The organism is Pseudomonas parasichuanensis, assembly GCF_021601385.1.
In the GTDB taxonomy this organism is placed as follows: domain Bacteria; phylum Pseudomonadota; class Gammaproteobacteria; order Pseudomonadales; family Pseudomonadaceae; genus Aquipseudomonas; species Aquipseudomonas parasichuanensis.
Window position 1 is genome coordinate 1 of record NZ_BQHO01000018.1, and the last position, 56,537, is coordinate 56,537.

Sequence of the window (56,537 nt, forward strand, 5' to 3'; positions counted from 1 at the left end):
CTATGTGATTTCTCGCATGGCCACTTGTGATGCTGATAATCTTTTTGACTATCAGTCCGTACTCACAAGCACCCACACGAATTGCTTGATTCAATTTGTTAAAGAGCGTTTGGTTAAGAGCCTTTCGGCTCAACCGAGGCGCGCATTCTACGCTTTCCTCATTTGCTGTCAAGCGTTTATTTTGAAGTTTTTCCGAGAAACTCGTTTAGCTTCAACCGCTTAACTCGCCGCGATCTCTCGTAGCGGGAGGCGAATCATACAGCGTTACAACCTGCTGTCAACCACCTTTTTCACCGCTGCCGATCGTGAGACCGAAACGCTTCCGGACCTTCCGAATCGCTTAACTCGTTGAATCTCAAGGAGTTTTGCGTTCCGTTGTCGCTGGAAGTGGGGCGCATTATAAGGGGATCTGAGACCCCGTCAACCTTTAATTTCACAAAACCTAAATACGACTGAAAACAAAGCGGGGAGGCCTGTCGGCCTCCCCGCTCTCTATATAGCTACAGTGTCAGAGTACGCCAGCAGTGCGCAGTTCGTGCACTGCCTTCGCATCCAGCCCCAGCACATCACTTAGCACTGCCTCGGTATGCTCCCCCAGCAGCGGAGGTGCCTGCCGGTACTCCACCGGCGTCTCCGACAACCTGATCGGGCTCGCCACCTGCGGCACCATCCCCGCCAACGGGTGCGGGATGTTCACCGCCAGCCCCCGAGCCAACACCTGCGGATCCTGGAACATCTGCGCCAAGTCGTTGATCGGCCCACAAGGCACGCCAGCCTTCTCCAGCTCACTCACCCATTCAGCCGTAGTCTTGAACACCGTGGCCTGGCGAATCAGCGGAATCAACTCGGCCCGATTGGCCACACGCTGCTTATTGGTAGCGAACCTCGGATCATCCGCCCACTGCGGCTGCCCGGCCACCTCGGCAAACTTGCGGAACTGCCCATCGTTACCCACGGTTAGGATGAAATTGCCATCCGCCGTCGGGAAGTCCTGGTAGGGCACGATATTGGGATGCGCGTTACCCAACCGACGCGGGGAGCTCCCCGTGGTGAGGTAGTTCATGGCCTGGTTGGCCAGACAAGCCACCTGCACATCCAGCAACGCCATATCGATATGCTGGCCAACCCCGGCCTGGTCCCGGTGGGCGAGGGCAGCCAGGATCGCCACCGTCGAGTACAGGCCAGTAAGGATGTCGGTCAGGGCCACGCCAACCTTCATCGGCCCGGCACCTTCCTCACCCTCCGGCCGCCCGGTCAGGCTCATCAGCCCGCCCAGCCCCTGGATCATGAAGTCGTAGCCGGCACGCTTGGCATACGGCCCGGTCTGGCCGAAGCCTGTGATCGAGCAATAGATAAGCTTCGGGTTGACCGCCTTCAGGCTCTGGTAGTCCAGACCATAGGTCGCCAGCCCGCCGACCTTGAAGTTCTCGATGACGATGTCCGACTTAGCCGCCAGCTCGCGCACCAGGCGCTGGCCTTCGGGCTGAGTAAAGTCGATGGTCACCGAGCGTTTGTTACGGTTGGCCGACAGATAGTAGGCCGCCTCACTGGTGTTCTCGCCACGCGAGTCCCTGAGGAAGGGCGGGCCCCAGGCACGGGTATCGTCACCCGAACCCGGGCGCTCGACCTTGATCACATCGGCACCAAGGTCAGCGAGGATCTGGCCGGACCATGGGCCGGCGAGCACCCGAGAAAGATCCAGCACCCGCAGATGTGAAAGCGCACCCATGGCCTGGCTCCTCTATTAGTAGAACGCCTGGATACCGGTTTGCGCACGCCCAAGGATCAGCGCATGCACGTCGTGGGTGCCTTCATAGGTGTTGACTACCTCAAGGTTGACCAGGTGACGGGCCACGCCGAACTCGTCAGAGATACCATTGCCGCCCAGCATGTCACGCGCCATGCGGGCGATATCCAGGGCCTTGCCGCAGGAGTTGCGCTTCATGATGGAAGTGATTTCCACCGCAGCGGTGCCTTGGTCCTTCATCTGCCCCAGACGCAGGCAGCCTTGCAGGGCCAGGGTAATTTCGGTCTGCATATCGGCCAGTTTTTTCTGGATCAGCTGGTTGGCGGCGAGCGGGCGACCGAACTGCTGGCGGTCCAGGGTGTACTGGCGCGCGGTGTGCCAGCAGGCCTCGGCGGCGCCCAGCGCACCCCACGAGATGCCATAACGGGCCGAGTTCAAGCAGGTGAACGGGCCTTTCAGGCCACGCACGTCAGGGAAGATGTTCTCTTCCGGGACGAACACGTTATCCATGACGATCTCACCAGTGATCGAGGCGCGCAGGCCGACCTTGCCATGGATGGCCGGGGCGCTGAGGCCTTGCCAGCCTTTCTCCAGGACAAAGCCGCGAATGTCGCCGGCATCATCCTTGGCCCAGACCACGAACACATCGGCGATCGGGCTATTGGTGATCCACATCTTGCTGCCGGTCAGGCGGTAGCCACCGTCAACCTTGCGCGCCCGCGTGATCATCGAGCCAGGGTCGGAGCCATGGTTAGGCTCGGTCAGGCCGAAGCAACCAATCCATTCACCACTGGCCAGCTTGGGCAGGTACTTCTGCTTCTGTGCTTCGGTACCGAACTCGTTGATCGGCACCATGACCAGCGACGACTGCACGCTCATCATCGAACGATAACCGGAGTCGATGCGCTCCACCTCACGGGCAATCAGGCCATAGCACACGTAGTTGAGTCCGCTGCCGCCGTACTGCTCAGGGATGGTTGCACCCAGCAGGCCAACTTCACCCATCTCGCGGAAGATCGCAGGATCAGTCTGTTCGTGACGGAAGGCTTCCAGCACACGCGGCGCCAACTTGTCCTGGGCGAACTGGAAGGCGCTGTCACGCACCATGCGCTCTTCTTCAGTGAGCTGCTGATCCAGCAGCAACGGGTCGATCCAGTTGAAGCTTGCTTTACCGGCCATGTGCGTGTTCCTCGAAACAAAGATGGGAGCGGATTCTTGCGTTGCATTGATCCTAGGCCTGATCGGCCATCGGGACAAACGAGGATTGTGCACGCTTTAGTGATATTTTCTCACTCCGTAACCGATAGAACGCAGCACTAACGAGCACACAAGTGAGGTTGACGTACATGCGCCGCAAGATCCCCAGCACCACCGCCCTGGTCTGCTTCGAGGCGGCCGCGCGTCACGAGAGCTTTACCAAGGCTGCCCACGAACTGGCCCTGACCCAGGGCGCCGTCTGTCGGCAGATCGGCGGGCTTGAGGCGTTTCTCAACGTCGAGCTGTTCCGCCGCTCGCGCCGGGGCGTGAAGCTGACCGAGGCAGGCCTGTCCTACAGCCGCCAGGTAGCCAGCCAACTGGACGCCGTTGAGCGCGACACCCTGTCGGTGATGCGCCAGCAGGGCGCCAACGTGATCGAACTGGCCGTGGTGCCGACCTTCGGTACCCAGTGGTTGCTGCCGCGGCTGAAGGATTTCCAGCAGCGCCACCCCGAAGTCACGGTCAACCTGACCAACCGCACCCGGCCGTTCCTGTTCGCCGACACACCTTTCGATGCGGCCATCTACTTCGGCGACGCCGACTGGTCCGGCACCCAGGCCCATCGCCTGATGGGCGAAAACCCGGTACCGGTGTGCAGCCCGAAGTTGCTGGACGGGCAGGGCGGGCTCGACGCCCAGCGCATCGCCGAGCTGCCCCTGCTGCAGCAGACCACCCGCCCTTATGCCTGGCGGCAATGGTTCGACGGCCTGGGCATGAGCGTTGAACGCGACATGACCGGCCCGCGCTATGAACTGTTCTCCATGCTCGCCCAGGCGGCCATGCATGAGATGGGCATTGCACTGATCCCTCCGTTCCTGATCCAGCGCGAGCTCGAGGAGGGCAGGTTGGTGGTCGCTAACAGGCATGCCTTGGCCAGTGACAAGGCCTACTATCTGATGATTCCAGAGCGCAAGGTGGAGTCCGCCTCCCTACGGGCTTTCCGTGACTGGCTGATTGCACAGGCCCGGCAATACACGGCAAAATCCGATTAACTGACCCCGTAGTCAATTATTTTAAACACCTACAGATATATGTATTTGTCGCAAATACGTAATCTGTTACGGCCAGCCTCAAAAACCCTATCAACCCTAGTTAGCACGCGGGTTTGCTGGTTATTTTGCGACATTCACGGCATCAAGACCGAAAACAGCAGAATTTTTTTCAAATTTTCCCCTAAGCTCCGAATAGCGCGTACTTGACGGGTTTGTTTCGAATCATTGCGACATACGGTCACAGGGTGACTTGTAGTTTTGAGTTCGTTTCGCTCCAGAACCGGTTGTAGGCCCCATGGTTCATCTGCAAAATGCCTCCCCGCCCCGAATTACAGGCGGGGTCGTGCTCTACGGCCACCCAGCGCGCCACCCGAAGTGAGCTGGTTCAAACAAACACAAAAGGTCACCGCAGGAGACAAAGTCGTGCACATTGGTGTTCCTCTCGAGACGCAGACGGGTGAGACAAGGGTCGCCGCGACCCCGGAAACCATCAAGAAACTGGTTAGCCAGGGCCATCAGGTCACCGTGCAACGGGGGGCAGGGCTCAAGGCCAGCATTCCGGACAGTGCCTATGAAGCCGTCGGCGCCGCACTGGGTGAGGCGACCGATGCCTTCGGCGCGCAGCTGGTGCTCAAGGTGGTCGCACCCACCGACCAGGAACTGGCGCTGATCAACAGCGGCAGCGTGCTGGCCGGCATGCTCAACCCGTTCAACAACGAGCTCATCGGCAAGATGGCCGAACGCGGTATCACCGCCTTTGCCCTGGAAGCCGCGCCTCGAACCTCACGGGCCCAGAGCCTCGACGTGCTGTCGTCGCAAGCCAACATTGCCGGCTACAAGGCCGTGCTGCTGGCCGCTCATCACTACCCACGCTTCATGCCCATGCTGATGACCGCCGCCGGTACCGTGAAGGCCGCCCGCGTGTTGATCCTCGGCGCTGGTGTCGCCGGCCTGCAGGCCATCGCCACGGCCAAGCGCCTGGGTGCGGTGATCGAAGCCTCCGACGTGCGCCCGGCGGTGAAAGAGCAGATCGAGTCGCTGGGTGCCAAGTTCCTCGACGTCCCCTACGAGACCGATGAAGAGCGCGAATGCGCCGAAGGCGTCGGCGGCTATGCCCGCCCCATGCCCGCCAGCTGGATGCAACGCCAGGCCCAAGCCGTGCACGAGCGCGCCAAGCAGGCCGATATCGTCATCACCACCGCGCTGATCCCCGGGCGCAAGGCGCCGACGCTGCTCAGCGCCGAAACCGTGGCGCAGATGAAGCCCGGCTCGGTGGTGATCGACCTCGCTGCGGCCCAGGGCGGCAACTGCCCGCTGACCGTCGCCGACCAGGTGGTGCAGGCAAACGGCGTGACCATCGTCGGCCCGACCAACCTGCCGGCCCAGGTCGGCGCGGACGCCTCGGCGCTGTACGCCCGCAACCTGCTGGACTTCATGAAGCTGCTGTTCGACAAGGACGGCGCGCTGATGATCAACCTCGAAGACGACATCGTCGCCGCGTGCCTGATGTGCCGCGACGGCCAGGTCGTGCGCAAGAACGGCTGAGGAGCACGACAATGGAAGACCTGCTGATTTCCCACGGCATCTACAACCTGATCATCTTCGTGCTGGCCATCTACGTGGGCTACCACGTGGTGTGGAACGTCACCCCGGCCCTGCACACCCCACTGATGGCCGTCACCAACGCCATTTCGGCGATCGTCATCGTCGGCGCCATGCTCGCGGCCGCGCTGACCGTCACCCCAGCCGGCAAAGTGATGGGCACCCTCGCCGTGGCGCTGGCCGCGGTCAATGTGTTCGGTGGCTTCCTGGTCACCCGCCGCATGCTGGAAATGTTCAAGAAGAAAACCAAGAACGAGGCGCAGAAGTAAGCATGAGCATGAATCTGGTAACGCTTCTGTACCTGGTCGCCTCGATCTGCTTCATCCAGGCGCTCAAGGGCCTCTCGCACCCAACCACCTCACGCCGGGGCAACCTGTTCGGCATGATCGGCATGGGTATCGCCATCCTCACCACGGTCGGGCTCATCTACAAGCTGGGCGCCGAGCTGGCCACTGCCGGCATCGGCTATGTCATCGTCGGCCTGCTGGTCGGCGGCACCGCCGGCTCGGTCATGGCCAAGCGCGTCGAGATGACCAAGATGCCCGAGCTGGTCGCCTTCATGCACAGCATGATCGGCCTGGCCGCGGTATTCATCGCCATCGCCGCCGTGCTCGAGCCGCAATCGCTGGGCATCGTCGCCAGCATCAGCGACCCGATCCCCACCGGTAACCGCCTGGAGCTGTTCCTCGGTGCGGCCATTGGTGCCATCACCTTCTCCGGCTCGGTCATCGCGTTCGGCAAGCTGTCGGGCAAGTACAAGTTCCGCCTGTTCCAAGGCGCACCGGTACAGTTCGCCGGCCAGCACAAGCTGAACCTGATCCTGGGCCTGGCCACCATCGCCCTGGGCCTGCTGTTCACCTTCACCGGCCACTACAGCGCCTTCACCCTGATGCTGGCCCTGGCCTTCATCATGGGCGTGCTGATCATCATCCCGATCGGCGGCGCCGACATGCCGGTGGTGGTGTCGATGCTCAACAGCTACTCGGGCTGGGCAGCGGCCGGTATCGGCTTCTCGCTGAACAACTCGATGCTGATCATCGCCGGCTCCCTGGTGGGTTCGAGCGGTGCGATCCTCTCGTACATCATGTGCAAGGCGATGAACCGCTCGTTCTTCAACGTGATCCTCGGCGGCTTTGGTGGTGATACCGATGCCGGTGCGGCGCAAGGCTCCAAGGAGCAGCGCCCGGTGAAGTCCGGTTCGGCCGACGACGCCACCTTCCTGCTGAGCAACGCCGACAGCGTGATCATCGTGCCCGGCTACGGCCTGGCAGTGGCCCGCGCCCAACACGCGCTGAAAGAGCTGACCGAGAAACTGGTGCACAACGGCGTGACCGTGAAGTACGCGATCCACCCGGTTGCCGGCCGTATGCCAGGCCACATGAACGTGCTGCTGGCCGAGGCGGAAGTGCCGTACGACCAGGTGTTCGAGATGGAAGACATCAACGCCGAGTTCGGCCAGGCCGACGTGGTGCTGGTGCTGGGCGCCAACGATGTGGTCAACCCGGCGGCGAAGAACGATCCCAAGTCGCCGATCGCCGGCATGCCTATTCTCGAAGCGTTCAAGGCCAAGACCATCATCGTCAACAAGCGCTCGATGGCCAGCGGCTATGCCGGCCTGGACAACGAACTGTTCTACCTGGACAAGACCATGATGGTGTTCGGTGACGCGAAGAAGGTCATCGAGGACATGGTCAAGGCCGTGGACTGATACCCGCCTCTATATATAGAAGCGTCTAAGGCCCCCGGGTGTTATGCCCGGGGGCTTTTTCATTTGCATGATCCAGATCAACGGCTCTATTCCAAGGCTTCGCCTACGACCATGGTCGCGGGACGGCACCGGGCTAAATCTCTAGACTGCGCTTCCAGTAGCTTCAGTAGCCTGAGATAACAATCCATGTACCGTGATCGCATCCGCTTGTCCTCCCTGCACAGCAAGGTAATGAGTGCGGCTGACGCCGCTGGCCTGATCGAGGACGGCATGACCGTCGGCATGAGCGGCTTCACCCGCGCCGGCGAAGCCAAGGCCGTGCCCCACGCACTGGCCGAGCGCGCCAAGCTGTCGCCGCTGAAAATCAGCCTGATGACCGGCGCCAGCCTGGGCAACGACCTCGACAAGCAACTGACCGAAGCCGGCGTACTCGCCCGACGCATGCCGTTCCAGGTCGACAGCACCCTGCGCAAGGCCATCAACGACGGCCAGGTGATGTTCATCGACCAGCACCTGTCGGAAACCGTCGAGCAGCTGCGCAACAAGCAACTGACCCTGCCGGACATCGCGGTCATCGAAGCGGTGGCGATCACCGAACAAGGCCACATCGTGCCGACCACCTCCGTCGGTAACTCGGCCAGCTTCGCGATCTTCGCCAAGCAGGTCATCGTCGAGATCAACCTGTCGCACAACGCCAACCTCGAAGGCCTGCACGACATCTATATCCCGACCTACCGCCCGACCCGTACGCCGATCCCGCTGGTGAAAGTCGATGACCGCATCGGCAGCACCGCAATCCCGATCGACCCGGCCAAGATCGTCGGCATCGTCATCAGCGACCAGCCAGACTCCCCGTCCACCGTGCTGCCGCCCGACCACGAGACCCAGGGCATCGCCGACCACCTGATCGCCTTCCTCAAGGGTGAAGTGGACGCCGGCCGCATGACCAACAAGCTCGGCCCGCTGCAAGCCGGCATCGGCAGCATCGCCAACGCCGTGATGTGCGGCCTGATCGAATCGCCGTTCGAAGACCTGACCATGTACTCCGAAGTGCTGCAGGACTCGACCTTCGACCTGATCGACGCCGGCAAGCTGAGCTTCGCCTCGGGCAGCTCGATCACCCTGTCGAGCCGACGCAATGCCGACGTATTCGGCAACCTCGAGCGCTACAAGGACAAGCTGGTGCTGCGCCCGCAGGAGATCTCCAACCACCCTGAAGTGGTGCGTCGCCTGGGCATCATCGGCATCAACACGGCGCTGGAGTTCGACATCTACGGCAACGTCAACTCCACCCACGTCTGCGGCACCCGGATGATGAACGGTATCGGTGGCTCCGGCGACTTCGCCCGTAACGCCCACTTGGCGATCTTTGTCACCAAGTCGATTGCCAAGGGTGGCGCGATTTCCAGCGTCGTGCCCATGGTCAGCCACGTCGACCATACCGAACACGACGTCGACATCCTGGTGACCGAGCAGGGCCTGGCCGACCTTCGCGGCCTGGCGCCACGCGAGCGTGCCCGCGCGATCATCGACAACTGTGTGCACCCGGACTATCGCGCCGCGTTGAACGACTACTTCGAACGCGCCTGCCAGCGTGGCGGCCACACCCCGCACATCCTGCGCGAAGCCCTGAGCTGGCACGAGAACCTGGAAGAAAGCGGGCGCATGCTGGCCGGTTGATCCACCAGCGCTGTAGCCATCGCGGGGCAAGTCCGCTCCCACGCATACGCCGCGTGGGAGCGGGCTTGCCCCGCGATCGTTTCACCCAAATGAGTCATCTGTGGGAGCGGGGTTTACCCGCGAATGGTGCAGTGGCCATACAGACGATTTCGTGGGTGAACCCGCTCCCACAGTTCAACTGGCAACCAGATAATTAAAACTGTACTACTGTACTGGTAATTATCGGCTTTCGCCTCGCGCCATTTCCTGCAAATTCCAAAATTCGCACTAAATTAGTGCAGACCAGTACAGTTACGCCAATTTCGGGTGCAACAGTAGGGTTACACAGTTAACTGAGCCATCGCTTTACTGCAGAACTGTATCTACTGTTATGGACAGCAGAGGAGGAAGATGGGCACCAGTTAAATCACTCCCTAATGCCGCCACAAGCGGAAGGATGAAACATCATGGAACGCACCCTCAGTTCCGGTCTGGTTTTCGAAAGCAACGCCCAAGCCTCTCACGCTGCCCTGCCACTGCGCGCCCTGTCGACCCTGCTGCTGTGGCAACGCCGCATGGCCAGCCGCCGCCAGCTGGCTCGCCTGGACTCCCGCCTGCTGGCCGACGCCGGTATCAGCGAGTCGCAGCGCTACGAAGAGCTGAGCAAGCCGTTCTGGCGCTAAGCCTCGGCAGCCGGCCAACGCCGGCACCGCGAATACACAAGAACCCGTCGCCGGAAACCGCGACGGGTTTTTTGTTTGTCTGCCCCGAGATAGAGCCTTCGGAGCACAACAGATACAGTTTCACAAAAATAACATTCAATAGGTACAGTTACCCATGTGGTCCTTTGCCGTTCCGGGCACGTGAACCGAGGCGTGTTACGCTTGTCCTACACGCCTGGCAACACCGTACCGTGACGAGCCAAGCGAGCGTCCGACAACCAGAACCATCCAGACCCTGCGCAGGAGTCCACCCATCATGTCCCGTTATCATCTGTTCGGCGCCGCCGTGCTGCTGTCCCTCGCCGGCGCGGCCAATGCCACCAGCTTCGTGGTGACCACCGACACGGTCGTGCGCGGTGTCGCCGCCACCACCGATGCCACCTCCGACGTAACCTCGTCGTTCCGCGATGACAAGATCGTCCAGGCCGCCCGTGACGACGCCGCCAGCTTCGTTGGCAGCGAAGGCGCGATCCGCGGCGCCAAGCTGGAGAGCGCCTTCGTGCACATTCGCCAGCAGCAGCCCACGCTGCAAGCCAGCGACGCACAACTGGCCCGCGCCATCCTCGCGCTCTAATACCTGCTTTTACACCCGGATTCACTGGCCCAGGCCGGTGCATCCGGGGTAGCCTTCGCTGCCCGAAACCATCGCCTAGAGAGCCCATGCGTTATCTGCTGCCCATGCTGTTAGCCCTCGCCGGTATGGGAAGTGCCCATGCCATGGATGTCACCACCCAGAGCCTCGTTGCCACCGGCTACGTCACCAGCCAAGTGACCACCGCGCCGTTCGATCGCAAGATCGTCGTCGCCGCCCGTGACGACGCTGCCGCCTTCGTTGCCAGTGACGGCTTGATCCGCGGTGCACGCCTGCAGGCCGCGCTGGTTTCGCTGCGCCAGGTTCACACCTGCCACTCTGTCGGCGACCTTGAACTGGCCGAAGCAATCCTCGTCCAATAACCACCTGTTACGCCTTTTGTACCCTCTGGAGATGCTCCATGCGTAAATCGCTGATCGCCGCTTCCCTCGGCATGTTGCTGCTGGCCGATATGGCCCAGGCTCACACGCTGGTGGCTACCAGCAACATCATCGTCCGTGCCTCGGCGCGCACGGTCGACTTCACCTCCGACACCACCACCTCGATTCGCGATTCGAAAGTCATCCGTGAAGCCCACGACGACGCCGCCAGCTTTGTCGCCAGCAACGGCAACATCCGTGGCGCCCAGCTCGAAGCGGCCTTCGACACCCTGCGCACCCGTGTGCCGGAAGCCCGCGACGCCAGCGACCAAGTGCTGGCCGAAGCCATCCTGGCCCTGTGAAGCACGTGCGTGCCTGGCTGCTCGGCTGCGCCCTGACGCTGCTCGGCACGCCCGCCCTTGCCGATCTGCAGCTGGTGCTGCAGGCGGATGGCCTCGATCAGCCGCAACAACAGGCCACCCAGCAGCTGCTCGATGAAGCCATGGCCAAGTTGCCGCCACGCTTCAAGCAGCAGCTGGACCGCCAGGTCACGGTGAGCTGGACCGACCGTATGCCCGAGGATGCCTATGGCCAGGCCTCGCCGGTCTCCACCCTCGACCTCAACCGCCGCCTGTTGCCAGGCCTGGTCGATGGCAGCGCCGCCCGCGAAAAGACCAACCGCCCCCACGGCACCGTCCGTGAAGAGTTGCTGGCCACCGTGCTGCACGAACTCACCCATATTTACGACCGCGCCCGCCTGTGGCCCAGCGCCGAGCGCCAGCTGATCACCCGCTGCAAGCGCCAGCAGGGCGCCCTGGGCAAGGTAGGCCTGCCACAGGACTGCCGTGGCCAGGCCGAGCGCCGCTTCACCCTGAGCGACGACCCCAGGCTGCTCGACCTGGCCGGCTGGCCACAGTACGTCGGCCGCCGCGGCGAGCGCGAACAGCACAACGGCCAGGTGGCCCGCAGCCCCGACAGCTACGAGCTGAGCAGCCCCAAGGAATTCATCGCGGTCAACATGGAGTACTTCCTCCTCGACCCGAGCTACGGCTGCCGCCGCCCGGCGCTCAACCAGTACCTGAGCGAGCACTTCGGCTGGGCACCGCCGCAGAACACTTGCGCCAAGAGCCTGCCGTTCCTCAATGCCGGTAATGACTTCGCCCGCCAGCCGCTGGGCGAAATCGACCCCGAGCGGGTCTACGAAGTGGATTATCTGCTGGCCGAGGCCAACCAGAACCTGGTCAGCCGCTGGGGCCACAGCATGCTGCGCCTGGTGATCTGCGCCCCCGGCCGCCCGCGCGGCCCGGCTTGCCGCCTGGACCTCGACCAGAGCCTGGTGCTGTCGTACCGGGCTTTCGTCAACGACGTACAGCTGTCGAGCTGGGGCGGGCTGGTCGGTGCCTACCCGTCGCGGCTGTTCGTCCTGCCGCTGGGCCAGGTGATCGACGAATACACCAAGACCGAACTGCGCAGCCTGGCCTCGGTGCCGCTCAAGCTCAGCCGCAGCGAGATCGAGAACATGGTGCGCCAGGCCGCCGAGATGCACTGGAGCTACGACGGCAACTACTTCTTCCTGTCCAACAACTGCGCCGTCGAGAACCTGAAGCTGCTGCGCAGCGGCACCGCCAACCCGCGCCTCAACGACCTCGACAACATCATGCCCAACGGCCTGCTGGAAGTGCTCAAAGGGCGCGGCCTGGCCGACACCAGCGTGCTCGACGACCCACGCGAGGCGCTGCGCCTGGGCTATCGCTTCGACTCCTACCGCGACCGCTACCAGGCCATGTTCGACGTGTTGAAGAAGCAGCTGCCGATCAAACAGACTGCCGTGGAAGACTGGCTGGCCCTGGATGCCGAGCAGCGCCGCCCGTGGTTCGAACGCGCCGACCTGCGCACCAGCGCGGCGCTGCTGTTGCTGGAACAAGCCAGCCTGCGCCGGCAACTGCTGCTGGCCCAGGACGAGGTCAAGCAGCGCTACCTCAATGGCCGCGCGCTCAAGGACGGCAGCTTCGACAAGGCTGACCAGGCCCTGCAGGCGATCCTCGCCAACAGTGGCTACCTCAGCCGCCCGGCAGAGCTGCTGGGGGCGGGCGGCTACGGCCTGCCGCAGCCCGAGGAGCGCCAGCACCTGGAGCAGGAGAGCAAGGCACGCCAGGCACAGCTGCTGCGCCTGAGCAACGACCTGGACCAGCAGGTGAGGGCGCTGCTGGGGCCGGAGCGGGCCAGGGAGATCAAGGCGGTGGAAGCCAACATCAAGCAGGTGGGCGAGCATCTGCGCGCGCTGCACAAGGCGGCCGGCGGGTTGCAGCTACCCTAGCGACAGCAGGTGAGGGCCTCATCGCTGGCAAGCCAGTCCCTGTGGGAGCTGGCTTGCCAGCGATAGGGCCAGTACAGCCAGCACAATACCTCACAGGCTCTCCCCATCCTCCTCGGGCAACCCATCACCCGCCGGCAGCCACGGCAACCGGCTCGTCACCCAGATATGCCGGCTGGGCGTCACCCGCTCGGGATGATCCAGCGTCGCCACCGTCACATCGATCGTCTGCGGGCTGCGCTCGGTCACCAGCGCCACGTGGGCCCCGCACCCCCCACAGAAATAGCGGCTGCACCCGGCCGGCGCCACATAGCGCTGCGGCGAGCCCGCCACCCACTCGAAATCCTCCGCGGCCAACGTGACCCAGGTCACCAGCGTGCCGCCACTGACGCGTCGGCAGATCGAGCAATGACAGTGGGCAACATCACCCAGATCGCCCCGCAACCGGTACCGCAGGGCGCCGCAATGGCAACCCCCTTCCTCGACACGCGCCATCGTCATGACCTCCCGTCGCCTTGCACTGGTCGAAAGCTGGCTGAAAGCTTGCGCACATAGGATAGCGCCACCACCGGCAGCAGACCGGTCAGCCAGGGCACCCGGAAACTTCCGTGCCCGGCCCAATCAACAACAACAATGGTGATTCTGATGTTTTCCTGTGCCCGCCTTCCCGCAGTCCCTCTTCGCCTACTCCCCGCGCAGCGCCTGACGCGCTGATCCGCCCGAAACGTCCTTCCTTTCGCCGCGCCACGCCTGGAGTATCGCCATGCTGACCTTCCTCGGCTTTGCCATGGTCATCACCTTCATGTACCTGATCATGACCAAGCGCCTGTCGGCCTTGATCGCGCTGATCCTGGTACCGATCCTGTTCGCCCTGTTCGGCGGCTTCTACAGCGACATCGGCCCGATGATGCTGCAAGGCATCAGCAAGCTCGCGCCCACCGGCGTGATGCTGATGTTCGCCATCCTGTACTTCGCCCTGATGATCGACTCCGGCCTGTTCGACCCGGCCGTGCGCAAGATCCTCAAGCTGGTCAAGGGCGACCCGCTGAAAGTCTCGGTCGGCACTGCGGTGCTGGCCCTGGTCGTCTCCCTCGACGGTGACGGCGCCACCACCTACATGATCTGCTGCGCCGCCATGCTGCCACTGTACAGCCGCCTGGGCATGAGCCCGCGGATCATGGCCGGCCTGATCATCCTCGCCGGCGGAGTGATGAACATGACCCCCTGGGGCGGCCCGACCGCCCGCGCCGCCAGCGCCCTGCACGTGGACCCCTCGGACATCTTCGTGCCGATGATCCCGGCCATGGCCTTCGGTGTCCTGGCAATCCTCGCCATCGCCTACTGGTATGGCCTGCGTGAACGTGCCCGCCTGGGTGAACTGCACCTGCCCACCGACGACATCGACCACAGCGACATCAGCGTGTCGCAGTTCCCCGAAGCGCGCCGGCCCAAGCTGATCTGGTTCAACGGCGCCCTGACCGCCGCCCTGATGGTCGCGCTGATCGCCGGCGTGCTGCCGCTGCCGGTGCTGTTCATGATCGCCTTCAGTATCGCCATGATCGTCAACTACCCGTGCCTGCAGCAGCAGAAGGACCGCATCGGCGCCCACGCCTCCAGCGTGCTGGCCGTGAGCGGGCTGATCTTCGCCGCCGGTATCTTCACCGGCATCCTGTCGGGCACCGGCATGGTCGATGCCATGTCCAAGAGCCTGCTGGCGGTGATCCCGGAAGCGTTCGGCCCGTACATGGCGGTGATTACCGCGCTGGTGAGCATGCCGTTCACCTTCTTCATGTCCAACGACGCCTTCTACTACGGCGTGCTGCCGGTGCTGTCGGAGTTCGCCAGCCACTACGGCGTCACCCCGGTGGAGATGGCCCGTGCGTCGATCGTCGGCCAACCGGTACACCTGCTCAGTCCGCTGGTACCCTCCACCTACCTGCTGGTGGCCCTGGCCGGCATCGAGTTCGGCGATCACCAGCGCTTCACCCTCAAGTGGGCAGTGCTGGTGTGCCTGTGCATAATGTTCGGCGCGCTGGCCCTGGGGACGTTCCCACTGTTCAGCAGTCTGTAATACACACGCTTCATCCAACCGCAAAGCGCCCGCCCCCCGGGCGCTTTGCCATTACCGCTCGAAGGAATACACATGGAATGGCTGACCAGCCCGGAAATCTGGGTTGCCTTTTTCACCCTCACGGCCCTTGAGATCGTGCTTGGGATCGACAACATCATCATGATCTCGATCCTGGTCAGCCGCATGCCCAAGCACATGCAGCCGCGCACGCGGATCTTCGGCCTGGCCCTGGCCATGGTCACGCGCATCCTGCTGCTGCTGTCGATCACCTGGGTCATGCGCCTGACCGACGACCTGTTCCATGTGTTCGGCCAAGGCATCTCCGGACGCGACCTGATCCTGTTCTTCGGCGGCCTGTTCCTGCTGTGGAAAAGCTCGCAAGAGATCTACCACGGCCTGGAAGGCGAGGACGAAAGCCCGGACGAGCCCAAGGGCGCGGGCGGCAAGTTCTTCTACACCATCATCCAGATCGCCATCATCGACATCGTGTTCTCGCTGGACTCGGTAATCACTGCCGTGGGCATGGTGTCCCACGTACCGGTGATGATCGCCGCGATCATCGTCGCGGTCCTGGTGATGATGCTCTGCGCCGGCACCATCAGCGACTTCATCGACAAGCACCCGTCGCTGAAGATGCTTGCGCTTTCGTTCCTGATCGTCGTCGGTACCGTGCTGATCGCCGAATCTTTCGACGTGCATGTGCCGAAGGGCTACGTCTACTTCGCCATGGCCTTCTCGCTGGCGGTGGAAGCGATCAACATCCGCATGCGCACCGCGGCGGCGCGCAAGAAGGGTGAAGAGCCTGACGCGGTGAAACTGCGCAAGGACATTCCGGGTCAGTAAGACCGGCGAGAGCAATACAGAAAGGGCCCTTCGGGGCCCTTTCTTGTGCCGACTTCCCCGGCGATGAGGTCCGCGCAGGTTTCAAATAGGTTTCACCCATGCCAAGCTGGCGCCAGCTGCGCAAAACAACTAAAGCTTCAGTGAGCACTGGAAAAACCAGCCCACCCCCGGGCCAGGCTCACCGCCGCACCATTGGCCCCGCCTAGGGGCATAGAAGAACAAGGGGGCCCGACCATGCTGACCCTGCTCAACCTACTCTCTGCCGTGGCCCTGCTGGTGTGGGGCACGCACATCGTGCGTACCGGCATCCTGCGCGTCTATGGCTCGAACCTGCGCCGGGTGCTTAGCCAGAACATGAACAAGCGCCCGCTGGCGTTCATTGCCGGCATCGTGGTCACCGCCATGGTGCAAAGCAGCAACGCCACCGCCATGCTGGTCACCTCGTTCGTCGGCCAGGGCCTGATGGCCATGACCCCGGCCCTGGCGATCATGCTCGGCGCCGACGTGGGCACCGCGCTGATGGCGCGGGTGCTGACCTTCGACCTGTCCTGGCTGTCGCCGCTGCTGATCTTCCTCGGGGTGATCTTCTTCCTCTCGCGCAAGCAGACCCGCGCCGGCCAACTGGGCCGCGTCGGCATCGGCCTGGGGCTGATCATCCTGGCGCTGCAACTGATCGTGCACGCCGCCACCCCGATCACCCATGCCCAGGGCGTGAAGGTGCTGTTCGCCTCCCTGACCGGCGACATCCTGCTCGACGCGCTGATCGGCGCACTGTTCGCGATGATTTCCTATTCCAGCCTGGCTGCCGTGCTGCTGACCGCCACCCTGGCCGGCGCCGAGGTGATCAGCCTGCCGGTGGCCATCGGCCTGGTGATCGGCGCCAACATCGGCAGCGGCCTGCTGGCCTTCCTCACCACCAGCCTGCAGAACTCGGCGGGGCGCCGGGTGGCCCTGGGCAGCCTGCTGTACAAGCTGTTCGGCCTGGTGCTGATCATCCCGGTGCTGCACCCGCTGGTGGACTGGATGGACAGCCTGAGCTTCAGCCCGCAGGAGTTGGTGATCGGCTTCCACCTGCTCTACAACACCCTGCGCTGCCTGCTGATGCTGCCCACGGTCAAGCCCATGGGCCGGCTGTGCGACTTCCTGCTGCCCGAACGGGGCAACGGCAACGGCCATACCCAGGCGCGCCACCTTGACCCCACCGCGCTCACCACCCCGAGCCTGGCACTGGCCAACGCGGTACGCGAAACCCTGCGCCTGGGCGACCTGGTCGACAGCCTGCTCGACGCCATGCTGGGCGCCCTGCGCGGCACCCAGACCGCCATGCCCCAGCAGGTGCGCACCTTCGCCGAAGACGCCGAGGCACTGTACAACGCCATCAAGCTGTACCTGGCGCAGATGCCCCGCGAAGACCTGAGCGAACAGGACAACCGGCGCTGGGCCGAGATCATCGAGCTGGCAATCAACCTCAAGCTGGCCACCGACCTGATCGAGCGCATGCTGCGCAAGGTCCAGCAGCAGAAAACCTCCCAGCGCCGCGAGTTCTCGCAAACCGGCCTGGAAGAGCTGACCGGCCTACAGGAACAGCTGTTGGCCAACCTGCGCCTGGGCCTGTCGGTGTTCCTCAGCGCCGACCCGCAAAGCGCGCACCAGCTGCTGCGCGAAAAACGCCGCTTCCGCGCCCAGGAGCGGCGCCTGGCCCATGCCCATGTCAGCCGCCTGCAACGTAAAGTGGTGCAGAGTATCGAGACCAGTTCGCTACACTTGGAACTCATTGCCGACATGAAGCGGTTGAACTCTTTGTTCTGCAGCAGTGCCTATGTGGTACTGGGCGGCACCGACACCGGCGGGCTGATGCTCGACAGCGTGCCGGACGAAGCCCGCCAGCCTTGAGCCTTTGCCCCCGGAGACCATAGCTCGCCCATGCGTTGCCTGATGTTCATTTGCCTGCTGATCGCCAGCCTGCCGACCTTCGCCCTCGATCGCTCGCGGGTCGAGGGCTACCTGTTGCCCAACGGCCTGCAGGTGATCCTCAAGTCCGGCTACGAGCGCGACCATGTGTCGATCCGCCTGGTGGTGGGCGTGGGCCTGGACGATTTCGACTGCAACCAGCGCGAGCTGCCGCACCTGCTCGAACACCTGCTGTTCAGCGGCATCGACGAAACGGGCGAGGGCGGCCTGGAAGAGCGCCTGCAAGCGCTGGGCGGGGAATGGAACGCCTTCACCAGCAGCGCCGACACCACCTTCGTCATCGAAGCCCCGGCCCGCAACCAGCGCAAGGTGCTCGACCTGCTGCTGGCGCTGCTGCGCGACACCCGTATCGACGCCAAGGCCCTGGCCACGGCCAAGCGCATCATCGAGCGCGAGGACGGCGGCCATTACGGGCACCTGCAGCGCTGGCTCGACCGCCAGGAAGTCGGCCACCCGGCCAGCGACCAACTGGCGACCGAGCTGGGCCTCAAGTGCAAGGAGCGCTCCGACCTCGACGACATGACCCTGGAGCAGGTACAGCACCTGCGCGAGCACTGGTACGCCGCCAACAACATGAGCCTGATCGTCGTCGGCGGCCTCGACCGCCTGCTGCCGGCCTACCTGGAACGTACCTTCGGCGAACTGCCGGCGACCGAACCCGAAGAGCGCCGCACCCTCGAGACCATCAGCCAGCAGGCCGAGCAACGCCGCGACCTGACCCGTGGCTGGTTGGGCGACAACGTCAAGCTGCACTGGTTGTTCATCGAACCCACGCTGGACACGAACGACGACCAGACCCTCGAACTGCTCTCGCGCTACCTGGACTGGGCGCTGTACGACCAACTGCGCTTGCGCCACGGTTTGTCCTACGGCCCCTCGGCGCAACGCGAGAGTTTCGGCGACAGTGGCCTGCTGAGCCTCAATGCCGACCTGGAGCGCCAGGACCTCGACGCGGCGGTGAAGGTGCTCGAGCAGTTGTTCGAGCACCTGCGCAAGCACGGCCTGGACCCGGACACCTTCGCCCGCATCAAGGACGCGGCGATTGCCCGCGAGAGCTGGAGCACCCAGGGCAACACGGCGTTGGCCGACTATTACTGGGGAGCGCTCAACGCCTATGAGAACGGCCGCTTCAGCGACCCGGTACGTGCGCTACGCCAGGTCAGCCTCAAGCAGGCCAACGAGGCCCTGCGTGAGCTGCTCAAGGACCCCGGCTACCTGCGCATCGAGAAGCCGCTGCTGGGGTATGACGAGCTGTACGGATTGGTGGCGCTGTTGCTCGGGCTGATCCTTGCGGTCGGGCTGCTTCGTTGGCGGCGCGTAGTGGCGAATCGCCCCAGCGGCGCTACACGAAAGTAGGGGTTCGGCGGTATCCTGTGCCTGCCTCTTCGCCGCTGCGATTTACCCGCGAAGAGGGCCGAGCAGCCTCCCAATCATTCTGTTGTAGCCCCATGCCCCCAATACCCAACTTCGTCCTGCGCGTGATCGAACTGCTCAAGCGCTACCCCGGCATCATCGCGCTCTACGGTTTCCTGTCGGGTATCGGCAGTTTCATCCTGGTCGACCGCCAGGCCGGCCTGGCCCGCTGGATCGCCATCGCCATGCTGGTCAGCTGGGTCTGGCTGATGCTGGAGAACACCCTCACCGAGCTGTTCGCCCGCACCTTCAAGCGTGAGATCCCCCAGCCGCTGCTGCGCTTCGCGACGCAGATGATCCACCAGGAGAGCCTGTTCTTCGTCCTGCCGTTCTTCTTCATCACCACCACCTGGAACAGCGGCCAGCTGATCTTCACCGGCCTGCTCGGCGCCGCGGGGCTGATCTCCATCGTCGACCCGCTGTACCACAAGTGGCTGGCCCCGCGGCGCTGGCTGTTCCTGGCGCTGCACACCCTGACGCTGTTTGCCGCGCTGCTCACGGCACTGCCGATCATCCTGCACCTGACCACCGCGCAGAGCTTCAAGCTGGCGCTGGTCGCGGCCATGGTGCTGTCGTTCCCAAGCCTGGCCAGCAGCTTCCCGATCAACAACTGGCGCCGTGGCGTGGCGCTGGTGCTGGTGACCCTGGCGGTGGGCGGCGGCGGCTGGCTGATGCGCTCCTGGGTGCCGCCGGCGACCCTGTGGATGACCGATGTGGCGATCAGCACCGAAGTGCTCAACCGCCAGCCGGGCGCGTCGCTGGAAGAAGTACCCGCCAGCCGCATCCGCAATGGCGGCCTGTATGCCTACACCGCGATCAATGCCCCGCGCGGCCTCAACGAGCGCATCTACCATGTGTGGCAGCTGGACGGTAAAGAAGTCGACCGCATCGCCCTGGACATCCACGGCGGGCGCAAGGAAGGCTACCGGGCCTGGACCCACAAGCAGAACTTCCCGCCCAACCCGGTGGGCAAGTGGCAGGTGCGGGTGCTGACCGAGGATGGCCAGGTCATTGGGGTGCTGCGCTTCAAAGTGGTGGATGACGCACCAAAAACCCTGTAGGAGCGGCCTTGTGCCGCGAAAGGGCTGCGCAGCTGCCCTAGGATCTCATCCGCCACAAAAAATGCTGGGGCCGCTTTGCGGCCCTTTCGCGGCACAAGGCCGCTCCTACAGGAATGCACTGCTCATCGCGGCCTGCTGCGCTATGATCTGACTCGCCACCCGCCAGTCAGATGCATGGAGCCTATGACCGCCCCGAGCGCCATCCTGGACAACAACCAGCAGCCCTCCCGCCTGCGAATCGTCGGCGACTGGACCCTGGCCCACTACGCCGGCCTCAAGCGCGACTGCGAGCAGCTGCGCAGCCAGTACGGCGCCGACACCCAGGTCGACCTCAGCCAGCTGGGCCACCTCGACACCGCCGGCGCCTCACTGCTGGCCGAACTGCTCGGCGCCGAACGCCTGGCGCACTGTACCGACCAACTCCCCGACGCCAGTCGCGCCCTGCTCAAGAACGTCTACTGCTCGGTGCAGGACTACTGCATCCCGGTCAAGGAGCCCGAGCGCCCGGTGCTGCTCCTGCTGCTGGCGCGCATCGGCTGCGCCGTCGACACCCTGTGGCAAGACACCAAACAGGTGCTCGGCTTTATCGGCCTGATCCTCGAAACCCTGCTGCGCCGCCTGCTGCAGCCCCACCGCTGGCGCGTCACCCCGGTGGTCGCCCACCTCGAACAGACCGGCCTGGACGCCGCCCCCATCGTGGCCCTGTTGACCTTCCTGGTCGGCGCCGTGGTGGCCTTTCTCGGGGCCACGGTACTGGCCAACTTCGGCGCGACGATCTTCACCGTCGACCTGGTGGCGTTCTCTTTCCTGCGGGAATTCGCCGTGCTGCTGACCGCCATCCTCATGGCCGGCCGCACCGCCAGCGCCTTCACCGCGCAGATCGGCTCGATGAAAGCCAACGAAGAGATCGACGCCATCCGCACCCTGGGCCTGAACCCCATCGAGCTGTTGGTGGTGCCGCGGGTGCTGGCACTGCTGATCGCGCTGCCGCTGCTGACCTTCGTCGCGATGATCTGCGGCATCGTCGGCGGTGCGGTGGTCTGCGCACTGTCACTGGGCATTTCGCCGGCCATGTTCCTCTCGCTGCTGCAAAGCGATATCGGCGTGCAGCACTTCCTGGTAGGCCTGGCCAAGGCGCCGTTCTTCGCCTTCCTGATCGCCACCATCGGCTGCCTGGAAGGCTTCAAGGTCAGCGGCAGCGCCGAATCGGTGGGCGCCCACACCACCTCGGCGGTGGTGCAGTCGATCTTCGTGGTCATCGTGCTGGATGCGGTGGCCGCGCTGTTCTTCATGGAGATGGGCTGGTGAGCGGCCGAGAGGCGGTGATCGAAGCCCGGGGCATCTGCAACCGCTTCGGCAGCCAGAGCGTGCACGAAAACCTCGACCTGGACCTGTACCGCGGCGAAATCCTTGCCGTGGTCGGCGGTTCGGGCAGCGGCAAGTCAGTGCTGTTGCGCAGCATCATCGGTTTGCGCCGGCCCAACGAGGGCATCGTGAAGGTGTTCGGCCAGGACCTGGCCACCCTCGACGAAAACCAGCGCTCGCAGGTGGAGCGGCGCTTTGGCGTGCTGTTCCAGAAGGGCGCGCTGTTCTCGTCGCTGACCGTCACCGAGAACGTCGCCCTGCCACTGATCGAGCACGCCGGCCTGTCGCGTGCCGACGCCGAGCACCTTGCCGGGGTCAAGCTGGCCCTGGCCGGGCTACCGATCAGCGCCGCCGACAAGTACCCGGCCTCGCTGTCCGGCGGCATGATCAAGCGCGCCGCCCTGGCCCGCGCCCTGGCACTGGACCCGGACATCCTGTTCCTCGACGAGCCCACCGCCGGCCTCGACCCGATCGGCGCCGCCGCCTTCGACCAACTGATCCTCACCCTGCGCGATGCCCTTGGGCTGTCGGTGTTCCTGATCACCCACGACCTGGACACCCTCTACACCATCACCGACCGGGTAGCCGTGCTGTCACAGAAAAAGGTGCTGGTGGCCGGGCCGCTGGCTGACGTCGAACAAACCGACGACCCCTGGATTCACGAATACTTTCACGGCCCGCGCGGCCGGGCGGCCGAAGACGCCGCCCTGCGCGCCCGCCAGGAGCCTTGAACGATGGAAACCCGAGCGCATCATGTCCTGATCGGCCTGGTCACCGTGCTGGTGGTGGCCGGCGCCATGCTGTTTGGTCTGTGGCTGACCAAGTCCAGCGTCGACGACACCTTCAAGGATTACGAAGTGGTGTTCAACGAGGCGGTGTCCGGCCTGTCCCGCGGCAGCCCGGTGCAGTACAACGGCATCAAGGTCGGTGACGTCAGCACCCTGCGCCTTGACCCGAAAGACCCACGCCGGGTGCTGGCGCGCATTCGCCTGTCCGCCGACACCCCGGTGAAGGAAGACACCAAGGCCAAGCTGACCCTGGCCGGGGTGACCGGCAACTCGTTCATCCAGCTCACCGGCGGCACCCCGCAAAGCCCACCGCTCAAGGGCCAGGACGGCAAGCTGCCGGTGATCGTCGCCTCGCCATCGCCGATCTCGCAGTTGCTCAACGACAGCAGCGACCTGGTGACCAACATCAACCTGCTGCTGCACAACGCCAACCAGATGTTCTCGGAAGGCAACATCGAGCACCTGAGCAACACCCTGGCCAACCTCGACCAGACCACCGGCGCCTTCGCCAACCAGAAGGACGGCATCAGCGAAGCCATTGCTCAATTGAGCCAGGTCGGCAAGCAGGCCAACGCCACCCTGGCCGAGACCCAGGCACTGATGCGCAACGCCAACGGCCTGCTCGGCAGCCAGGGCAAGCAGGCCATCGACAGCGCCGAGCAGGCCATGCAGTCCTTGGCGCAGAGCAGCGCGACCATCAACAGCCTGCTGCAGGACAACCGCCAGTCCCTCGACGACGGCGCCCAGGGCCTGAACCAGATCGCCCCGGCCATCCGTGAACTGCGCGAGACCCTCAATGCCCTCAAGGGCATCTCCCGGCGCCTGGAGGCCGACCCCAGCGGCTATCTGCTCGGCCGCGACAACAACAAGGAGTTCCAGCCATGAGCCCGTCGCCGCGCCTGCTCGCCCTGGCCGTCGCCCTGAGCCTGGCTTCGGCCTGCTCGATCCTGCCGAAAAACGAACCTGTGGATATCTACCGCCTGCCCGTGCACCAGGCGGTCGGCAGCGCCACGCCGGCGAGCTGGTCGCTGCGCCTGAACAAACCCCTGGCCAGCGAGGCCCTGGCCGGGCCACGCATCGCGGTGATCCCCCAGGGTGACGTGATCAGCAGCTACAAGGGCGCGCGCTGGAGCGATCCCGTGCCCATGCTGGTGCGCAACCGCCTGCTCGATGGTTTCCAGCGCGACGGCCGGGTGCAGCGCCTGAGCGCCGACGACGCCAACCTGCAGGCTGACTACGAACTGGGCGGCGAGCTGCAGGCGTTCCAGAGCGAATACCGCTCAGCTGAGCAGGTTGAGGTGGTGATCCGCTACGACGCGCGGCTGGTGCAAGGGCGCAGCCAGCGCATCCTTGCCAGCAAGCGCTTCGAGGTGCGCCAACCGCTCACTGACAAACAGGTGCCGGCCGCAGTTGCCGGCTTCGGCGCGGCCAGCGACCAGCTGGCGCGCCAGGTGATCGACTGGACGGTGAGCCAGGCCGTTCAGGCTCAGGCGAAGAACCAGTAGCAGACGAAGATCGCCGCGACCACGCCGGAAAACTCAGCCAGCAGGGCGCACCCCACGGCGTGGCGCACCCGCTGGATGCCCACCGCGCCGAAGTACACCGCCAGCACGTAGAAGGTGGTTTCGGTGCTGCCCTGGATGGTCGCTGCCACCAGCGCCGGGAAGCTGTCGACGCCGTGGGTCTGCATGGTCTCGATCAGCATGGCCCGCGCCGCGCTGCCCGAGAATGGCTTGACCAACGCGGTGGGCAGGCCCTCGACGAAGCGGCTGTCCAGGCCCATCCAGCTCACCGCATGGCGGATACCGTCCAGGGCCAGCTCCAGGGCGCCGGAAGCGCGCAGCACGCCCACCGCCACCAGCATGGCCACCAGGTACGGCAGCAGGCTCTTGGCCACGTCGAAACCTTCCTTGGCGCCTTCGACGAACACCTCGTAGACCCTGACCCGCTTCAAGGCGCCGATCAGCAGGAAGAGGATGATCACACCGAACAGCGTCAGGTTGCCGAGGATCGACGACAGGCTGGCCAACGCGGCCGCCGAAAGGGTGCCGAGAAACGCCATGAAACCGCCCAGCAGCAGCGCACCCGGGATCAGGTAGGCCAGCACCACCGGGTCCCACAGGCGCAGGCGCTGCATCACCGCCACCGACAGCAGGCCGACCAGGGTCGAGCAGCTGGTGGCCAGCAGGATCGGCAGGAATACCAGGGTCGGGTCGGTGGCGCCCTGCTGGGCGCGGTACATGAAGATGGTCACTGGCAGCAGGGTCAGCGACGAGGCGTTGAGCACCAGGAACAGGATCTGCGCGTTGCTTGCCGTGGTGCTGCTGGGGTTGAGCTCCTGCAGCGCGCGCATGGCCTTCAGGCCGATGGGGGTGGCGGCGTTGTCCAGCCCCAGGCCGTTGGCGGCGAAGTTCATGGTGATCAGGCCCAGGGCAGGGTGGCCGGGCGGCACTTCCGGCATCAACCGGGCGAACAGCGGGCCGAGCACCTTGGCCAGCCATTCGACGATGCCGGCCTGCTCGGCGATCTTGAGAAAGCCCAGCCACAGCGTCAGGGTGCCGAACAGCAGGACCATGACCTCGACCGACAGCTTGGCCATGGCGAAGATGCTCTCGACCATCGCGGCGAAGATGCCGGCGTTGCCGCCGACCAGCCATTGGGCCAGGGCGGAAATGGCCGCCACCAGGAAAAAGCCGAGCCAGAGGCCGTTGAGCATCTGTGATCCCCCGTGAAAAATGCCCGAATGATAGCGCAAGATCGCCTGGAATCATGCGATGCCTGTGGGAGCGGCGGTTCGCCGCAGCGACTTGCCCGCGAACACCGGCAAAGCCGGTGCCATCCACCGAGGCGCCTGCTTCGCGGGCAAGCCCGCTCCCACAAGGGCCGTGTTGAAGCCAAGATGCAAAAAGCCCCGACAAGTCGGGGCTTTTTGTTCAACAGCAAGGCTTACTGGTTGACGGTCTTGCCGGCCACCACTGCCTCGGTCTTGCCTTTGTCCAGCACCAGCGACTTGTAGTACGCCTCGCCTTTCTCGGCGTCGTACATACCCTGCCACTTGGCGATGACCACGGCGGCCAGGGCGTTACCCACCACGTTCAGCGCGGTGCGGGCCATGTCCATGATGCGGTCGACACCGGCGATGAAGGCCAGGCCTTCCAGCGGAATGCCCACGCTGCCCAGGGTGGCCAGCAGCACCACGAAGGACACGCCCGGTACGCCGGCGATACCTTTGGAGGTGACCATCAGGGTCAGCACCAGCAGCAGCTGCTGGCTCCAGGACAGGTCGATGCCGTACAGCTGGGCGATGAAGATCGCCGCGATGCTCTGGTACAGGGTCGAGCCGTCGAGGTTGAACGAGTAGCCGGTCGGCACCACGAACGAGCAGATCGACTTCGGCGCGCCGTACTTTTCCATCTTCTCGATCACGCGCGGCAGCACGGTCTCGGAGCTGGAAGTGGAGTAGGCGAGGATCAGCTCGTCTTTCATGATGCGCATGATCTTGATGATCGAGAAGCCGAACACCCGCGCTACCAGGCCCAGCACCATGAAGGCGAAGAAGGCGATGGCGAAGTACACCAGCAGCACCAGCTTGGCCAGTGGCAGCAAGGAAGCGAAGCCGAAGTTGGCGACAGTGGCGGCGATCAGGGCGAACACGCCGATCGGGGCGTAGTTCATGATCATGTGGGTGACCTTGAACATGGTCTCCGACACGCCCTGGAAGGTACGCACCAGCGGCTCGCGCAGCTCGGCGTTGAGGCTCGACAAGCCCATGCCGAACATGACCGAGAAGAAGATGATCGGCAGCATTTCGCCACGCATCAGCGCTGCGAAGATGTTCGACGGGATCAGGTTGAGCAGGGTTTCGATGAACGCGTGCTCATGCTGCACCTCGGCCGCGGTGGCCTGGTACTTGGAGATGTCGACGGTGCCCAGGGTGCTCATGTCGATGCCGGCGCCCGGGTGGAACACGTTGGCCAGCACCAGGCCGACGACGATGGCGATGGTGGTCACCACCTCGAAGTAGAGGATGGTCTTCAGGCCAATGCTGCCCAGTTTCTTCGCGTCGCCAACTCCGGCGATACCCACGATCAGCGACGAAATCACGATCGGGACAACGATCATCTTGATCAGGCGAATGAAGATGTCGCCGGCCGGCTGGAGGACGTTGCTGATCCACCATGCCTTTTCTGCACTGAAATGATTCAGTAGCGCGCCGACTGCAACGCCCAGCAACAGACCGATGACGATCTGCCAGGCGAGGCTCAGTTTTGCCTTCTTCATGTCATTACCCTTTGTTGTAGTGGTCAAGGACACCAACCGCAAAGCCGCGTACCAGAGCCGTTAAGAACGTTATGGCAGCACGACCTTGGCGTGCGGTGGCCCCATGAAAGGACACCGCGAGCACATCGTTCGAGTGCTTGGGCCAGGGAAAAAGGCGGCAACTATTGCGATGGGAAGGGGGGCAGTCTAATGCCGGAAACGAGTACCCCATGCCGAATCGGCATGAGACCTGAAGACAAAAACGGACATCGCCAAGCCCTTGATTTTCAACGTTCGGATTTCCGAACAAGACCAAAGCGCCATTTTTCGGCAGATTTGGCGGCGTGCGTACGGGGGTTTGAATGGCGTGTTCGACAATCCGAATGGCTGAAATGCCACCGAACCTGAGCTGTCAGTCAGGCTAAAAAATTTCGATGTACGGTCAAGACAAAATGTGTCTTTGGTGAGAAGACGTACATATATAAGGAAGGGATCCCACATAAGGCGCTTCGGAAGCCAGATCGGCTTGGGCGTCCCCAGGACACCGCCGACCTGCAACTTCCGATGCCACCCTCTCCTGACCCGGCCCATTGCGGAGGTACTCCCTGTACCCCTAGGCCACTCCGATCCTGCAACAATCAGAACAGCCCGGCCCCCTGGTCATGCGCTGCCCCTCCTCGGGGCGGCGCATCATAGAAGCCAGAAAGATAGAAAGGTTCAGCTTCTATTTCGTGACAGTGCGTACCCGCCGGTCACAAATGGCTCAGTACCAGTTCGGATCGCGCTTGAGCTGCTCCTGCAGCAAGGCTTTCATGCCGTCGTCAGGCTTGCCCAACCAGCGATAGTCGGCATGGCGGGTGGGCGACTTGTCCGAGGGCAGGCCTTCGGGTACTTCCACGAGCATCCCGTAGGCATTGTCCTTGTCCCAGCTGAACGCCACGATCAGGCGCTTGTAGGTGCAGGTGCTGTCGGTCTCGCACAACGGGCCGACCAGATACTGCTCGCCGTCCTCGGTGACCGCCGACATCTGCAGCGGGGCGCTGCCGCTGAGGTTGATCACCCACTCGGGCAAACGTTCCTCGCCCTTGATCGTGTCTTGCCAGGTTTCCCGGTACTCAGGGTCCGAGCCTAACAACTGGTTGGCCCGGACCTGGCCGTCATTGGCCGCCAGCGCCAGGCTACCGGCGCCCGCAAGCAGGGCGCCGGCCAGGGCATGGCAAAGCATCCGCTTCATGGTTCAACCCCTGCCTCGTCCAAAGAAGAAAGAAGCCACGAACAGCACCAGGAAGACGATGAACAGGATCTTCGCGATACCGGTCGCCGCGCCAGCGATACCACCGAAGCCCAGCACCGCGGCGACAATGGCAATGATCAGGAAGGTGATAGCCCAGCTCAGCATGATGTTTCTCCTTTCGTGTGCAAAATCGTTGGTGGTCTAGAACACCCAGCGTTGCTCGGGCTGGACGTTTTCGACCCGTGCAGGGGAGGTCTCACCCACCGGCAACGGCTCAGCTGCCGCTACCTGCGTGCTCACACGGCTCGCCTTGAGTTGCGTCAGCACCAGGGTCTGCGCCGCCACCTGATCGGCCAGGCGGGCGGTCTGCCAGCTGTAGTAGAACTGGCCGGCCGCCAGGGTGATCAGCAAGGCCGCACCGAGGAACAGCAACTGGCGCAGGGGCAATACGGCGTACTGCGTGCGGTTGACGTGTGGGTGATTCATGCCGGCTCCTCCTGCTGTACTTGTTCTTGAAACCTGAACAGGTAGTTGCAGCCCGCGTGCCAGTCTTTTCTTGTTGAAATAATTCAATAAAATCAGATAGTTACGAAATCATGCGAGTTTGAGCGGAGCGTATCCTGCACGATGACCTGCATTCGCACCGTGCGTTTTGCACGATCTGCTCTCGCCTCTGGCCTGCCGCTTGTAGGGGTCGGCAGCCATCCGCGCATTGCGTAACCTGCATGGCGCCCTGTACCTCACAGCCAACATCTTGGTTATCAGTTACTTAGCCATCATGAAGGCAACCGGCTAGCATGCAGGGCGTCGGATCAATCAGAATCAACCATGCAACTTGCCCGATTTTTCCGACACTAACTGAGATCAATCCCAAAGGAGCGCAGGAAAAATGGAATCAGCCCAGGACAACCAAGGCCGCATTCTGCTGGTGGACGATGAGTCCGCCATCCTGCGTACCTTCCGCTACTGCCTCGAGGATGAGGGCTATAGCGTGGCCACCGCCAACAGCGCCGCACAGGCCGAAGCCGTGCTGCAACGCCAGGTGTTCGACCTGTGCTTCCTCGATTTGCGCCTGGGCGAGGACAACGGCCTCGATGTACTGGCGCAGATGCGCGTCCAGGCCCCCTGGATGCGCGTGGTGATCGTCACCGCCCATTCGGCCATCGATACCGCAGTGGATGCGATCCAGGCCGGCGCCGCCGATTACCTGGTCAAACCCTGCAGCCCTGACCAGTTGCGCCTGGCCACCGCCAAGCAACTGGAAGTGCGCCAGCTGTCGGCGCGCCTGGAGGCGTTGGAAGGTGAACTGCGCAAACCCAAGGACGGCCTGGACTCCCACACCCCGGCCATGATGGCCGTGCTGGAAACCGCCCGGCAGGTGGCGACCACCGACGCCAACATCCTCATCCTCGGCGAGTCGGGCACCGGCAAGGGCGAGCTGGCCCGCGCCATCCATGGCTGGAGCAAGCGCGCGCGCAAGGCCTGCGTGACCATCAACTGCCCATCGCTGAACGCCGAGTTGATGGAGAGCGAGCTGTTCGGCCACACCCGGGGCGCCTTCACCGGCGCCAGCGAAAGCACCCTGGGCCGGGTCAGCCAGGCTGACGGTGGCACCTTGTTCCTCGACGAGATCGGCGATTTTCCCCTCACGTTGCAGCCAAAACTGCTGCGCTTCATCCAGGACAAGGAATACGAGCGGGTCGGCGACCCGGTCACCCGCCGGGCCGACGTGCGCATCCTGGCGGCGACCAACCTCAACCTCGACGAAATGGTCCGCGAGAACCGCTTCCGCGAAGACCTGCTGTATCGCCTGAACGTGATCACCCTGCACCTGCCGCCGCTGCGCGAGCGCAGCGAAGACATCCTGACCCTGGCCGAGCGCTTCCTCGCCCGCTTCGTCAAAGAGTATTCGCGCCCAGCCCGCGGCTTCAGCGACGAAGCCCGCGCGGCGCTGCTCAATTACCGCTGGCCAGGCAACATCCGTGAACTGCGCAACGTGGTCGAGCGCGCCAGCATCATCTGCCCGCAGGAGCGCGTGGAGGTCAGCCACCTGGGCATGGGCGAGCAGCCCACCGGCAACGCGCCACGGGTCGGCGCCGCACTGAGCCTGGACGAACTGGAGCGTGCCCATATCGCAGCGGTGCTGGCGGGCAGCGACACCCTCGACCAGGCCGCCAAGACGCTGGGCATCGACGCCTCCACGCTGTACCGCAAGCGCAAGCAGTACAACCTGTGAGAACGCCGATGAAGCTGCGCACGCGGCTGTTCCTGAGCATTTCGGCGCTGGTCACGGTGGCCCTGCTGGGGCTGCTGCTGGGGCTGGTCAGCGTGCTGCAGATGGCGACCATGCAGCAGCGCCTGGTGCAGGACACCTCCCAGACCCTGGAGCTGGGGCTCAAGTTGCGGCAGAACCTGGGCGAGCAGCTGACCCTGATGCTCGACGAAGACACCACCGCGCAAAGCCTGGTCGGCTTGCAGAACGAGTTCCAGGCGCTGCTCACCCGAGGGCTGGAGCAGGGCGGCGAGCGGACCGGTTTCAGCAAGGCCGCCAGCCATTACCAGGCCTTCCTCCAGGCCTACCGGGAAAGCCCGGCCCCCGCACGCAGCCTGGGCACCGAGCAACCCCTGGGGGCGGCATTCAGCCAGTTGCGCAACGACCTGCTCGACTCCCACGAGCAGGCGTTGCAGCACATCACCCGCAGTGAGGAAACCTCCCGCGACCGTGCCTTGCTGATCAGCGGCCTGCTCGGCCTGATGGGCCTGGCCGTGCTGGTGGTGGGTTTCATCACCGCGCACAACATCGCCCGCCGCTTCGGCCAGCCCATCGAGGCGCTGGCCAAGGCCGCCGACCAGCTGGGGCAGGGCAATTTCGACGTGACCCTGCCGGTCACCCAGGCCACCGAACTGAGCCAGCTGACCCGCCGCTTCGGGCTGATGGCCGATGCCCTGCGCAAGCATCAGGCGACCAACGTCGACGAACTGCTCGCTGGCCAGCAGCGCCTGCAAGCGGTGCTCGACAGCATCGACGACGGCCTGCTGATCATCGACCGCCAGGGCCGCCTCGAGCACTTCAACCCGGTGGCCCAGCGCCAGCTGGGCTGGGACCACGACCGCCTGGGCGCGAGCCTGGCCGAAGCGCTGCAACGCCCGGAGCTGGAGCAGCAACTGCGCCAGGTGCTGCGTGGCGGCAGCCTGGACCGCCCGCCCGACGACCTGAGCCTTGAGGTGGACGAAGAAAGCCGCCTGCTGACCTACAGCCTGACCCCGGTCAGCCACCCGCAAGGGCCAATCCTCGGTGCGGTGATGGTGCTGCACGATGTCACCGAACAGCGCGCCTTCGAGCGGGTGCGCAGCGAGTTCGTGTTGCGTGCCTCCCACGAACTGCGCACCCCGGTCACCGGCATGCACATGGCCTTTGGGCTGTTGCGCGAGCGGGTCAGCTTCCCGCCCAACGCACGTGAGCACGACTTGCTGGAAACCATCGGCGAGGAGATGCAGCGCCTCACCCAGCTGATCAACGACCTGCTCAATTTTTCCCGCTACCAGAGCGGCCTGCAAAAGCTGGAGCTTGCGCCCTGCGCACTCGACGATCTGTTCGAACGGGCCCAGGCCCGCTTCGCCGAACAGGCCGCGGCAAAACAGATAGAACTGATTCGCGAACTGGAACCACCGTTACCACGGATCCAGGCCGATATCGCCCAACTCGACCGGGTGCTGGACAACCTGCTGCACAATGCCATCCGTCATACCGCCAGCGGCGGGCATATCCGCCTGCATGCGCGGCGGCACGCCGAGCGGGTGATCGTCAGTGTCGAGGACAACGGCGAAGGCATCGCCTATGGCCAGCAGGGGCGGATTTTCGAGCCGTTCGTGCAGGTGGGGCGCAAGAAGGGCGGTGCCGGCCTGGGCCTTGCGCTGTGCAAGGAGATCGTGCAGTTGCATGGCGGGCGCATGGGGGTGTTCTCACGGCCAGGGCAGGGGACACAGTTCTACATGGCGTTGCCGGTTTGAGTGCACTGCCAGACAAGAAGACCGGGTTTGATTCACCGGCCTCATCGCCGGCAAGCCGGCTCCCACAGGGGCTACGGTGATCCTTGTGGGAGCCGGCTTGCCGGCGATGGGGCCTGAAGGGCGGCCGCGCACTCAAGGCTCATCATCGATCCGTCGCCCCGCCACCCGCCGCCCGCGGGTAATCAGCTCGGCGAACTGGCGGGCATTGAGCGGGTGGGCGAACAGCCAGCCCTGGCCGTAGTTGACCCCCTCGCTGCTGAGGAACTGCGCCTGGTCCTCGCACTCGATACCCTCGGCAATCACCCGCAAGTGCAGGTCGTGGGCCATGCGGATGATGTGCGGGGCCACGCCACTGCTGGCGGCATCGTGGCCAAGGGCGTCGATGAACGCCTTGTCGATTTTCAGGCAGTCCACGGGCAGGGTCTGCAGATAGGCCAGGCTGCAATAGCCGGTACCGAAATCATCGATCAGCACCTGATGCCCTTCCGTGCGCAGGGCCTGGAGGTTATCCCGGGCCACCACCACGTCGATCAACCCGCGCTCGGTCACTTCGAAGGCAATCTGGCTGGCGGCCACCCGATGCTGCGCCAGCAGCCGCGCGGCAACCCGGCCGATGCGCGGTTCCATGACATCGCAGGCCGCCAGGTTCACCGAGATGTACAGGTGGCGGTTGGCGCGCAGCAACTGGCCGAGCTGTTCGAGCACCCGCTGCAGGACGAAGTCGGTGATCTGGCGGATCTGCCCGGTATTTTCCGCCAACGGGATGAACAACTCCGGGCTGGTCAGGCTGCCGTCCGGGCGACGCCAGCGTATCAGCGCCTCGGCCCCCACACAGCGGCGGCTGTCCAGCTCGATGATCGGCTGGTAGAGCACCTGCAGCTCGCCCCGGCGCAAGGCCTGCTGCAGCTCGGAGCTCATCGAGCGGCGCTGCTGGATCAGTTGCAGCACCAGCCAGCCGATGCAGCAAGCCAGCACCAGGCTGCCCGGGAACAGCAGCCAGAGCAGCCCGTTGAGTTTGAGCGGCAGGCTGGCCCGCGGGGCGATCAGCACCAACTGGTAGTCCGGCGACTTGGTGGCCATGCGATAGACCAGCCGATCATGCAGCTCCAGCAGCGACTTGTGCGACGGTGGCGGCCAGTCGGCAGTGGGCGGCCAGGCCTGGGGCGGGCCAAGCACCGGGATCGCACGGTTACCACGGTCGAGCACCACCAGCAGGCTGCCGCCCGGTGGCAGGTCGACCACATCGCTCAGATGACCGCGTGAGGTCGACACCAGGAAGTTGCCACGACCAAGCATCAGGGCAGCCAGGTTTTCATTGGGTTCGGTGGTGGTGTTGAGCCAATAGCTGTAGGTCGGCCCTTCAATGTCCGGCGCACGCAACGGCTCGATGACCCGCTCCCCCCCGCGGTTGGAGCAGGCCGACTGACCATCGGCGTAGGCGGCTTCATAAATGAACCGCGACTTCAACGCCACCTGCTGCAACAAGGCCTGCATCGGCGGGCCGCAACCGCGCAGGGACTGCGACTGCAACTGGTCGACCCCTTCACGCAACTGGCCAAACACCTGCTCAAGGCGTTCGAGAAAGCGCTCGCCACGGGCATTCATCTGCGCGCTTTCACTGTCCTTCATCTGCTGCAGGGTCACACCCACACTGGCGGCCAACAGCAGCGCAGCGCTGCCCAAGGCCGCGAGCACTGCGAGCAGCCAGGGGTGGTGAAAAAATTGACGCACTGAGGCGTTAGGGGCAGGCATGCGCGGCATCCAGTTGAATACCAAAGGTATAGCAACTGAAATGGCAGCCAGCTTTGCCGTTCGGAAGACGGCGCCGCGAAGCAGCCCCCACCCGGTTCAACGTTTGCGGTTGAGCACCTGGAGCATGGCGGCAGTCTGCGCATCCGGCACGCCGTCGAAACGCTGCGGGCGAAAGCGCATCTGGAACGCCGCGATGACGTGGCGCGTGGCCACATCGAGCTCGCCGGTCTGGTCGATGGCATAGCCGAAACGCGCGAGTTGCTGCTGGTACCAGGCGACGGTCGGCGGATTGACCTCGAAGTAGGCCTGTTGGCGTGCCACCGACGCGGCGTCCGGCCAGATGCCCAGCCCGGCATCGGCCAGGCGCTTCCAGGGGAACAGCGGCCCGGGGTCGAGCTTGCGCAGCGGGGCGATGTCGCTGTGGCCGATGATATGGCGTGGGTCGATGTTGTTGCGCTTGACGATGTCCTTGAGCAGGGCGATCAGCGCCTGCACCTGCGCTTCGCTGTACGGGTGCCAGACCCGGCCAGCCGGTGTGTCTGTGTAACCCGGGTTGACGATCTCGATGCCGATGGAGCTGGAGTTGAGCCAAGTGCGGCCTTGCCACTGGCTGTCGCCGGCATGCCAGGCGCGACGGTTTTCGTCGACCAGCTGGTAGACCGTGGCCGGGCCATCGCCGATCAGGTAGTGGCTGCTGACCTCGCCGTGGGTCAACAACGCCAGCGAGCGCTCCAGCGAAGCGTTGGTGTAATGCACGACAACGAACTGGATGCGGCTGTCCTGGTTGGCCGAGGGGTGGCTGCGGTCGATGCGCAGGCCGCTGGTACAACCGGCCAGGGCCAGCAGGAGCAGGGTGGTGATAAGTGTTTTCATTGCAGGGAGCACGTCATGATGAGCCGACAACAGCGCTACAGTATAACGTGCTCCTGATCTGGCGTTAGCAGGAAAAGGGCCGCTTAACGCGTGCACATGATCAGAAACTCCAGCGAGTTGTCGCCACTCGGGCCGCGCATGTCGACCAGTTGGGTCATGACAGTCAGGCCCCCGGCAAGCGGCTTGCCGATAACCTTCGCCTGGCCGTGCAACTGCCGGTCGTAACTGCTGACGTCAATCGGCGACACCGAGCAGAAGCCTGGGTCCTGTTGCACGATGCGCGGGTTGAACTTCAGCTTGTACTGGGTGAAATAGTTAGCCTGCGCCTGGCGCTCGACGTCGCGAATCCACTCCGGCCATTGGCGCAGGACACTGCCATCGGCAGCCACATGCGCAGTCAGCACCACATCCTTGGCCATGGCGTTTGCCTGAAACATCAGGCTCAGCAGCAATGGCATGATCCACTGGGTCATCTTCATTCTTGCACTCCGGGTTGATCGATCTGATGGCGATGCGCTGAAAACCAGCGCTCGCCCGCAGTGTCGATGACCCCGCAGTGGCCCAAGCGGTATCTATTTATGCCTGCTCGACGCGATTGCGCCCCTTGTCCTTGGCCCGATACAAGGCTTCGTCCGCGCGCTTGAGCACCTGGTCACCACGCTCGCCGGGGCGGAAGGCGCTGAGGCCGATGGACGTGGTGATCACCACCCGCTCGCCCTTGAAGTGGAACGGGCAGGCCTCGATCGCCGCCCGCAGTGCTTCGGCAACCTGCACCGCAGTGGGCGGTGAAGTTTGCGGCAACAGCAGGACGAATTCCTCACCGCCGAAGCGGGCAATGAAGTCGCGGCCACGCATACGCTTGCGCAGTTGGTCGGCGACGATCTTGAGCACTTTGTCGCCCGCCAGGTGGCCATAGCCATCGTTGATGCGCTTGAAGTGATCGAGGTCGAGGATAGCCATCGCCAGATGGCCGCCGTTTTCATGCCAGTCGAGCACTTCCTGTTCGACCCGCTCGGACCAGGCTGCGCGGTTGGGCAAACCGGTCAGCGGGTCGATCATCGCTTTCTGCCGCTGCTCCTCGAGGTGCTCGCGGTAACCGAGGGCTTCCTGCTCCATGCTCGCCACACGCTCAGCCAGCCCTTGCAGGCGGCCGGCCAGCTCCTGCTCGCGACGGTCACGCTCGTGCTGGTGGTCGTCCATGGTCACCAACAACCCTTCCAGGCGGCCCTCCAGGATGTGCTTGAGGCTGTCGACGTCGGCAGCACCCTGCACGCTGCTCTGCAGGCCATCGACCTGTTCGCGCAACTGGCTGTCCAGCTCACGGGCCGCAGAACTGTTGTCGGCATGGCCGGTGCTGGCTTCGTGCAGGTGGCTCTGGAAGCTTTCCAGGCGTTCGTTGAGCTGCTGCAGGTAGGTTTCGAACTCGTGCTGGCCGCTGTCGGTGATGGCCAGCATCAGCACCGCCAGGTCATCCAGCACCGGGATCAGTTCATACCAGTTGAGGCCGCGCGCCACGCGCTCGCGCATCTCCAGGGCTTGGGCCTTGTGGCGCTCGGGCAGGCTAAGGTCGTCGAGCAGGCCGATCAGGGTCTGCTCGATATGGGCGGCCACCTGGCTGTAGGGCGGCTCGACTGCGTCGGGCAGTGCATACGGGCCGTCTTCGCCGGCCAGCGCTTCGAGTGTCTGTACAGGTGATGGCTGTGTGACTTCGGGCACAACCTCGGCAGGTAATGGCACAGGCTCAGCCGCCTGCTGCTTGATGATCTGCGTCTCGGGTTGCGGCTCAGCCTCAGCCTCAGGCTCGGCTGGCGGCCGGGGCGGCGCGAAGATCGCTTCCACGGCGTCGACCAGTACCGGGCCCGATGCCTCGATTATCGGCTGCTGCGGTGAGGCGGATACGCTGGCCGCAAGCGGGTGGAGCTCATCGGCATCCTGCGATTGCGTACTCGGCTCGGCATCCGGGCTCGCTCTATCCTCAGGTTGAGCAGGTTCTGGCGCTGGCGTGGCCGCAGGCTGCTGATCGCCTTGCGCTTCATCGCGCCCACCGAACAGGCGCTGCAGCAAACCCGGGTGGGCTTCGTCGTCCGGCTTTTTCACCGCACTCAAGGCCCGCCCTTGCAGACCGCTGAGCTCACCCAACAGGGGTGGCAGTTCACGGGACTGGCTGACGCCGCCATCGAGCTTTTTCGCCAGTTTCTTCAGGGGCCGCGAGACTTCACCGGGGAGCGGCAGGGCCTGCAATTGGCTCACCAGCGCAGTCAGCGCGTCACTGACCTGGTTCATGCGGGTTTCCCGGCGTTGCTCGGAGTCGAGCACGGCCTTCTCCAGGCGTGGGATCAACCCGGCAAGCCCGGCGTCCATATTGTCGCTGCGGATGACTTCGCGCATTTCCTTCATGCACTGGTCGACGATCTTGTCGCTACCTTCCGCCGCCAGGGTGCTGCGCACCAGGCCACGACGCAACAGGTCAAGCCGGGCGTCCCAACGCCGCTCGAGCTTTTCCTGCTGTTCGATGCTTTTAAGGTATTTTTCTTTCCAGCGCTCGGCTTCTTCGGTCATGCCTGAATCCGCAAAGGGTGATGGCATCTAGCCCTGTGATGACTGGATTTCGGCACAAGTCGCCAACACTTGAACGCGCCGATCGCGTACGCAGGCCTAGCTCAGGACCGGCAGCGTATCCACAGTCAGGGCATCAGGCAATCGGATCTCGACGGCAACGGGCAGGTGATCGGAAATCGGTTGTGCCAGCACCTCGACTCGCTCCAGGGTGAGGCTCGGGCTGAGCAGGATGTGGTCGAGGCAGCGCTGTGGCCGCCAGCTCGGGAAGGTGGCCTCGACCTGAGGGGCAATCAGGCCCAGGTCGCGCAGCGGCGAGTGCTCGAGCAGGTCGGTGGCGTGGGTGTTCATGTCACCCATGAGGATCTGATGACGGTAGCCGCCGATCAGCTCACGAATGTAGGCCAGTTGGCGGGCACGGGTCTTGGCACCCAACGCCAGGTGCATCATCACCACGATCAGCGCATTGTCACCTTCGCCAAAGCGCACCAGAATCGCGCCGCGACCGGCCGGGCCGGGTAGCGGGTGGTCTTCCAGGTGCTGGGGTTTCAGGCGGCTGAGGACGCCATTGCTGTGCTGGGCGAAACGCCCGAGGTTGCGGTTGAGCTGCTGGTACCAATAGGGGAAGGCGCCCAGCTGGGCAAGATGCTCCACCTGGTTGACGTAGCCCGAACGCAGGCTGCCGCCATCGGCCTCTTGCAGGGCCACCAGGTCGAAGTCGCCCAGCAGGTCACCGATCTTCTGCAGGTTGCCTGCACGCCCGGTGTGCGGCAGCAGGTGTTGCCAGCTACGGGTCAGGTAATGGCGGTAGCGCTCGGTGCTGATGCCGACCTGGATGTTGAAACTGAGCAGCCGCAGGCGACCATCTTCTGGCAGGCCAGAGGCCTGCAGGTGATGTTCGTTGACCTGCGGCTGGTGCAGGCCGACGCCACGGGTAGGGCGCAAGCGAGCCATGGGATGCGCCGCTTACTTCGCGGCGCGCTCCTTGTCGATCAGCTGGTCGGCGACGTTCAATACGCCTTCCGGACCACCGGCGGTACCCAGGTCGAAGCGGTACTTGCCGTTGACCACCATGCTTGGCACGCCGGTGATTTCATACTTCTTGGCCAGTTCTTTGGCCTGGTTGACCTGGCCCTTGATGGCGAAGGAGTTGAAGGTGGCGAGGAACTTGTCCTTGTCCACGCCCTGGGTGGCCAGGAAGTCGGCCATGTCTTTCGGGTCGGTCAGGCGCTTGCGCTGGTTCTGGATGGCATCAAAGACTGCGGCATGCACCTTGTGCTCGACGCCCATGGCTTCGAGGGTCAGGAACATCTGGCCGTGGGCATCCCACGGGCCGCCGAACATGGCGGGGACGCGCTTGAAGTTGACGTCCTTGGGCAGCTTGTCGACCCACGGGTTGATCACAGGTTCGAAGTGGTAGCAGTGCGGGCAGCCGTACCAGAACAGCTCGACCACTTCGATCTTGCCCGGCACAGACACAGGGACGGGGTTGCTCAGCTCGATATATTCCTTGCCGGCGGTGGCAGGCTCCGCGGCCTGTACGGCGGCCATACCGAACACGCTGGCGGCGACCAGCGCAGCGCTGAGAATCAGTTTACGCATGCTTTACTCCTGAGCAGTCTTTGGTCGCCTCGACGCGACCTGCTTGGGACAGGGCGGGAAGGGCGTGAGTTCTGTAGTGTACGACCCTGAACGAAAAAAAGGGCAGCGCGAGCTGCCCTTTCATCTTTGCCGTACATCATTAACCCATTGTTAACGCGCGGGTTGTAGAGCCCTGATGCCGGCAAGCAGGCGCCAGAACCCGGCGACAGGCCTCAGTGCAGGCCCTGGATGTAGCTGGAAAGCGCCTCGATATCCTTGTTGCTCAGCTTGCCGGCGATGGTGCGCATGGTCATGGCATCGCCGTCGTTGGTGCGGTTGCCTTCACGGAAGTCCGTGAGCTGCTTGGTCACGTACTGGGAGTGCTGGCCGCCAAGGTGCGGGAAACCGGCCAGGGCGATCCCAGCGCCATTGGGTGAGTGACAACCGGTGCAGGCGGGCATGCCTTTCTCCAGGTCACCGCCGTTGAACAACGCACGGCCACGCTCCACCAGTTTCGGGTCGGCGGCACCGACGCTGCCTTTCTGGCTGGAGAAGTACGCGGCGATATCGGCCAGGTCCTGGTCGTTGAAGTTGGCGAGCATGCCCGTCATCTCCAGCACGGTACGCTTGCCGGCCTTGATATCGTGCAGCTGTTTTTCGAGATAGCGCTCGCCTTGGCCGGCGAGTTTCGGGAAGTTCGGCGCCAGGCTGTTGCCGTCGGGGTTGTGGCAGGCGCCACAGACGGCCGTCTTGGCCTGGCCAGCGGCAGCATCGCCTTTGATGGGTTCGGCAGCAGTGGCCGCACCCGCGACACCCATGGTCAACAGCAGACTCACGACTAGTTTGTTCATCAGCTAATCCAACACGGCTAAGGGTGAAATGTTATGTATCGGGACTGCCGCTCATCCAAAGGATGACCAATCGGTAGTCCTCGGCACTGCAGTCCATGCACAATCCACGCGGCGGCATAGCCTTGAAACCCTGTGTAACATGCGCCACCAGTTGCGCCATGCCGTGCGCCAGCCTTGGCTCCCAGGCCGCCCGGTCACCCCGCTTGGGTGCCTGTGGCAGCTGCCCGGCGTGACAGGCCGCACACGTGCGGTTGTACAACGCCTCGGGATCCTGTGTAGCCTGTGCGCTGAAAAACGGCAGGAACATACCGACAGCAAGCAGCCATTTCGCCATGCGGAACGACCTGACAGGGTTGGGGGCCGCGCTGCGTTCTGTTGCGCGAGCTATTGTTCGGCACCCCATGCCCGTTCTCCTTCGCTGGGAGAATGAGCACACAAAAACTGGGGCATTATATACTTCCGCCATCCAAACGGAAACGACACCGCTTGCCGCGGCTGGGCCAACCGTTCCAGTGCCGGGCAACACCCACATCGGATATCCCATGCAAGTCAAGAACCCCATCCTCGGCCTCTGCCAGAAAGCCACCTTCGCCCTCAGCGCCGCCAAGGTCGAACAATGCCCTGAAGACCAGGGTTACGAGGTGGCCTTCGCCGGCCGTTCCAACGCCGGCAAATCCAGCGCCCTCAATACCCTGACCCATGCCAGCCTGGCGCGGACTTCCAAGACCCCAGGCCGCACCCAGCTGTTGAATTTCTTCAGTCTGGACGATGAACGGCGTTTGGTCGACCTGCCGGGCTACGGTTATGCAAAAGTGCCGATCCCGCTCAAGCAGCACTGGCAAAAGCACCTGGAAGCCTACCTGGGCAGCCGCGAGTGCCTGCGCGGGGTGATCCTGATGATGGACGTGCGCCACCCGATGACCGACTTCGACAAGATGATGCTCGACTGGGCCAAGGCCAGCGGCATGCCCATGCACATCCTGTTGACCAAGGCCGACAAGCTGACCCACGGCGCCGGCAAGAACACCCTGCTCAAGGTGCAGTCGGAAATTCGCAAGGGCTGGGGCGACAGCACCACCATCCAGCTGTTCTCGGCGCCCAAGCGCCTGGGGCTGGAAGAAGCCTACCGCGTGCTGGCGGACTGGATGGAGCTGGAAGACAAGCCGGTGGCGTGAAGCTGCCAGTGCGGCTGTGGGAACGGGTTCGACTGCGAATACGATGCCGGGCCCTGCGAGGCATTCGCGGGTAAGCCCGCTCCCACAGGCATCGCGCCAGGCCGCAAACGCTGAATTGCGGGCAAAAAAAACCCCGGACTTCGTATGGGGAGGGGGAAGTTCGGGGTCCAAGTCCGGACCGCTAGGGCGGGGTCCAGATATCTGCCAACACTTAACACAACATAGGAGCATCGAAAGGCTTCACCAGCCATTCAGTTACTCTGAGTGGCGGTTCACCGGATTAGTTCCGAAGCCCTCAAAACTATTTGAAATAGTTTCATGAACCAACCGATCTAAAGCCGGGACCCGCGACACCACGCCGCAGATCCTACACAGCTTTCACGCCACGTTTAGTGAGCTTCGTCCCAATTCGAGCCGACGCCCACTTCCACCAGCAGCGGCACCTCCAGCTCGGCGGCACCGCTCATGTAGCCGCGAATTTCATCTTTGACCTGCTCCACCAGGTCCTCGCGCACTTCCAGCACCAGTTCATCGTGCACCTGCAGGATCACCCGCGCGTCCAGCCCGCTATCGCTCAGCCAGTTGTCCACTGCCACCATGGCGCGCTTGATGATGTCTGCCGCGGTGCCCTGCATCGGCGCGTTGATCGCAGTGCGTTCGGCGCCTTTACGCAGGGCCGGGTTCTTGGCGTTGATGTCCGGCAGGTACAGGCGGCGGCCAAACAAGGTTTCGACGAAGCCCTGCTCGGCGGCCTGGGCGCGGGTGCGCTCCATGTAGGCCAGCACGCCCGGGTAACGGGCAAAGTAGCGGTCGATGTAATCCTGGGACTGTTTGCGGTCGACGCCGATCTGCTTGGCCAGGCCGAATGCGCTCATGCCGTAGATCAGGCCGAAGTTGATCGCCTTGGCGCTGCGGCGCTGGTCGGTGGTGACCTCTTCCAGTGCCACGCCGAAGACTTCAGCGGCGGTGGCGCGGTGCACATCCAGGTCGTTGCGGAACGCGTGCAGCAAGCCTTCGTCCTTGGCCAGGTGGGCCATGATGCGCAGTTCGATCTGCGAATAGTCCGCCGCCAGCAGCTTGTAGCCGGGGCTTGCGACAAAGGCCTGGCGAATGCGCCGGCCTTCGGCGGTGCGCACCGGGATGTTCTGCAGGTTCGGGTCGCTGGACGACAGGCGCCCGGTAGCCGCGACCGCTTGCTGGTAAGAGGTATGAACACGCCCGGTGCGCGGGTTGATCTGCCCCGGCAGCTTGTCGGTGTAGGTGCTCTTGAGCTTGCTCAGGCTGCGGTACTGCATCAGCACCTTGGGCAGCGGGTAGCCTTGCTCGGCCAGGTCGTCGAGCACCGCTTCGGCAGTGGAGGGCTGGCCCTTGGCGGTCTTGCTCAGTACCGGCATGCCCAGCTTGTCGTAGAGGATCACCCCCAGCTGCTTGGGCGAGCCGAGGTTGAATTCCTCGCCGGCCAGCTCGAACGCCTCGCGCTCCAGCTCGACCATCTTCGTCCCCAGCTCGCCGCTCTGTACCCCCAGCAGCGCGGCATCGACCAACGCCCCCTGGCGTTCGATCTTCGCCAGCACCGGCACCAGCGGCATCTCGATGTCCATCAGCACCGGCAGCACGCTCGGCGTTTCGGCCAGCCGCGCCTGCAGCGCATGGTGCAGGCGCAGGGTAATGTCGGCGTCCTCGGCGGCGTAGGGGCCGGCCTTCTCCAGCGGGATCTGGTTGAAGGTCAGCTGCTTGGCGCCCTTGCCGGCGATATCCTCGAAGCTGATGGTGGTGTGGTCCAGGTACTTCTGCGCCAGGCTATCCATATCGTGACGGCTGGCGGTGGAATTGAGCACGTAGGACTCGAGCATGGTGTCGTAGGCCACGCCGCGCATCTGGATGGCCGGGCTGCCGTTGGCCAGGATGTTGATGTCGTACTTGGCGTTCTGGCCGACCTTGCCTTTGGCCGGGTCCTCCAGCAGCGGCTTGAGCGCCAGCAGCACCGCCTCGCGGTCCAACTGGGCAGGCGCGCCTTCATAGTCGTGGGTCAAGGGCACGTAGGCGGCCACATTGGGCTCGACGGCGAACGACAGGCCAACCAGTTGCGCTTTCTGGGCATCCAGGCCGGTGGTCTCGGTGTCGAAGGCGAACAGTGGGGCCTGGCGCAGCTTCTCCAGCCAGGCGTCGAAACGCGCCTGGTCGAGGATGGTTTCGTACTGCGGCTGGACCTTGACGGCGGGAGCCTCGACAACACTGGCAGTGCCAGTGGCGGCGCCCTTGGGCGCCGCCTGGGCGGCATCACGCTGCACTTCGGCAACCCAGCTCTTGAACTCCATCTCGGTGTACAAGGCCAGCAGCGCTTCGCGGTCCGGCTCGCCGCAGACCAGGGCGTCTACCTCGACATCCAGTTCCACATCGCACTTGATGGTGGCCAGCTCGTAGGAAAGGAAAGCCGCGTCGCGGTGTTCCTCAAGCTTGGCGGCCAGGGTCTTGGCCCCGCGAATGGCCAGGCCCGCGACCTTGTCGAGGTTCTGATACACATCGCTCAGCCCGCCACCGATACCGGTCAGCAGGCCCACGGCGGTCTTTTCGCCAACACCCGGTACGCCGGGGATGTTGTCGACCTTGTCGCCCATCAGGGCGAGGAAGTCGATGATGTGTTCGGGACCGACGCCAAACTTCTCGTGCACGCCAGCTACGTCCAGCACGCTACCGGTCATGGTGTTGACCAGCGTAACGTGGCCGTCCACCAGTTGGGCCATGTCCTTGTCGCCGGTCGAGATGATCACCGGTCGGCCAGCGGCCGCGCTGCTGCGGGCCAGGGTGCCGATCACGTCATCGGCCTCCACCCCCTCGACGCACAGCAGCGGGTAGCCCAGGGCACGCACGCTGGCGTGCAGCGGCTCGACCTGCAACCGCAGGTCGTCGGGCATGCTCGGGCGGTTGGCCTTGTATTCGGCGAACATGGCATCGCGGAAGGTCCCGCCCTTGGCGTCGAACACCACCGCGAACAGGCTGTCCGGGTATTGCTTGCGCAGGCTCTTGAGCATGTTCAGCACGCCCTTGACCGCGCCGGTGGGCAGGCCTTTGGAAGTGGTCAACGGCGGCAGCGCATGGAAGGCACGGTAGAGGTAGGAGGAACCGTCCACCAGGACGAGGGGCGCTTGGCTCATGAGGAGAATCAACCTTTTCGACGGGTCCGGCGCTAGAATAGCCAGAATCATTGACGACAAAGGGACTAGGTTATCATGCGTACATTGAATCGCCTGTTAGTGCTCGGCCTGTTGGCAACCATGCCAGTCGTCACCCTGGCGGCGGACGACGCCCCATCGGCAGATCCCGATGTGACCATTCGCACGGAAGGCGACAAAACCATCCAGGAATACCGGCAAAACGGATTCCTGTATGCGATCAAGATCACGCCGAAAAACGGCAAGCCTTATTTCCTGGTACGCGCGGATGGCACCGATGCCAACTTCATTCGTTCCGACCAGCCGGACATGCTGATCCCGGCGTGGAAGATCTTCGAGTGGTAAGCCAGTAACGCGTATCGTTCTTATCAACCAGGCACTTCCCGGCGGAAGTGCCCGCATGGGCAATTTTTCAACATGTCAGTTTTCACCCCTGTGACCCGGCCTGAGCTGGAAACCTTTCTGGCGCCCTACGAGCTGGGCCGTCTGCTCGACTTCCAGGGCATTGCCGCCGGCACCGAGAACAGCAATTTCTTCGTCAGCCTGGAACAAGGGGAATACGTGCTGACACTGGTCGAGCGTGGGCCGGTGGAAGACATGCCGTTCTTCATCGAACTGCTCGATGTGCTGCACGATGCCGACATGCCCGTGCCCTACGCCGTGCGCGATCGCGACGGCAATGGCCTGCGCGAACTGTGCGGCAAACCGGCACTGCTGCAGCCGCGGCTGTCGGGCAAGCACGTGAAAGCGCCGAACAACCAGCACTGCGCCCAGGTGGGCGAATTGCTCGCGCATATCCACCTGGCGACCCGCGAGCACATCATCGAGCGCCGCACCGACCGTGGCCTGGACTGGATGCTGGCGTCCGGCGCCGAGCTGCTGCCGGGCTTGAGCCCCGAGCAAGCCCAGCTGCTGCAACCGGCACTGGACGAGATCACCGCGCACAAGGCGCAGATCCTCGCCTTGCCCAAGGCCAACCTGCACGCCGACCTGTTCCGCGACAACGTGATGTTCGAAGGCACCCACCTGACCGGGGTGATCGACTTCTACAACGCCTGCTCCGGGCCGATGCTGTATGACATCGCCATCACCGTGAACGACTGGTGCCTGGACGAACACAGCGGCCTCGACCTGCCACGCGCCCAGGCGCTGCTGGGCGCCTATGCGGCGCTGCGGCCGTTCACCGCAGCCGAAGCCGAACTGTGGCCGCAGATGCTGCGCCTGGCGTGCGTGCGCTTCTGGCTATCGCGGCTGATTGCCGCGCAGGCGTTTGCCGGGATGGACGTGATGATCCATGACCCACGCGAGTTCGAGGTGAGGTTGGCGCAGCGTCAGCAGGTGGCGTTGAAGCTCCCGTTCGCCTTGTAAATCGCGTCTGCTTCTTCGCGGGTAAACCCGCTCCCACAGGGAAATAGATATCTTGTGGGAGCGGGTTCACCCGCGAAGAGGCCGGTCCAGTCGTTAGAGCTGCTCCAGACAGCCCGCCAGATCACCACCCAGCTTCTCCAGCAAGCGCTCATACCCCTTGGCATCCACTGGATCAAAGCCGCCCAAGGCATCCAGCTCCGCCAGCCGCACCGGCAACCCCGCCGTCAACGTCTCGGCCAGGCGCGGGCGCAGCGGCGGCTCGCTGAACACACAAGTCTTGCCCACTTCCTGCAGGCGCTTGCGCATCGCGGCGACATGCTGCGCGCCCGGCTGCACTTCGGCCGCCACGCTGAACACCCCGGTGTGCTTGAGGCCATAGTTGGCCTCGAAGTAGTCGAACGCTTCATGGAACACGAAATACGGCTTGCCGGCGATCCCGGCCACGCGCTGCTTGATGCGCAGGTCCAGGGCATCCAGGCGTTCGACGAACGCGTTCAGGTTGCTCTGGTAACGGGCCGCATTGGCCGGGTCTGCCGCCGCCAGGTCGCCGGCCATCTTCGTCGCGATCACCCGTGCGTTGACCGACGACAGCCACAGGTGCGCGTCGAGGCTGCCCGGGCGGTGGTCATGGTCGTGATCGTCGTGGTCGTCTTCATCGTGGGAGTGGCTGTCCTCGCCGAAATGGCGCAGCTGCATGCCAGCCAGCGACTGCACGGCCACGGTCGGTTTGCCACGGCTGCCCAGCACGCGGGGCAGGAAGTTCTCCATGTCCGGGCCGATCCAGTACAAAAGGTCGGCATCGCCCACCTTGCGCACATCGGAAGGGCGCAGCGCGTAGTGGTGCGGGGAGGCTCCCGGCGGCAGCAACACATCCGGGCTGCCAACACCGTCCTGCACCGCAGCGGCAATCTGTTGCAGGGGCTTGATGCTGGTCAGCACGCGCACGTCGGCCTGGGCCGAACAGGCGATGAAAGCGACAAACAGGGCAAGGAATCGGGACACGGTGGCTACTCGGCTCGTCAGAAACAGGTAACATAATAACGTCTCCATCCTGAACCGTCGCTGCCCATGTCCATCACGCCGCTGGCCCACCGCCCCCACGATCACTCCCACTGCGTGCACAGCGCACTGGCCGAGGCCGACACGTTGTGCACCCGTCAGGGCCTGCGCCTGACCGCCTTGCGCCGCCGCGTGCTGGAGCTGGTGTGGCAGAGCCACAAGCCACTGGGTGCCTACGACATCCTCGCCGTGCTCAGCGAGCAGGATGGCCGCCGTGCGGCGCCGCCAACCGTGTACCGCGCCCTCGACTTCCTGCTCGACAACGGCCTGGTGCACCGCATCGCCTCGCTCAACGCCTTCATCGGCTGCAGCCACCCCGAGCATGCGCACCAGGGCCAGTTCCTGATCTGCCGCGAGTGCCACGTGGCCATTGAGCTTGAGCAGGACAGCATCAGCGACGCGATCATCGCCAGCGCCAAGGGCGTGGGCTTCAGTGTCGAAACCCAGACCGTGGAAATCGTCGGCCTGTGCGCCAACTGCCGGGGCGCGGCATGAGCGACGCCCTGATCCGCCTCGAGCAGGTCGGCGTCAGCTTCGGTGGCGAAGCGGTGCTCGACAGCATCGACCTGGCGGTGGCACCCAAGCAGATCGTCACCCTGATCGGCCCCAACGGTGCCGGCAAGACCACCCTGGTGCGCGCCGTGCTGGGGCTGCTCAAGCCGCACCGCGGCACCGTGTGGCGCAAGCCCAAGCTGCGCATCGGCTACATGCCGCAGAAAATCCAGGTAGACCCGACACTGCCCCTGTCGGTACTGCGTTTCCTGCGCCTGGTGCCCGGGGTAGACCGCGCGGCAGCCTTGTCGGCGTTGCAGGAAGTCGGCGCCGAACAGGTGATCGACAACCCGATCCAGACCATCTCCGGCGGCGAGATGCAGCGCGTGCTGCTGGCCCGCGCCCTGCTGCGCGAGCCCGAGCTGCTGGTGCTGGACGAGCCGGTGCAGGGTGTCGACGTGGTCGGCCAGACCGAGCTGTACAACCTCATCACCCGCCTGCGCGATCGCCATGGCTGCGGCGTGCTGATGGTCAGCCACGACCTGCACCTGGTGATGAGCACCACCGACCAGGTGGTTTGCCTCAACCGCCACGTCTGCTGCTCGGGCCACCCGGAGCAGGTCAGCGGCGACCCGGCCTTCGTCGAGCTGTTCGGCCAGAACGCCAAGAGCCTGGCCGTCTACCACCACCATCACGATCACAGCCACGACCTGCATGGCGCAGTGATCGCCCCTGGCGCCCATGTTCACGGAGAGCACTGCAAGCATGGCTGATTTTCTTCTGTATGCCTTGCTTGCCGGCCTGTCGCTGGCGCTGGTGGCTGGCCCGCTCGGCTCGTTCGTGGTGTGGCGGCGCATGGCCTATTTCGGCGACACCCTGTCCCATGCCGCGCTGCTTGGCGTGGCGCTGGGCCTGGCCCTGGATGTCAGCCCGGCGCTGGCAGTGACGGTCGGCTGCCTGCTGCTGGCGATCCTGCTGGTGACCCTGCAACAGCGCCAGCCGCTGGCGTCCGACACCCTGCTCGGCATCCTCGCCCCCAGCACCCTGTCGCTGGGCCTGGTGGCCCTGAGCTTCATGCACGACGTGCGGATCGACCTGATGGCCTACCTGTTCGGTGACCTGCTGGCGATCAGCACCACCGACCTGGCCTGGATCCTCGGCGGCAGTGCGTTGGTGCTGGTGCTGCTGGCGATGTTCTGGCGCCCCTTGCTGGCCGTCACCGTGCACGAGGAGCTGGCGATGGTCGAGGGGCTGCCCGTGGCGGGCCTGCGCCTGGCGTTGATGCTGCTGATCGCCGTGGTGATCGCGGTAGCGATGAAGATCGTCGGCGTGCTGTTGATCACCTCGTTGCTGATCATCCCCGCAGCTGCGGCGCAGCGTCACGCCCGCTCGCCGGAGCAGATGGCCCTGGGCGCCAGCCTGCTGGGGGTCACGGCGGTATGCGGGGGGCTGGCCATGTCCTGGTTCAAGGACACCCCCGCCGGGCCATCGATCGTGGTCTGCGCGGCGGTGCTATTCTTGCTGAGCCTGGCGTTGCCAAAGCGCTGAAAAATCAGGCTGTGAACCAACGCAGCCTGCAACCTTTTCGCAGGTTCAAGGTCAATTAGACCTATTTTCGAGCGTGCGCACCTGGGTGTAGACTTGCTCGTTTTTTGCGCAAATAGAGAGTCGCAGGAATGAAGCCGTTCGCCTCACGTTATCTGCTTGTTGCCGCGTTTTCCCTGTTCCTGACGGCCTGCGCCAGCACGCCCGCCGAGCAGCCGGCCGCGCCTGCCCAACCGGATGCCTGGCAGCAGCTGGAGCAGAACATTGCCAGCAATGAGCTGGCCACCGCCGAAGATCAACTGGCCGCCCTGCAGGCCCAGGCACCCGACGATGCGCGCCTGGAGCCCCACCAGCGTCAGCTGGCCGAAGCCTATCTGCGCCGCAGCCAGATCGTCCTGCAGAAGGGCGATGTGAATGCCGCCGCCACCGCCCTGGCCCGCGCCCGTGCTCTCATGCCGCAAGCGCCGGCCGTGACCGGTGGCGACACCATGGCCCAGGCCCGCAAGGCCGAGCTGGAAAAAGCCGAGGCCGCACTCAAGGCTGCCGCGTCACAACCCAAGGCCCGGGTGATCGACCCGACCGCCCCGAGCACCGTCGTCGCCCTGAAAACCACCGACAGCCGCGCCCTGCGCCGCCAGCTCGATGACATCGCCGCCGACGTGGTGAACTTCCACTGCGACGTGGTGTTTCAGGTGCCGCGCACTCAGGATGCGCCGTGGCTCAAGACCTTGCTGCACAAACGCGTGCACAAGCTCGACAGTGACTTCGTGCTGAACCAGAAGCATGAGATCCAGCGTACGCTGCCGGCGCAGGTGGTTTTGGTCCCGCATCAGCAGTAAGCCTGAAGGGCTTGCACGACCACTGTAGGAGCGGCCTTGTGCCGCGAAAGGGCCGCAGCGCGGCCCCAGCCATCTGTGCAGCAGCAAAGGTCCATGGGGCCGCTTCGCGGCCCTTTCGCGGCACAAGGCCGCTCCTACAGGGTTCGTGCGAACCGTGTGGGTTTACCGGCGATGGGCTGCAAAGCAGCCCCATCCTAGGCCGGTACTGACTCGGCAGCCGTCTCCCGCCCCCACACCCTGTGCCCTTCAACAGCCTTGAAGAACTTCTCGAACACCTTCTGCTGATCCCCCAGCAACAACCCCGCATCCTCCTTCAGCCCCAATGTGTTCAACAGCGCCTTGCCGTCCATGGCCAACCCCATGGGCTTGAGGTGCTTGTAGGCTTCCAGCAGAAAATGCCTGGCCACGCCGCTGCCCTGCAGCGTCTCGAGCGACGCCTTGCCCGCCGGCACCCACACCCCGTCGAACATCACCGACGGCATGCCCTCCATGGCAGCATCCACCGGCAACAGCTGGCCTTCAGCGGTCTTCACCGGCGCCGAAGTCGGCCCCAGCAACAGAGACCGGGCACTCTGCGCCTCCAGCGCCTTGACCACCTTGTCGACGCTCGCACCGTCCACGCCATTGGCCACCAGCACGGCGACCTTGCGCCCCTTGATACCGATGCTCCCCAGGTGATTCATCTGGCTCAAAGCCTTTGACTGCGCGGGCTTGCTGCCTTTTACCTTGACCGTCCCCGCCTTGGGCGCTGGCAGCCCGAGGTTGCCAGCCACCGCCGCCGCCAGTTTCAGGTCAATGTTGGCGAGTATGTCGTTCACCTCGCGCACCCGGATCGCTTCACGCTCAACCTTGCCCAGCTCGAAGCTGTAGGCCTTGACGATGTGTTGCTGCTCACTCGGGCTCATGCTCTGGAAGAACAGCCGCGCCTGGGAGAAGTGGTCAGCGAACGACGCGCTGCGCTGGCGGATCTTGTTCGCGTCGATACGCTCCTGATAACTCTCGAAGCCACCGTCCTGTGCAGCGGGCGGGGTCTCCTTCGGCCAGCCACCATCGACGCTGTTCGGCTCGTAGGCGGCGCGGCCCTTGTCGAGGGTCATGCGGTGCATGGCATCGCGCTGGCTGCTGTGGTTGGGCGCAACTGGCCGGTTGATCGGGATTTCGTGGAAGTTCGGCCCACCGAGGCGGCTGATCTGTGTGTCGGTGTAGGAAAACAGCCGGCCCTGCAGCAACGGGTCGTTGCTGAAATCGATGCCCGGCACGATATGCCCGGGGCAAAAGGCTGCCTGCTCCACTTCGGCAAAGAAGTTGTCCGGGTTGCGGTCGAGCACCATCTTGCCCAGCGGGGTCACCGGCACCAGCTCCTCGGGGATCAACTTGGTCGGGTCGAGCAGGTCGAAATCGAACTTGTGCTCATCGGCCTCAGGGATGACCTGCACGCCCAACTCCCATTCCGGGTAGTGCCCGGTCTCGATGGCGTCCCACAGGTCACGCCGATGGTAATCGGCGTCCTTGCCGGCCAGCTTCTGCGCCTCGTCCCACAGCAACGAATGCACGCCCTGGCGCGGCTTCCAGTGAAACTTGACGAAGCTGGCCACGCCTTCGGCATTGACCAGGCGGAAGGTGTGCACGCCAAAGCCCTCCATCATCCGCAGGCTGCGCGGGATGGCGCGGTCGGACATGGCCCAGATGACCATGTGCGCCGACTCCGGCACCAGCGAGACGAAGTCCCAGAACGTGTCATGGGCCGAGCCGCCGGTGGGCATTTCGTTGTGCGGCTCGGGCTTCACCGCATGCACGAAATCGGGGAACTTGATCGCGTCCTGGATAAAGAACACCGGCATGTTGTTGCCGACCAGGTCGAAATTGCCTTCGTCGGTGTAGAACTTCACCGCAAAGCCGCGCACATCGCGCACGGTATCGCCCGAACCGCGCGGCCCCTGCACAGTGGAAAAGCGCACGAACACCGGGGTGATCTTCTCGGGGTCCTGCAGAAAGCCGGCCTTGGTCAGCTCGGCATGGCAGCCATAGCTTTGGAAGTAACCATGGGCGCCAGCGCCGCGAGCGTGGACGATGCGTTCGGGGATGCGCTCATGGTCGAAGTGGGTGATCTTCTCGCGCATGATGAAGTCTTCGAGCAGCGACGGCCCACGCGCGCCAGCCTTGAGGCTGTTCTGGTTGTCGGCGACCTTGACGCCCTGGTTGGTGCGCAACGCCTGCCCCGTGGCATCGCTGCGGAACGCCTCAAGGCTCTGCAGCTTGGCATTGGTATTGGCCCGATCGGGGGTATCGGTGCCCGCCACCTGGCTTTGCCGTGGCTCCGGTGCTTTCTTGCTGGCCATGTTCGGCTCTCCTCATCAGTCATCAGGCTGCCCGTACGGGCTTGTTCAAGTAGTGACTGGGAGGCCTTGGCGAGCGTTCAATCAGGATTACCGGTTGTCGCGTTATGCCCAACGGATTGGACAGATCACAAATAAATGCTAAGAACGCCTATGGGAAAAGGCTAAAATGCGCGACCCCAGCTAACCGCTGACTCAAATTTCATGCGCCCCACAAGGTTCGCTCAGTGATCGAGTTTCAAAACGTCCACAAGACCTACCGCGTTGCCGGTAGGGATATCCCGGCCCTGAACCCGACCAGCCTGACCATCGAAGATGGCCAGGTGTTCGGCCTGATCGGCCATTCCGGCGCAGGCAAAAGCACCATGCTGCGCCTGATCAACCGCCTCGAAGCGCCCAGCGGCGGCAAGATCATCGTCGACGGTGAAGACGTCACCGCCTTCGACGCCAACCAGCTGCGCCGCTTCCGCCAGCAGGTCGGGATGATCTTCCAGCACTTCAATTTGCTGGCTTCCAAGACCGTCGCCGACAACGTCGCACTGCCGCTGGTGCTGGCGGGCGAGCTGCCCCGCGCCGCGATCGACAAGCGCGTGAGCGAACTGCTGGCCCGTGTCGGTCTGTCGGACCACGCCAAGAAGTACCCGGCACAGTTGTCGGGCGGGCAAAAGCAGCGCGTCGGCATTGCCCGTGCGCTGTCCACCAACCCCAAGATCCTGCTGTGCGACGAGGCCACCAGCGCCCTCGACCCACAAACCACTGCCTCGGTGCTGCAGCTGCTGGCCGAGATCAACCGCGAACTCAAGCTGACCATTGTGCTGATCACCCACGAGATGGACGTGATCCGCCGGGTCTGCGACCGCGTGGCGGTGATGGACGCCGGGCAGATCGTCGAGCACGGCCCGGTGGCCGAGGTGTTCCTGCACCCGCAACATGCCACCACCAAGCGTTTTGTCCAGGAAGACGAGCAGATCGACGAGAACGACCAGCGCGACGATTTCGCCCATGTGCCAGGGCGCATCGTGCGCCTGACCTTCCAGGGCGACGCCACCTATGCGCCGCTGCTGGGCACCGTGGCCCGCGAAACCGGGGTCGACTACAGCATCCTTGCCGGGCGCATCGACCGCATCAAGGACATCCCCTATGGCCAGCTGACCCTCGCCCTGATCGGCGGGGACATGGACGCGGCATTCGCCCGCTTCACTGCAGCTGACGTACATATGGAGGTACTGCGTTGATGGACGCCCTGAATTTCTTTGCCAACGTCGACTGGGCCGAAATCTGGCTGGCCACCGGCGACACCCTGATCATGCTGTTCACCTCGCTGGTGTTCACCGTGCTGCTGGGCCTGCCCCTGGGCGTGCTGCTGTTCCTGTTCGGACCGCGGCAGATGTTCGAGCACAAACAGGTCTATGCGGTGATGGCGACCATCGTCAACATCGTGCGCTCGCTGCCGTTCATCATCCTGCTGATCGTGATGATCCCCGCCACGGTGCTGATCACCGGCACCTCGCTGGGCGTTGCCGGGGCCATCCCGCCGCTGGTGGTGGGGACCACGCCATTCTTCGCCCGCCTGGTGGAAACCGCGCTGCGCGAAGTGGACCGCGGCATCATCGAAGCGACCCAGTCGATGGGCGCCACCACCCGCCAGATCATCTTCAAGGCGGTGCTGCCCGAGGCCATGCCAGGCATCATCGCCGCCACCACCGTCACTGCCATCACCCTGGTGTCCTACACCGCCATGGCCGGTGTGGTGGGCGCAGGCGGCCTGGGTGACCTGTCGATCCGCTTCGGCTACCAGCGTTTCCAGACCGACGTGATGATCGTCACCGTGGTGCTGCTGGTCATCCTGGTTCAAGTCCTGCAGATGATCGGCGACAAACTGGTCGTGCATTTTTCCCGTAAGTAACCCCAATGGGGTCGGCCCGGCCGACCCGTTCGGGGGCCGTCGCGGCCCTCACAAGGAGTGATCAATGAAGAAGCTGCTTGCTGTTGTCGCCGCCGTCGCGGCCTTTTCGGCCCAGGCCGAAACCCTGACCGTCGCCGCCACCCCGGTGCCCCACGCCGAGATCCTCAACTTCGTCAAACCGCAACTGGCGAAAGAGGGCGTGGAACTGAAGGTCAAGGAATTCACCGACTACATCCAGCCGAACGTGCAGGTGGCCGAAAAGCGCCTGGACGCCAACTTCTTCCAGCACCAGCCGTACCTGGATGAGTTCAACAAGGCCAAGAAGACCAACCTGGTCAGCGTCACCGGTGTGCACATCGAGCCGCTGGGCGTGTACTCGGCCAAGGTCAAGAAGCTCGACGAGCTGGCCTCCGGCGCCACCGTGGTCATCCCCAACGACGCCACCAACGGCGGCCGCGCCCTGCTGCTGCTGGACAAGGCTGGCGTGATCAAGCTCAAGGACAACAAGAACATCCTGTCGACCGTGAAAGACATCACCGGCAACGACAAGGGCCTGAAATTCCGTGAGCTGGAAGCGGCCACCATCCCGCGCGTGCTGACCCAGGTCGATGCTGCCCTGATCAACACCAACTACGCGCTGGAAGCCAAGCTGAACCCTGAGAAGGACGCGCTGGCCATCGAAGGCAGCGACTCGCCCTACGTGAACATCCTGGTTGCCCGCCCGGACAACAAGGACTCCGACGCCATGAAGAAACTGGCCGCGGCCCTGCATTCGCCTGAGGTGAAGCAGTTCATTACCGAGAAGTACAAAGGCGCTGTGGTGCCGGCGTTCTAAGCCAGCATCTTGGGGCCGCTTTGCGGCCCTTTCGCGGCACAAGGCCGCTCCTACAGGGGGAATACACATCCTTTGTAGGAGCGGCCTTGCCGGGGCGCCGGACCGGCCGGAAAGGCCTGCGCAGCAGGCCCAACGATTTCAATCGCGTTTCACAAGCCCCGGCAACTGCGCCACCAGCTTCTGGTTGTTGAACGGCGCACGAATGAACCCGCGCTGACGCCCATCCGGCCCCACGACCGCCAGGTTGCCGCTGTGATCCACGGTGTACCCCGGCTTGCTGGTATCGGCCGGAATGAACGGAATGCTCAGGCCATTGGCCAACTTCTGGGTACCCTCGATAGTCCCCACCACCCCGACGAAATCCTTGTCGAAATAGCCCAGGTACTGCTTGAGCTGGTTCGGCGTGTCGCGGTTCGGGTCGACGCTCACCAGCAACACCTGCAAACGGTCCAGCGCCTCTTTCGGCAGTTCGCTCTTCACCTGGCGCAACTGGGCGAGGGTGGTCGGGCAGATGTCCGGGCAGTAGGTGTAGCCGAAGAACAGCAGCGACCACTTGCCCTTGAGCTGGTCCAGCGCAACGGGCTGGCCATTCTGGTCGGTCATCGTCACGTCCGGCACGGTGCGGCTTTGCGGCAGCAGGATGATGCCGGCGTCGATCAGTTCGGCGGGGTTCAACTGCCCCCGGTCACTGAGCACCTTGTTGACGGTCAGGCCCATGATCAGCGCGACCAGGGCAACGAGGATGAATACGGTTTTCTGGGTTCGGGTCATAGGTTCAGCAACAAGTAGTGATCAACGAGCAGGGCGATGAACAGGGCGAACAGGTAGCCGATAGAGTACTTGAACGTATTGATCGCCGCGTGCGGCCGGCTGCCACGGTACAACACCCAGGCCCAGTGCAGGAAGCGCAGGCCCAGCCCCAGGGCACAGGCCAGGTACAGCGGCCCGCTCATGTGGATGGCGTAGGGCAGCAGGCTCACCGCCAGTAAAATCAAGGTGTACAGCAGGATATGCAGGGCCGTGTAACGCTCGCCATGGGTCACCGGCAGCATCGGAATATCCGCTTTTTCGTACTCGGCCCTGCGGTGAATGGCCAAGGCCCAGAAGTGCGGTGGGGTCCAGGCGAAGATGATCAGCACCAGCAGCAAAGGCTCGGCACTCACATGCCCGCTGACCGCCACCCAGCCCAACAGCGGCGGGGCTGCGCCGGCCAGGCCGCCGATCACGATGTTCTGCGGCGTGGCACGCTTGAGAAAGCCGGTGTAGAGCACCGCATAGCCCAACAGTGAGGCCAGGGTCAGCCAGGCGGTCAGCGCATTGGTGAAGGCCAGCAACAAGCCCATCCCCGACATCGCCAGCAGCGCGGCGAAGCACAGCGCCGGCAGCGGCGCCACCCGGCCCTGGGCCAGCGGGCGCTTGTGGGTGCGGGCCATCAGCGCATCGATGCGCCGGTCCACCACATGGTTGACCACCGCCGCGCCGCCCGCGCACAAGGCGATGCCCAGGTTGCCGAACAGCAGCACGGGCAAAGGCACCCCGGCACGGGTGGCGAGGAACATGCCCACCAGCGAGGTGATCAGCATCAGCACCACCACCTTGGGCTTGGTCAGCTCGAAGTAATCGCGCCAGCCAGCGCGCTGTCGCTCAGCGCTCAGAAGCGTCGCCACGAATCGTTCCTCATGTGATGGGTGAGGCCCACGCCGGTGACCGGGGTCAGGCGCCAACCTTGGCCGACGCGCACCTTGTCGGCCACGCGGATGCGGTAGTTCACCAGCACCATGCAGAGCAGCAGCAGGGCACCGCCGGCGTTATGCGCCACCGCCACACCCAGTGGCAGGTGCAGCAGCACGTTGCTGATGCCCAGGCTCAATTGCAGCCCCAAGGCCAGCAGCACCAGGCGCGCCAAACCCGTGAGGCCATGGCGATGGAGCTTCCAGCTGAGTAACAGCAGCACCGCCGTCACCAGCAACGCGCCCAGGCGATGGCTGATATGGATCGCCGTGCGCGCATCGCTGTCCAGCTGCCCGCCCAGGTAGTTGGGGCCGACATGCTGGGTAAGGTGGAAGCCGTTGCTGAAGTCCGCCGCCGGCCACCACTGGCCGTGGCAGGTGGGCAAGTCGATACAGGCCACCGCCGCATAGTTGGCACTCACCCAGCCCCCCAGGGCGATCTGGCCAATCACCACCAGCAAGGCCAGGGCGGCTATCCGGCGCAGGCTCAAAGGCAA

The 56,537-nt window shown here is 64.1% G+C and carries 53 protein-coding genes (1 of these 53 running past the window's edge); 31 read left to right on the top strand and 22 right to left on the bottom strand.

The features are described 5' to 3' along the window. Positions 1-508: 508 nt before the first annotated feature. Together L6D77_RS15310 and L6D77_RS15315 are read right to left on the bottom strand one after the other, a co-directional pair. Complete coding sequence (locus tag L6D77_RS15310) at positions 509-1,729, bottom strand: CaiB/BaiF CoA transferase family protein (protein WP_232884412.1); 1,221 nt, start codon at positions 1,727-1,729, stop codon at positions 509-511. 15 nt (positions 1,730-1,744) lie between these two features. Beyond that, on the bottom strand, positions 1,745-2,926 hold the full coding sequence (locus L6D77_RS15315) for an acyl-CoA dehydrogenase (protein ID WP_110995052.1): 1,182 nt from the start codon (positions 2,924-2,926) through the stop codon (positions 1,745-1,747). A 167-nt stretch (positions 2,927-3,093) separates the two neighbouring features. On the opposite strand from L6D77_RS15315, the gene L6D77_RS15320 reads away from it, so the two are divergent. From L6D77_RS15320 to L6D77_RS15365, 10 genes are all read left to right on the top strand, one after another. Then, positions 3,094-3,996, top strand: a complete 903-nt coding sequence (locus L6D77_RS15320) for a LysR family transcriptional regulator (protein ID WP_232884411.1) — start codon at positions 3,094-3,096, stop codon at positions 3,994-3,996. A 423-nt stretch (positions 3,997-4,419) separates the two neighbouring features. Then, on the top strand, positions 4,420-5,541 hold the full coding sequence (locus tag L6D77_RS15325) for a Re/Si-specific NAD(P)(+) transhydrogenase subunit alpha (protein ID WP_232884410.1): 1,122 nt from the start codon (positions 4,420-4,422) through the stop codon (positions 5,539-5,541). Between the two features lie 11 nt (positions 5,542-5,552). Further along, positions 5,553-5,867 (top strand): NAD(P) transhydrogenase subunit alpha part 2, encoded by a 315-nt coding sequence (locus tag L6D77_RS15330; RefSeq protein WP_110995049.1) that lies wholly within the window; start codon positions 5,553-5,555, stop codon positions 5,865-5,867. 2 nt (positions 5,868-5,869) lie between these two features. Then, positions 5,870-7,306 (top strand): NAD(P)(+) transhydrogenase (Re/Si-specific) subunit beta, encoded by a 1,437-nt coding sequence (locus tag L6D77_RS15335; RefSeq protein WP_232884409.1) that lies wholly within the window; start codon positions 5,870-5,872, stop codon positions 7,304-7,306. Positions 7,307-7,492: 186 nt separating this feature from the next. Beyond that, on the top strand, positions 7,493-8,986 hold the full coding sequence (locus tag L6D77_RS15340) for an acetyl-CoA hydrolase/transferase family protein (RefSeq protein ID WP_232884408.1): 1,494 nt from the start codon (positions 7,493-7,495) through the stop codon (positions 8,984-8,986). A 446-nt stretch (positions 8,987-9,432) separates the two neighbouring features. Continuing rightward, positions 9,433-9,648, top strand: coding sequence for a DUF1127 domain-containing protein (locus L6D77_RS15345; protein WP_110995046.1), 216 nt, complete (start codon positions 9,433-9,435; stop codon positions 9,646-9,648). Positions 9,649-9,943: 295 nt separating this feature from the next. Next, positions 9,944-10,261 carry a DUF2388 domain-containing protein gene (locus tag L6D77_RS15350; RefSeq protein WP_232884407.1) on the top strand — a complete coding sequence of 106 codons (318 nt, stop codon included), beginning with the start codon at positions 9,944-9,946 and terminating at the stop codon, positions 10,259-10,261. An 86-nt stretch (positions 10,262-10,347) separates the two neighbouring features. Beyond that, positions 10,348-10,641, top strand: a complete 294-nt coding sequence (locus L6D77_RS15355; RefSeq protein ID WP_232884406.1) for a DUF2388 domain-containing protein — start codon at positions 10,348-10,350, stop codon at positions 10,639-10,641. A 38-nt stretch (positions 10,642-10,679) separates the two neighbouring features. Further along, on the top strand, positions 10,680-11,000 hold the full coding sequence (locus tag L6D77_RS15360; RefSeq protein WP_232884405.1) for a DUF2388 domain-containing protein: 321 nt from the start codon (positions 10,680-10,682) through the stop codon (positions 10,998-11,000). Then, complete coding sequence (locus L6D77_RS15365; protein WP_236170089.1) at positions 10,997-12,955, top strand: DUF7844 domain-containing protein; 1,959 nt, start codon at positions 10,997-10,999, stop codon at positions 12,953-12,955. Before L6D77_RS15360 ends, L6D77_RS15365 begins: the two co-directional genes overlap by 4 nt. A 90-nt stretch (positions 12,956-13,045) precedes the next feature. On the opposite strand, the gene L6D77_RS15370 is transcribed toward L6D77_RS15365, so the two are convergent. Continuing rightward, a complete protein-coding gene (locus L6D77_RS15370; protein WP_232884416.1) occupies positions 13,046-13,447 on the bottom strand; it encodes a GFA family protein in 402 nt (133 codons plus the stop codon). A 268-nt stretch (positions 13,448-13,715) separates the two neighbouring features. Here L6D77_RS15370 and L6D77_RS15375 point away from each other — a divergent pair, with 268 nt between their 5' ends. From L6D77_RS15375 to L6D77_RS15415, 9 genes are all read left to right on the top strand, one after another. Continuing rightward, positions 13,716-15,023 carry a CitMHS family transporter gene (locus L6D77_RS15375; RefSeq protein ID WP_232884403.1) on the top strand — a complete coding sequence of 436 codons (1,308 nt, stop codon included), beginning with the start codon at positions 13,716-13,718 and terminating at the stop codon, positions 15,021-15,023. Positions 15,024-15,095: 72 nt separating this feature from the next. Beyond that, positions 15,096-15,866: a TerC family protein gene (locus tag L6D77_RS15380; RefSeq protein WP_153788301.1), complete on the top strand. Its 771-nt coding sequence runs from the start codon at positions 15,096-15,098 to the stop codon at positions 15,864-15,866. A 234-nt stretch (positions 15,867-16,100) separates the two neighbouring features. Beyond that, positions 16,101-17,759: a Na/Pi cotransporter family protein gene (locus tag L6D77_RS15385; protein ID WP_232884402.1), complete on the top strand. Its 1,659-nt coding sequence runs from the start codon at positions 16,101-16,103 to the stop codon at positions 17,757-17,759. Between the two features lie 30 nt (positions 17,760-17,789). Next, entirely contained in the window at positions 17,790-19,193 is a 1,404-nt protein-coding gene (locus tag L6D77_RS15390) for a M16 family metallopeptidase (RefSeq protein ID WP_232884401.1), read from the top strand. A 92-nt stretch (positions 19,194-19,285) separates the two neighbouring features. After that, on the top strand, positions 19,286-20,311 hold the full coding sequence (locus L6D77_RS15395) for a DUF5924 family protein (protein ID WP_232884400.1): 1,026 nt from the start codon (positions 19,286-19,288) through the stop codon (positions 20,309-20,311). Between the two features lie 174 nt (positions 20,312-20,485). Further along, complete coding sequence (locus L6D77_RS15400; protein WP_232884399.1) at positions 20,486-21,619, top strand: ABC transporter permease; 1,134 nt, start codon at positions 20,486-20,488, stop codon at positions 21,617-21,619. Continuing rightward, positions 21,616-22,407, top strand: coding sequence for an ABC transporter ATP-binding protein (locus L6D77_RS15405; protein ID WP_232884398.1), 792 nt, complete (start codon positions 21,616-21,618; stop codon positions 22,405-22,407). Before L6D77_RS15400 ends, L6D77_RS15405 begins: the two co-directional genes overlap by 4 nt. Before the next feature lie 3 nt (positions 22,408-22,410). Beyond that, positions 22,411-23,349 (top strand): MlaD family protein, encoded by a 939-nt coding sequence (locus L6D77_RS15410; protein WP_232884397.1) that lies wholly within the window; start codon positions 22,411-22,413, stop codon positions 23,347-23,349. Continuing rightward, the gene (locus tag L6D77_RS15415) at positions 23,346-23,969 is read left to right on the top strand and encodes an ABC-type transport auxiliary lipoprotein family protein (protein ID WP_232884396.1); all 624 of its coding nucleotides are present in this window, start codon (positions 23,346-23,348) and stop codon (positions 23,967-23,969) included. Before L6D77_RS15410 ends, L6D77_RS15415 begins: the two co-directional genes overlap by 4 nt. Here L6D77_RS15415 and L6D77_RS15420 read toward each other — a convergent pair. The 5 genes from L6D77_RS15420 to L6D77_RS15440 form a co-directional block, all read right to left on the bottom strand. Then, the gene (locus L6D77_RS15420; protein ID WP_232884395.1) at positions 23,951-25,180 is read right to left on the bottom strand and encodes a nucleoside recognition domain-containing protein; all 1,230 of its coding nucleotides are present in this window, start codon (positions 25,178-25,180) and stop codon (positions 23,951-23,953) included. The two genes, L6D77_RS15415 and L6D77_RS15420, sit on opposite strands and share 19 nt — an antisense overlap. 230 nt (positions 25,181-25,410) lie before the next feature. Further along, positions 25,411-26,745, bottom strand: a complete 1,335-nt coding sequence (gltP, locus tag L6D77_RS15425) for a glutamate/aspartate:proton symporter GltP (RefSeq protein ID WP_110995031.1) — start codon at positions 26,743-26,745, stop codon at positions 25,411-25,413. Between the two features lie 742 nt (positions 26,746-27,487). Continuing rightward, a complete protein-coding gene (locus L6D77_RS15430) occupies positions 27,488-27,958 on the bottom strand; it encodes an inhibitor of vertebrate lysozyme family protein (protein ID WP_232884394.1) in 471 nt (156 codons plus the stop codon). A gap of 3 nt (positions 27,959-27,961) precedes the next feature. Then, positions 27,962-28,123: a DUF1328 domain-containing protein gene (locus L6D77_RS15435; protein WP_003252966.1), complete on the bottom strand. Its 162-nt coding sequence runs from the start codon at positions 28,121-28,123 to the stop codon at positions 27,962-27,964. Between the two features lie 36 nt (positions 28,124-28,159). Then, a complete protein-coding gene (locus L6D77_RS15440; protein WP_232884393.1) occupies positions 28,160-28,444 on the bottom strand; it encodes a hypothetical protein in 285 nt (94 codons plus the stop codon). Positions 28,445-28,847: 403 nt separating this feature from the next. On the opposite strand from L6D77_RS15440, the gene algB reads away from it, so the two are divergent. Together algB and L6D77_RS15450 are read left to right on the top strand one after the other, a co-directional pair. Next, on the top strand, positions 28,848-30,194 hold the full coding sequence (algB, locus tag L6D77_RS15445) for a sigma-54-dependent response regulator transcription factor AlgB (protein ID WP_232884392.1): 1,347 nt from the start codon (positions 28,848-28,850) through the stop codon (positions 30,192-30,194). 8 nt (positions 30,195-30,202) lie between these two features. Next, positions 30,203-31,969 (top strand): KinB sensor domain-containing domain, encoded by a 1,767-nt coding sequence (locus L6D77_RS15450; RefSeq protein WP_232884391.1) that lies wholly within the window; start codon positions 30,203-30,205, stop codon positions 31,967-31,969. 132 nt (positions 31,970-32,101) lie between these two features. Here the strand turns inward: L6D77_RS15450 and L6D77_RS15455 are convergent, their stop codons facing one another. The 8 genes from L6D77_RS15455 to L6D77_RS15490 all read right to left on the bottom strand — a co-directional run bounded on the left by L6D77_RS15455 (position 32,102) and on the right by L6D77_RS15490 (position 39,916). Next, complete coding sequence (locus tag L6D77_RS15455) at positions 32,102-33,721, bottom strand: EAL domain-containing protein (RefSeq protein WP_110995026.1); 1,620 nt, start codon at positions 33,719-33,721, stop codon at positions 32,102-32,104. A gap of 96 nt (positions 33,722-33,817) precedes the next feature. Continuing rightward, entirely contained in the window at positions 33,818-34,594 is a 777-nt protein-coding gene (locus tag L6D77_RS15460) for an N-acetylmuramoyl-L-alanine amidase (RefSeq protein WP_232884390.1), read from the bottom strand. An 83-nt stretch (positions 34,595-34,677) separates the two neighbouring features. Continuing rightward, positions 34,678-35,073 carry a hypothetical protein gene (locus L6D77_RS15465; RefSeq protein ID WP_232884389.1) on the bottom strand — a complete coding sequence of 132 codons (396 nt, stop codon included), beginning with the start codon at positions 35,071-35,073 and terminating at the stop codon, positions 34,678-34,680. A gap of 97 nt (positions 35,074-35,170) precedes the next feature. Continuing rightward, positions 35,171-37,153, bottom strand: coding sequence for a GGDEF domain-containing protein (locus tag L6D77_RS15470; RefSeq protein WP_232884388.1), 1,983 nt, complete (start codon positions 37,151-37,153; stop codon positions 35,171-35,173). A 96-nt stretch (positions 37,154-37,249) separates the two neighbouring features. After that, a complete protein-coding gene (locus L6D77_RS15475) occupies positions 37,250-38,104 on the bottom strand; it encodes an endonuclease/exonuclease/phosphatase family protein (RefSeq protein ID WP_232884387.1) in 855 nt (284 codons plus the stop codon). A 12-nt stretch (positions 38,105-38,116) separates the two neighbouring features. After that, on the bottom strand, positions 38,117-38,752 hold the full coding sequence (gene dsbA / locus L6D77_RS15480) for a thiol:disulfide interchange protein DsbA (RefSeq protein WP_232884386.1): 636 nt from the start codon (positions 38,750-38,752) through the stop codon (positions 38,117-38,119). A gap of 212 nt (positions 38,753-38,964) precedes the next feature. Then, the gene (locus L6D77_RS15485; RefSeq protein WP_232884385.1) at positions 38,965-39,582 is read right to left on the bottom strand and encodes a c-type cytochrome; all 618 of its coding nucleotides are present in this window, start codon (positions 39,580-39,582) and stop codon (positions 38,965-38,967) included. 31 nt (positions 39,583-39,613) lie between these two features. Beyond that, entirely contained in the window at positions 39,614-39,916 is a 303-nt protein-coding gene (locus L6D77_RS15490; protein ID WP_232884384.1) for a c-type cytochrome, read from the bottom strand. Between the two features lie 208 nt (positions 39,917-40,124). Between L6D77_RS15490 and yihA the strand changes: the two genes are divergently transcribed. Further along, complete coding sequence (gene yihA, locus L6D77_RS15495; protein WP_125462081.1) at positions 40,125-40,757, top strand: ribosome biogenesis GTP-binding protein YihA/YsxC; 633 nt, start codon at positions 40,125-40,127, stop codon at positions 40,755-40,757. Between the two features lie 389 nt (positions 40,758-41,146). Here the strand turns inward: yihA and polA are convergent, their stop codons facing one another. Then, positions 41,147-43,912, bottom strand: coding sequence for a DNA polymerase I (gene polA, locus L6D77_RS15500; RefSeq protein ID WP_232884383.1), 2,766 nt, complete (start codon positions 43,910-43,912; stop codon positions 41,147-41,149). A gap of 75 nt (positions 43,913-43,987) precedes the next feature. Here polA and L6D77_RS15505 point away from each other — a divergent pair, with 75 nt between their 5' ends. Further along, positions 43,988-44,275, top strand: a complete 288-nt coding sequence (locus L6D77_RS15505) for a DUF2782 domain-containing protein (protein WP_110995018.1) — start codon at positions 43,988-43,990, stop codon at positions 44,273-44,275. A gap of 72 nt (positions 44,276-44,347) precedes the next feature. Next, positions 44,348-45,298, top strand: a complete 951-nt coding sequence (locus tag L6D77_RS15510; RefSeq protein ID WP_232884382.1) for a homoserine kinase — start codon at positions 44,348-44,350, stop codon at positions 45,296-45,298. A gap of 93 nt (positions 45,299-45,391) precedes the next feature. Here L6D77_RS15510 and L6D77_RS15515 read toward each other — a convergent pair whose 3' ends face one another. Further along, positions 45,392-46,348, bottom strand: a complete 957-nt coding sequence (locus L6D77_RS15515) for a zinc ABC transporter substrate-binding protein (protein ID WP_232884381.1) — start codon at positions 46,346-46,348, stop codon at positions 45,392-45,394. Positions 46,349-46,366: 18 nt separating this feature from the next. Between L6D77_RS15515 and zur the strand changes: the two genes are divergently transcribed. From zur to L6D77_RS15535, 4 genes are all read left to right on the top strand, one after another. After that, the gene (gene zur / locus L6D77_RS15520; RefSeq protein ID WP_110995015.1) at positions 46,367-46,852 is read left to right on the top strand and encodes a zinc uptake transcriptional repressor Zur; all 486 of its coding nucleotides are present in this window, start codon (positions 46,367-46,369) and stop codon (positions 46,850-46,852) included. After that, positions 46,849-47,622 carry a zinc ABC transporter ATP-binding protein ZnuC gene (znuC, locus tag L6D77_RS15525; RefSeq protein ID WP_232884380.1) on the top strand — a complete coding sequence of 258 codons (774 nt, stop codon included), beginning with the start codon at positions 46,849-46,851 and terminating at the stop codon, positions 47,620-47,622. Before zur ends, znuC begins: the two co-directional genes overlap by 4 nt. Next, the gene (gene znuB / locus L6D77_RS15530; RefSeq protein ID WP_232884379.1) at positions 47,615-48,397 is read left to right on the top strand and encodes a zinc ABC transporter permease subunit ZnuB; all 783 of its coding nucleotides are present in this window, start codon (positions 47,615-47,617) and stop codon (positions 48,395-48,397) included. Before znuC ends, znuB begins: the two co-directional genes overlap by 8 nt. 128 nt (positions 48,398-48,525) lie before the next feature. Continuing rightward, positions 48,526-49,233 carry a PA5502 family lipoprotein gene (locus tag L6D77_RS15535; RefSeq protein ID WP_232884378.1) on the top strand — a complete coding sequence of 236 codons (708 nt, stop codon included), beginning with the start codon at positions 48,526-48,528 and terminating at the stop codon, positions 49,231-49,233. Positions 49,234-49,427: 194 nt separating this feature from the next. Here L6D77_RS15535 and katE read toward each other — a convergent pair whose 3' ends face one another. Further along, on the bottom strand, positions 49,428-51,572 hold the full coding sequence (gene katE / locus L6D77_RS15540) for a catalase HPII (RefSeq protein WP_232884377.1): 2,145 nt from the start codon (positions 51,570-51,572) through the stop codon (positions 49,428-49,430). Positions 51,573-51,796: 224 nt separating this feature from the next. On the opposite strand from katE, the gene L6D77_RS15545 reads away from it, so the two are divergent. From L6D77_RS15545 to L6D77_RS15555, 3 genes are all read left to right on the top strand, one after another. Continuing rightward, entirely contained in the window at positions 51,797-52,804 is a 1,008-nt protein-coding gene (locus L6D77_RS15545) for a methionine ABC transporter ATP-binding protein (protein ID WP_232884376.1), read from the top strand. Continuing rightward, positions 52,804-53,475 carry a methionine ABC transporter permease gene (locus L6D77_RS15550; RefSeq protein ID WP_232884375.1) on the top strand — a complete coding sequence of 224 codons (672 nt, stop codon included), beginning with the start codon at positions 52,804-52,806 and terminating at the stop codon, positions 53,473-53,475. Before L6D77_RS15545 ends, L6D77_RS15550 begins: the two co-directional genes overlap by 1 nt. A 64-nt stretch (positions 53,476-53,539) precedes the next feature. Beyond that, entirely contained in the window at positions 53,540-54,310 is a 771-nt protein-coding gene (locus L6D77_RS15555; RefSeq protein WP_232884374.1) for a MetQ/NlpA family ABC transporter substrate-binding protein, read from the top strand. A gap of 138 nt (positions 54,311-54,448) precedes the next feature. Here the strand turns inward: L6D77_RS15555 and L6D77_RS15560 are convergent, their stop codons facing one another. The 3 genes in view from L6D77_RS15560 to L6D77_RS15570 are tightly spaced (each overlapping or abutting the next) and all read right to left on the bottom strand, a layout consistent with a single transcriptional unit that may run on beyond the window. Further along, on the bottom strand, positions 54,449-55,081 hold the full coding sequence (locus L6D77_RS15560; RefSeq protein ID WP_232884373.1) for an SCO family protein: 633 nt from the start codon (positions 55,079-55,081) through the stop codon (positions 54,449-54,451). Then, positions 55,078-55,977, bottom strand: coding sequence for a heme o synthase (cyoE, locus tag L6D77_RS15565; protein WP_232884372.1), 900 nt, complete (start codon positions 55,975-55,977; stop codon positions 55,078-55,080). Before cyoE ends, L6D77_RS15560 begins: the two co-directional genes overlap by 4 nt. Continuing rightward, positions 55,962-56,537, bottom strand: the 3' portion of a protein-coding gene (locus L6D77_RS15570; protein WP_232884371.1) for a COX15/CtaA family protein. It continues 498 nt past the right edge of the window; the window shows 576 of its 1,074 coding nt (coding positions 499-1,074); its start codon lies off the right edge, out of view; its stop codon occupies positions 55,962-55,964. Before L6D77_RS15570 ends, cyoE begins: the two co-directional genes overlap by 16 nt.

Coding starts and splice junctions, on each gene's coding strand:
- L6D77_RS15310 (WP_232884412.1), bottom strand. CDS start 1,729: ATGGGTGCGCTTTCACATCTGCGGGTGCTGGATCTTTCTCGGGTGCTC.
- L6D77_RS15315 (WP_110995052.1), bottom strand. CDS start 2,926: ATGGCCGGTAAAGCAAGCTTCAACTGGATCGACCCGTTGCTGCTGGAT.
- L6D77_RS15320 (WP_232884411.1), top strand. CDS start 3,094: ATGCGCCGCAAGATCCCCAGCACCACCGCCCTGGTCTGCTTCGAGGCG.
- L6D77_RS15330 (WP_110995049.1), top strand. CDS start 5,553: ATGGAAGACCTGCTGATTTCCCACGGCATCTACAACCTGATCATCTTC.
- L6D77_RS15335 (WP_232884409.1), top strand. CDS start 5,870: ATGAGCATGAATCTGGTAACGCTTCTGTACCTGGTCGCCTCGATCTGC.
- L6D77_RS15340 (WP_232884408.1), top strand. CDS start 7,493: ATGTACCGTGATCGCATCCGCTTGTCCTCCCTGCACAGCAAGGTAATG.
- L6D77_RS15345 (WP_110995046.1), top strand. CDS start 9,433: ATGGAACGCACCCTCAGTTCCGGTCTGGTTTTCGAAAGCAACGCCCAA.
- L6D77_RS15350 (WP_232884407.1), top strand. CDS start 9,944: ATGTCCCGTTATCATCTGTTCGGCGCCGCCGTGCTGCTGTCCCTCGCC.
- L6D77_RS15355 (WP_232884406.1), top strand. CDS start 10,348: ATGCGTTATCTGCTGCCCATGCTGTTAGCCCTCGCCGGTATGGGAAGT.
- L6D77_RS15360 (WP_232884405.1), top strand. CDS start 10,680: ATGCGTAAATCGCTGATCGCCGCTTCCCTCGGCATGTTGCTGCTGGCC.
- L6D77_RS15370 (WP_232884416.1), bottom strand. CDS start 13,447: ATGGCGCGTGTCGAGGAAGGGGGTTGCCATTGCGGCGCCCTGCGGTAC.
- L6D77_RS15375 (WP_232884403.1), top strand. CDS start 13,716: ATGCTGACCTTCCTCGGCTTTGCCATGGTCATCACCTTCATGTACCTG.
- L6D77_RS15380 (WP_153788301.1), top strand. CDS start 15,096: ATGGAATGGCTGACCAGCCCGGAAATCTGGGTTGCCTTTTTCACCCTC.
- L6D77_RS15385 (WP_232884402.1), top strand. CDS start 16,101: ATGCTGACCCTGCTCAACCTACTCTCTGCCGTGGCCCTGCTGGTGTGG.
- L6D77_RS15390 (WP_232884401.1), top strand. CDS start 17,790: ATGCGTTGCCTGATGTTCATTTGCCTGCTGATCGCCAGCCTGCCGACC.
- L6D77_RS15395 (WP_232884400.1), top strand. CDS start 19,286: ATGCCCCCAATACCCAACTTCGTCCTGCGCGTGATCGAACTGCTCAAG.
- L6D77_RS15400 (WP_232884399.1), top strand. CDS start 20,486: ATGGAGCCTATGACCGCCCCGAGCGCCATCCTGGACAACAACCAGCAG.
- L6D77_RS15410 (WP_232884397.1), top strand. CDS start 22,411: ATGGAAACCCGAGCGCATCATGTCCTGATCGGCCTGGTCACCGTGCTG.
- L6D77_RS15415 (WP_232884396.1), top strand. CDS start 23,346: ATGAGCCCGTCGCCGCGCCTGCTCGCCCTGGCCGTCGCCCTGAGCCTG.
- L6D77_RS15420 (WP_232884395.1), bottom strand. CDS start 25,180: ATGCTCAACGGCCTCTGGCTCGGCTTTTTCCTGGTGGCGGCCATTTCC.
- gltP (WP_110995031.1), bottom strand. CDS start 26,745: ATGAAGAAGGCAAAACTGAGCCTCGCCTGGCAGATCGTCATCGGTCTG.
- L6D77_RS15430 (WP_232884394.1), bottom strand. CDS start 27,958: ATGAAGCGGATGCTTTGCCATGCCCTGGCCGGCGCCCTGCTTGCGGGC.
- L6D77_RS15435 (WP_003252966.1), bottom strand. CDS start 28,123: ATGCTGAGCTGGGCTATCACCTTCCTGATCATTGCCATTGTCGCCGCG.
- L6D77_RS15440 (WP_232884393.1), bottom strand. CDS start 28,444: ATGAATCACCCACACGTCAACCGCACGCAGTACGCCGTATTGCCCCTG.
- algB (WP_232884392.1), top strand. CDS start 28,848: ATGGAATCAGCCCAGGACAACCAAGGCCGCATTCTGCTGGTGGACGAT.
- L6D77_RS15450 (WP_232884391.1), top strand. CDS start 30,203: ATGAAGCTGCGCACGCGGCTGTTCCTGAGCATTTCGGCGCTGGTCACG.
- L6D77_RS15455 (WP_110995026.1), bottom strand. CDS start 33,721: ATGCCTGCCCCTAACGCCTCAGTGCGTCAATTTTTTCACCACCCCTGG.
- L6D77_RS15460 (WP_232884390.1), bottom strand. CDS start 34,594: ATGAAAACACTTATCACCACCCTGCTCCTGCTGGCCCTGGCCGGTTGT.
- L6D77_RS15465 (WP_232884389.1), bottom strand. CDS start 35,073: ATGAAGATGACCCAGTGGATCATGCCATTGCTGCTGAGCCTGATGTTT.
- L6D77_RS15470 (WP_232884388.1), bottom strand. CDS start 37,153: ATGACCGAAGAAGCCGAGCGCTGGAAAGAAAAATACCTTAAAAGCATC.
- L6D77_RS15475 (WP_232884387.1), bottom strand. CDS start 38,104: ATGGCTCGCTTGCGCCCTACCCGTGGCGTCGGCCTGCACCAGCCGCAG.
- dsbA (WP_232884386.1), bottom strand. CDS start 38,752: ATGCGTAAACTGATTCTCAGCGCTGCGCTGGTCGCCGCCAGCGTGTTC.
- L6D77_RS15485 (WP_232884385.1), bottom strand. CDS start 39,582: ATGAACAAACTAGTCGTGAGTCTGCTGTTGACCATGGGTGTCGCGGGT.
- L6D77_RS15490 (WP_232884384.1), bottom strand. CDS start 39,916: ATGGCGAAATGGCTGCTTGCTGTCGGTATGTTCCTGCCGTTTTTCAGC.
- yihA (WP_125462081.1), top strand. CDS start 40,125: ATGCAAGTCAAGAACCCCATCCTCGGCCTCTGCCAGAAAGCCACCTTC.
- polA (WP_232884383.1), bottom strand. CDS start 43,912: ATGAGCCAAGCGCCCCTCGTCCTGGTGGACGGTTCCTCCTACCTCTAC.
- L6D77_RS15505 (WP_110995018.1), top strand. CDS start 43,988: ATGCGTACATTGAATCGCCTGTTAGTGCTCGGCCTGTTGGCAACCATG.
- L6D77_RS15510 (WP_232884382.1), top strand. CDS start 44,348: ATGTCAGTTTTCACCCCTGTGACCCGGCCTGAGCTGGAAACCTTTCTG.
- L6D77_RS15515 (WP_232884381.1), bottom strand. CDS start 46,348: ATGGAGACGTTATTATGTTACCTGTTTCTGACGAGCCGAGTAGCCACC.
- zur (WP_110995015.1), top strand. CDS start 46,367: ATGTCCATCACGCCGCTGGCCCACCGCCCCCACGATCACTCCCACTGC.
- znuC (WP_232884380.1), top strand. CDS start 46,849: ATGAGCGACGCCCTGATCCGCCTCGAGCAGGTCGGCGTCAGCTTCGGT.
- znuB (WP_232884379.1), top strand. CDS start 47,615: ATGGCTGATTTTCTTCTGTATGCCTTGCTTGCCGGCCTGTCGCTGGCG.
- L6D77_RS15535 (WP_232884378.1), top strand. CDS start 48,526: ATGAAGCCGTTCGCCTCACGTTATCTGCTTGTTGCCGCGTTTTCCCTG.
- katE (WP_232884377.1), bottom strand. CDS start 51,572: ATGGCCAGCAAGAAAGCACCGGAGCCACGGCAAAGCCAGGTGGCGGGC.
- L6D77_RS15550 (WP_232884375.1), top strand. CDS start 52,804: ATGGACGCCCTGAATTTCTTTGCCAACGTCGACTGGGCCGAAATCTGG.
- L6D77_RS15555 (WP_232884374.1), top strand. CDS start 53,540: ATGAAGAAGCTGCTTGCTGTTGTCGCCGCCGTCGCGGCCTTTTCGGCC.
- L6D77_RS15560 (WP_232884373.1), bottom strand. CDS start 55,081: ATGACCCGAACCCAGAAAACCGTATTCATCCTCGTTGCCCTGGTCGCG.